Annotated in this window: 54 protein-coding genes and 1 tRNA gene; 27 read left to right on the top strand and 28 right to left on the bottom strand. The window is 68.7% G+C overall.

Annotated features, from left to right (window positions below):
• The first annotated feature begins 64 nt into the window (after nucleotides 1-64).
• Both QCD70_RS16930 and QCD70_RS16925 read left to right on the top strand, forming a co-directional pair.
• Complete coding sequence (locus tag QCD70_RS16930) at nucleotides 65-922, top strand: universal stress protein (protein ID WP_301218465.1); 858 nt, start codon at nucleotides 65-67, stop codon at nucleotides 920-922.
• Between the two features lie 27 nt (nucleotides 923-949).
• Complete coding sequence (locus QCD70_RS16925; RefSeq protein WP_301218463.1) at nucleotides 950-2,548, top strand: APC family permease; 1,599 nt, start codon at nucleotides 950-952, stop codon at nucleotides 2,546-2,548.
• Here QCD70_RS16925 and QCD70_RS16920 read toward each other — a convergent pair whose 3' ends face one another.
• Both QCD70_RS16920 and QCD70_RS16915 read right to left on the bottom strand, forming a co-directional pair.
• Complete coding sequence (locus tag QCD70_RS16920) at nucleotides 2,549-4,021, bottom strand: GntR family transcriptional regulator (protein ID WP_301218461.1); 1,473 nt, start codon at nucleotides 4,019-4,021, stop codon at nucleotides 2,549-2,551.
• A 106-nt stretch (nucleotides 4,022-4,127) separates the two neighbouring features.
• A complete protein-coding gene (locus QCD70_RS16915) occupies nucleotides 4,128-5,264 on the bottom strand; it encodes a class I SAM-dependent methyltransferase (protein ID WP_301218459.1) in 1,137 nt (378 codons plus the stop codon).
• Between the two features lie 76 nt (nucleotides 5,265-5,340).
• Here QCD70_RS16915 and QCD70_RS16910 point away from each other — a divergent pair, with 76 nt between their 5' ends.
• Together QCD70_RS16910 and QCD70_RS16905 are read left to right on the top strand one after the other, a co-directional pair.
• Nucleotides 5,341-6,174: a class I SAM-dependent methyltransferase gene (locus tag QCD70_RS16910; RefSeq protein ID WP_301218457.1), complete on the top strand. Its 834-nt coding sequence runs from the start codon at nucleotides 5,341-5,343 to the stop codon at nucleotides 6,172-6,174.
• 126 nt (nucleotides 6,175-6,300) lie between these two features.
• Nucleotides 6,301-7,647, top strand: coding sequence for a glycosyltransferase family 87 protein (locus QCD70_RS16905; protein ID WP_301218455.1), 1,347 nt, complete (start codon nucleotides 6,301-6,303; stop codon nucleotides 7,645-7,647).
• Nucleotides 7,648-7,662: 15 nt separating this feature from the next.
• On the opposite strand, the gene QCD70_RS16900 is transcribed toward QCD70_RS16905, so the two are convergent.
• Entirely contained in the window at nucleotides 7,663-8,124 is a 462-nt protein-coding gene (locus tag QCD70_RS16900) for a GNAT family N-acetyltransferase (protein WP_301218453.1), read from the bottom strand.
• Nucleotides 8,125-8,150: 26 nt separating this feature from the next.
• Here QCD70_RS16900 and glpX point away from each other — a divergent pair, with 26 nt between their 5' ends.
• Nucleotides 8,151-9,029 carry a class II fructose-bisphosphatase gene (gene glpX / locus QCD70_RS16895; RefSeq protein WP_301218451.1) on the top strand — a complete coding sequence of 293 codons (879 nt, stop codon included), beginning with the start codon at nucleotides 8,151-8,153 and terminating at the stop codon, nucleotides 9,027-9,029.
• A 70-nt stretch (nucleotides 9,030-9,099) separates the two neighbouring features.
• On the opposite strand, the gene QCD70_RS16890 is transcribed toward glpX, so the two are convergent.
• The 5 genes from QCD70_RS16890 to QCD70_RS16870 form a co-directional block, all read right to left on the bottom strand.
• On the bottom strand, nucleotides 9,100-9,510 hold the full coding sequence (locus tag QCD70_RS16890; protein WP_055926585.1) for a heat shock protein transcriptional repressor HspR: 411 nt from the start codon (nucleotides 9,508-9,510) through the stop codon (nucleotides 9,100-9,102).
• A gap of 49 nt (nucleotides 9,511-9,559) precedes the next feature.
• Nucleotides 9,560-10,546: a DnaJ C-terminal domain-containing protein gene (locus QCD70_RS16885; protein ID WP_301218447.1), complete on the bottom strand. Its 987-nt coding sequence runs from the start codon at nucleotides 10,544-10,546 to the stop codon at nucleotides 9,560-9,562.
• A gap of 90 nt (nucleotides 10,547-10,636) precedes the next feature.
• Nucleotides 10,637-11,287: a nucleotide exchange factor GrpE gene (locus tag QCD70_RS16880; RefSeq protein ID WP_301218445.1), complete on the bottom strand. Its 651-nt coding sequence runs from the start codon at nucleotides 11,285-11,287 to the stop codon at nucleotides 10,637-10,639.
• Between the two features lie 2 nt (nucleotides 11,288-11,289).
• On the bottom strand, nucleotides 11,290-13,161 hold the full coding sequence (gene dnaK, locus QCD70_RS16875; protein ID WP_301218443.1) for a molecular chaperone DnaK: 1,872 nt from the start codon (nucleotides 13,159-13,161) through the stop codon (nucleotides 11,290-11,292).
• A 181-nt stretch (nucleotides 13,162-13,342) separates the two neighbouring features.
• Nucleotides 13,343-14,554 (bottom strand): hypothetical protein, encoded by a 1,212-nt coding sequence (locus tag QCD70_RS16870; RefSeq protein ID WP_301218441.1) that lies wholly within the window; start codon nucleotides 14,552-14,554, stop codon nucleotides 13,343-13,345.
• A 102-nt stretch (nucleotides 14,555-14,656) separates the two neighbouring features.
• Here QCD70_RS16870 and QCD70_RS16865 point away from each other — a divergent pair, with 102 nt between their 5' ends.
• Nucleotides 14,657-16,102, top strand: a complete 1,446-nt coding sequence (locus tag QCD70_RS16865; protein WP_301218439.1) for an MFS transporter — start codon at nucleotides 14,657-14,659, stop codon at nucleotides 16,100-16,102.
• 277 nt (nucleotides 16,103-16,379) lie between these two features.
• Nucleotides 16,380-17,348 (top strand): hypothetical protein, encoded by a 969-nt coding sequence (locus QCD70_RS16860; RefSeq protein WP_301218437.1) that lies wholly within the window; start codon nucleotides 16,380-16,382, stop codon nucleotides 17,346-17,348.
• A gap of 9 nt (nucleotides 17,349-17,357) precedes the next feature.
• Here QCD70_RS16860 and QCD70_RS16855 read toward each other — a convergent pair whose 3' ends face one another.
• The 6 genes from QCD70_RS16855 to QCD70_RS16830 are packed head-to-tail and all read right to left on the bottom strand — an operon-like array spanning nucleotide 17,358 to nucleotide 22,662.
• Nucleotides 17,358-18,218: a prenyltransferase gene (locus QCD70_RS16855; RefSeq protein ID WP_301218435.1), complete on the bottom strand. Its 861-nt coding sequence runs from the start codon at nucleotides 18,216-18,218 to the stop codon at nucleotides 17,358-17,360.
• Nucleotides 18,215-18,529, bottom strand: coding sequence for a lycopene cyclase domain-containing protein (locus tag QCD70_RS16850; protein WP_301218433.1), 315 nt, complete (start codon nucleotides 18,527-18,529; stop codon nucleotides 18,215-18,217). Before QCD70_RS16850 ends, QCD70_RS16855 begins: the two co-directional genes overlap by 4 nt.
• A complete protein-coding gene (locus QCD70_RS16845; protein WP_301218431.1) occupies nucleotides 18,526-18,888 on the bottom strand; it encodes a lycopene cyclase domain-containing protein in 363 nt (120 codons plus the stop codon). Before QCD70_RS16845 ends, QCD70_RS16850 begins: the two co-directional genes overlap by 4 nt.
• A complete protein-coding gene (gene crtI, locus QCD70_RS16840; protein WP_301218429.1) occupies nucleotides 18,888-20,723 on the bottom strand; it encodes a phytoene desaturase family protein in 1,836 nt (611 codons plus the stop codon). Before crtI ends, QCD70_RS16845 begins: the two co-directional genes overlap by 1 nt.
• On the bottom strand, nucleotides 20,720-21,595 hold the full coding sequence (locus tag QCD70_RS16835; protein WP_301218427.1) for a phytoene/squalene synthase family protein: 876 nt from the start codon (nucleotides 21,593-21,595) through the stop codon (nucleotides 20,720-20,722). The genes crtI and QCD70_RS16835 overlap by 4 nt, the downstream gene beginning before the upstream one ends.
• Nucleotides 21,592-22,662 carry a polyprenyl synthetase family protein gene (locus QCD70_RS16830; protein ID WP_301218425.1) on the bottom strand — a complete coding sequence of 357 codons (1,071 nt, stop codon included), beginning with the start codon at nucleotides 22,660-22,662 and terminating at the stop codon, nucleotides 21,592-21,594. The genes QCD70_RS16835 and QCD70_RS16830 overlap by 4 nt, the downstream gene beginning before the upstream one ends.
• Nucleotides 22,663-22,801: 139 nt before the next feature.
• Between QCD70_RS16830 and idi the strand changes: the two genes are divergently transcribed.
• A complete protein-coding gene (idi, locus tag QCD70_RS16825; protein WP_301218423.1) occupies nucleotides 22,802-23,338 on the top strand; it encodes an isopentenyl-diphosphate Delta-isomerase in 537 nt (178 codons plus the stop codon).
• Here idi and QCD70_RS16820 read toward each other — a convergent pair.
• On the bottom strand, nucleotides 23,310-23,795 hold the full coding sequence (locus tag QCD70_RS16820; protein WP_301218421.1) for a winged helix-turn-helix transcriptional regulator: 486 nt from the start codon (nucleotides 23,793-23,795) through the stop codon (nucleotides 23,310-23,312). The two genes, idi and QCD70_RS16820, sit on opposite strands and share 29 nt — an antisense overlap.
• Before the next feature lie 82 nt (nucleotides 23,796-23,877).
• Here QCD70_RS16820 and QCD70_RS16815 point away from each other — a divergent pair, with 82 nt between their 5' ends.
• From QCD70_RS16815 to mnhG, 7 genes are all read left to right on the top strand, one after another.
• Nucleotides 23,878-24,594, top strand: coding sequence for an SDR family oxidoreductase (locus QCD70_RS16815; RefSeq protein ID WP_301218419.1), 717 nt, complete (start codon nucleotides 23,878-23,880; stop codon nucleotides 24,592-24,594).
• 143 nt (nucleotides 24,595-24,737) lie between these two features.
• Complete coding sequence (locus tag QCD70_RS16810; RefSeq protein WP_301218417.1) at nucleotides 24,738-27,845, top strand: Na+/H+ antiporter subunit A; 3,108 nt, start codon at nucleotides 24,738-24,740, stop codon at nucleotides 27,843-27,845.
• On the top strand, nucleotides 27,842-28,291 hold the full coding sequence (locus QCD70_RS16805) for a Na(+)/H(+) antiporter subunit C (protein WP_367316741.1): 450 nt from the start codon (nucleotides 27,842-27,844) through the stop codon (nucleotides 28,289-28,291). The genes QCD70_RS16810 and QCD70_RS16805 overlap by 4 nt, the downstream gene beginning before the upstream one ends.
• Before the next feature lie 8 nt (nucleotides 28,292-28,299).
• Entirely contained in the window at nucleotides 28,300-29,865 is a 1,566-nt protein-coding gene (locus QCD70_RS16800; protein WP_301218528.1) for a Na+/H+ antiporter subunit D, read from the top strand.
• Nucleotides 29,862-30,512: a Na+/H+ antiporter subunit E gene (locus tag QCD70_RS16795; RefSeq protein ID WP_301218415.1), complete on the top strand. Its 651-nt coding sequence runs from the start codon at nucleotides 29,862-29,864 to the stop codon at nucleotides 30,510-30,512. The genes QCD70_RS16800 and QCD70_RS16795 overlap by 4 nt, the downstream gene beginning before the upstream one ends.
• Nucleotides 30,509-30,844, top strand: coding sequence for a monovalent cation/H+ antiporter complex subunit F (locus QCD70_RS16790; RefSeq protein ID WP_301218413.1), 336 nt, complete (start codon nucleotides 30,509-30,511; stop codon nucleotides 30,842-30,844). Before QCD70_RS16795 ends, QCD70_RS16790 begins: the two co-directional genes overlap by 4 nt.
• Nucleotides 30,841-31,227: a monovalent cation/H(+) antiporter subunit G gene (mnhG, locus tag QCD70_RS16785; RefSeq protein WP_301218411.1), complete on the top strand. Its 387-nt coding sequence runs from the start codon at nucleotides 30,841-30,843 to the stop codon at nucleotides 31,225-31,227. The genes QCD70_RS16790 and mnhG overlap by 4 nt, the downstream gene beginning before the upstream one ends.
• 103 nt (nucleotides 31,228-31,330) lie before the next feature.
• Here the strand turns inward: mnhG and dcd are convergent, their stop codons facing one another.
• On the bottom strand, nucleotides 31,331-31,918 hold the full coding sequence (gene dcd, locus QCD70_RS16780; RefSeq protein WP_055928005.1) for a dCTP deaminase: 588 nt from the start codon (nucleotides 31,916-31,918) through the stop codon (nucleotides 31,331-31,333).
• Between the two features lie 81 nt (nucleotides 31,919-31,999).
• Here dcd and QCD70_RS16775 point away from each other — a divergent pair, with 81 nt between their 5' ends.
• Together QCD70_RS16775 and QCD70_RS16770 are read left to right on the top strand one after the other, a co-directional pair.
• Nucleotides 32,000-33,358, top strand: a complete 1,359-nt coding sequence (locus QCD70_RS16775; RefSeq protein ID WP_301218408.1) for an RDD family protein — start codon at nucleotides 32,000-32,002, stop codon at nucleotides 33,356-33,358.
• Nucleotides 33,359-33,423: 65 nt separating this feature from the next.
• Nucleotides 33,424-33,494, top strand: a tRNA-Gly gene (locus QCD70_RS16770).
• Nucleotides 33,495-33,655: 161 nt separating this feature from the next.
• Here the strand turns inward: QCD70_RS16770 and QCD70_RS16765 are convergent.
• Nucleotides 33,656-33,973: a GlsB/YeaQ/YmgE family stress response membrane protein gene (locus QCD70_RS16765; RefSeq protein ID WP_441004954.1), complete on the bottom strand. Its 318-nt coding sequence runs from the start codon at nucleotides 33,971-33,973 to the stop codon at nucleotides 33,656-33,658.
• A gap of 89 nt (nucleotides 33,974-34,062) precedes the next feature.
• Here QCD70_RS16765 and QCD70_RS16760 point away from each other — a divergent pair, with 89 nt between their 5' ends.
• Entirely contained in the window at nucleotides 34,063-34,731 is a 669-nt protein-coding gene (locus QCD70_RS16760) for a response regulator transcription factor (protein WP_055926546.1), read from the top strand.
• 66 nt (nucleotides 34,732-34,797) lie between these two features.
• Here the strand turns inward: QCD70_RS16760 and budA are convergent, their stop codons facing one another.
• A complete protein-coding gene (budA, locus tag QCD70_RS16755) occupies nucleotides 34,798-35,574 on the bottom strand; it encodes an acetolactate decarboxylase (RefSeq protein WP_301218405.1) in 777 nt (258 codons plus the stop codon).
• On the opposite strand from budA, the gene QCD70_RS16750 reads away from it, so the two are divergent.
• Nucleotides 35,573-35,974 (top strand): PPOX class F420-dependent oxidoreductase, encoded by a 402-nt coding sequence (locus QCD70_RS16750; protein ID WP_301218403.1) that lies wholly within the window; start codon nucleotides 35,573-35,575, stop codon nucleotides 35,972-35,974. The genes budA and QCD70_RS16750 overlap by 2 nt on opposite strands.
• A gap of 4 nt (nucleotides 35,975-35,978) precedes the next feature.
• Here QCD70_RS16750 and QCD70_RS16745 read toward each other — a convergent pair whose 3' ends face one another.
• The 5 genes from QCD70_RS16745 to QCD70_RS16725 all read right to left on the bottom strand — a co-directional run bounded on the left by QCD70_RS16745 (nucleotide 35,979) and on the right by QCD70_RS16725 (nucleotide 42,714).
• Nucleotides 35,979-37,751 (bottom strand): glycoside hydrolase family 35 protein, encoded by a 1,773-nt coding sequence (locus QCD70_RS16745; RefSeq protein ID WP_301218401.1) that lies wholly within the window; start codon nucleotides 37,749-37,751, stop codon nucleotides 35,979-35,981.
• Complete coding sequence (arfA, locus tag QCD70_RS16740; RefSeq protein WP_301218399.1) at nucleotides 37,744-39,318, bottom strand: arabinosylfuranosidase ArfA; 1,575 nt, start codon at nucleotides 39,316-39,318, stop codon at nucleotides 37,744-37,746. Before arfA ends, QCD70_RS16745 begins: the two co-directional genes overlap by 8 nt.
• A 75-nt stretch (nucleotides 39,319-39,393) precedes the next feature.
• Nucleotides 39,394-40,746, bottom strand: coding sequence for an ABC transporter substrate-binding protein (locus tag QCD70_RS16735; RefSeq protein ID WP_301218397.1), 1,353 nt, complete (start codon nucleotides 40,744-40,746; stop codon nucleotides 39,394-39,396).
• A gap of 80 nt (nucleotides 40,747-40,826) precedes the next feature.
• A complete protein-coding gene (locus QCD70_RS16730; protein WP_235497193.1) occupies nucleotides 40,827-41,636 on the bottom strand; it encodes a carbohydrate ABC transporter permease in 810 nt (269 codons plus the stop codon).
• Nucleotides 41,637-41,778: 142 nt separating this feature from the next.
• A complete protein-coding gene (locus QCD70_RS16725; protein WP_301218395.1) occupies nucleotides 41,779-42,714 on the bottom strand; it encodes a carbohydrate ABC transporter permease in 936 nt (311 codons plus the stop codon).
• A gap of 223 nt (nucleotides 42,715-42,937) precedes the next feature.
• Here QCD70_RS16725 and QCD70_RS16720 point away from each other — a divergent pair, with 223 nt between their 5' ends.
• The gene (locus tag QCD70_RS16720) at nucleotides 42,938-43,927 is read left to right on the top strand and encodes a LacI family DNA-binding transcriptional regulator (protein WP_301218522.1); all 990 of its coding nucleotides are present in this window, start codon (nucleotides 42,938-42,940) and stop codon (nucleotides 43,925-43,927) included.
• A gap of 21 nt (nucleotides 43,928-43,948) precedes the next feature.
• On the opposite strand, the gene QCD70_RS16715 is transcribed toward QCD70_RS16720, so the two are convergent.
• Both QCD70_RS16715 and QCD70_RS16710 read right to left on the bottom strand, forming a co-directional pair.
• Entirely contained in the window at nucleotides 43,949-44,122 is a 174-nt protein-coding gene (locus QCD70_RS16715) for a hypothetical protein (protein ID WP_301218393.1), read from the bottom strand.
• 100 nt (nucleotides 44,123-44,222) lie between these two features.
• Complete coding sequence (locus tag QCD70_RS16710; protein WP_301218391.1) at nucleotides 44,223-44,555, bottom strand: DUF7882 family protein; 333 nt, start codon at nucleotides 44,553-44,555, stop codon at nucleotides 44,223-44,225.
• A 181-nt stretch (nucleotides 44,556-44,736) separates the two neighbouring features.
• On the opposite strand from QCD70_RS16710, the gene QCD70_RS16705 reads away from it, so the two are divergent.
• The 4 genes from QCD70_RS16705 to QCD70_RS16690 all read left to right on the top strand — a co-directional run bounded on the left by QCD70_RS16705 (nucleotide 44,737) and on the right by QCD70_RS16690 (nucleotide 48,188).
• Entirely contained in the window at nucleotides 44,737-45,003 is a 267-nt protein-coding gene (locus QCD70_RS16705; RefSeq protein ID WP_055926529.1) for a hypothetical protein, read from the top strand.
• A gap of 94 nt (nucleotides 45,004-45,097) precedes the next feature.
• Entirely contained in the window at nucleotides 45,098-45,586 is a 489-nt protein-coding gene (locus tag QCD70_RS16700; RefSeq protein WP_301218387.1) for a hypothetical protein, read from the top strand.
• Nucleotides 45,587-45,620: 34 nt separating this feature from the next.
• Entirely contained in the window at nucleotides 45,621-47,099 is a 1,479-nt protein-coding gene (locus QCD70_RS16695; RefSeq protein ID WP_301218385.1) for an SPFH domain-containing protein, read from the top strand.
• Nucleotides 47,100-47,231: 132 nt separating this feature from the next.
• Nucleotides 47,232-48,188 (top strand): DMT family transporter, encoded by a 957-nt coding sequence (locus QCD70_RS16690; RefSeq protein ID WP_301218383.1) that lies wholly within the window; start codon nucleotides 47,232-47,234, stop codon nucleotides 48,186-48,188.
• A gap of 9 nt (nucleotides 48,189-48,197) precedes the next feature.
• Here QCD70_RS16690 and QCD70_RS16685 read toward each other — a convergent pair whose 3' ends face one another.
• A complete protein-coding gene (locus QCD70_RS16685; RefSeq protein ID WP_301218381.1) occupies nucleotides 48,198-49,445 on the bottom strand; it encodes an MFS transporter in 1,248 nt (415 codons plus the stop codon).
• Nucleotides 49,446-49,585: 140 nt separating this feature from the next.
• On the opposite strand from QCD70_RS16685, the gene QCD70_RS16680 reads away from it, so the two are divergent.
• Together QCD70_RS16680 and QCD70_RS16675 are read left to right on the top strand one after the other, a co-directional pair.
• On the top strand, nucleotides 49,586-50,269 hold the full coding sequence (locus QCD70_RS16680; RefSeq protein WP_301218380.1) for a GntR family transcriptional regulator: 684 nt from the start codon (nucleotides 49,586-49,588) through the stop codon (nucleotides 50,267-50,269).
• Nucleotides 50,270-50,363: 94 nt separating this feature from the next.
• Nucleotides 50,364-50,966: a hypothetical protein gene (locus QCD70_RS16675; RefSeq protein ID WP_301218378.1), complete on the top strand. Its 603-nt coding sequence runs from the start codon at nucleotides 50,364-50,366 to the stop codon at nucleotides 50,964-50,966.
• A gap of 4 nt (nucleotides 50,967-50,970) precedes the next feature.
• Here the strand turns inward: QCD70_RS16675 and QCD70_RS16670 are convergent, their stop codons facing one another.
• A complete protein-coding gene (locus QCD70_RS16670) occupies nucleotides 50,971-51,663 on the bottom strand; it encodes a response regulator (RefSeq protein ID WP_301218376.1) in 693 nt (230 codons plus the stop codon).
• Between the two features lie 13 nt (nucleotides 51,664-51,676).
• Nucleotides 51,677-53,308: a sensor histidine kinase gene (locus QCD70_RS16665; RefSeq protein ID WP_301218374.1), complete on the bottom strand. Its 1,632-nt coding sequence runs from the start codon at nucleotides 53,306-53,308 to the stop codon at nucleotides 51,677-51,679.
• A gap of 190 nt (nucleotides 53,309-53,498) precedes the next feature.
• Here QCD70_RS16665 and QCD70_RS16660 point away from each other — a divergent pair, with 190 nt between their 5' ends.
• Nucleotides 53,499-54,926, top strand: a complete 1,428-nt coding sequence (locus tag QCD70_RS16660; RefSeq protein WP_301218372.1) for a cation:dicarboxylate symporter family transporter — start codon at nucleotides 53,499-53,501, stop codon at nucleotides 54,924-54,926.
• Nucleotides 54,927-55,116 lie beyond the last annotated feature (190 nt).

Below are 55,116 nucleotides of genomic sequence, written 5' to 3'. Positions count from 1 at the left end.
AGCGTGTCGAAGGGGAGAGATTCCCTTCGACAAGCTCAGGGAACGAAAAGGAAGGAGCACCGAAGTGACCCGCACAGCGAACTACGTCGTGGCATACGAGGCCACCGAGCGAGGCCGCGAGGCCGTCGAGCTCGGCATCGCGCTCGCGCGGCTCACGGAGGCCGAGCTGCGCATCTGCCTCGTGCTGCCGCAGAGCACGGCGGTACCCGCGAAGGTGCCGGCATCGGCGGCCGACTACGAGGGCATCATAGCCCAGCAGGCGCAGTTGTGGCTGGATGAGGCCATCCAGAATGTGCCCGCCGACGTGACGGCCACCATCCACGTGCTGTGGGCCGAGTCGACGTCGGAGGGCCTGATCGAGGCAGCCGAGGCGTTCGACTCCGACCGCATCGTCGTCGGCGCCGCCCGAACGGGAATCCTCAAGCGCTTCTCGATCGGCAGCGTCGCGAACGCCCTGCTGCACGCCTCGCCCGTTCCGGTGGCGCTCGCACCCCGGGGCTACCGAGCACCGGAGCGCATCAGCCGCATCACCTGCGCCATCGGCACCCGTCCGGGCTGGGAGGCCCTGCTCGACTCGATGGTGGCGATCTCCGAGGGCCTCGACGTGGAGCTGCGCTTCGTGACCCTGGTCGAGGTCGGAGCGGGAGACTCCCGCCCGATCTCGAGCGACGAGCACCTGCTGACCGTGCTCGACTACTTCTCCGAGCGGGAGAGGACGGAGGGCATTCTGTCTACCGAGGTCGCCGAGGGCCCGAGCGTCGAGGCCGCGGTCGAGGCGCTCGGATGGCGAGACGACGAGATCGCCTTCGTCGGATCGTCGAGGCTCGCCTCGCCCAGTCGCATCTTCCTCGGCGCCACCGCGAACCGCATGCTGCACTCCCTTCCCGTTCCCCTCATCGTCGTTCCCAACGACGCCGACTAGCGCCTCCTCACCAGAAGGATCGACACCATGGCACGCAAGAACACAGCCCCTTCGACAGGCTCGGGGAACGGGAGTGGGACAGGCTCAGGGAACCCGGGCGACGCGGGAGTCGACTTCATCGACGCGGCGGATGCGAAGACCGGCCTGTCGTCGAAGGGCCTCTCGGCGGGCTCGATCGGCCTGCTCGGAGCCACCGTCATCGGCATCTCCTGCATCGCGCCCGCGTACACGCTCACGGCGTCGCTCGGCCCCACGGCCGCCGCGGTGGGAACGCAGATGCCCGGCATCTTCCTCGTGGGCTTCCTGCCCATGCTGCTCGTGGCCCTCGGCTACCGCGAGCTGAACAACGCCATGCCCGACAGCGGCACGTCGTTCACCTGGGCCACCCGCGCATTCGGGCCCTGGCTCGGCTGGCTGGGGGGATGGGGTCTGATCGTCGCCACGGTGGTGGTGCTCTCGAATCTCGCCGGGGTCGCGGTCGACTTCCTGTATCTGGCGATCGCTCAGATCACCCAGAACCCCGACATCGCCGATCTGGCGGGCAACATCCCCATCAACATCCTCACCTGTCTGGTCTTCATGGTGGGCGCCTGTTACGTGTCGTACCGGGGCATGGAGACGACGAAGTCCCTGCAGTACTGGCTCGTGGGATTCCAGCTCGTGGTGCTCGTCTGGTTCGCCATCGCCGCCATCGTGCACTTCGCCGACGGCTCGGCCTTCGACGCCACGCCCTTCAGCCTCGACTGGTTCAACCCGTTCGGCGTTCCCTCGTTCTCGGCCTTCGCCGCGGGCGTCTCGCTCTCGATCTTCATCTTCTGGGGCTGGGACGTGACCCTCACGATGAACGAGGAGACCAAGAACCCGAAGACCACGCCCGGGCGGGCCGCCACCCTGACCGTGGCGATCATCTTCGTGCTCTACATCCTCGTCGCCGTCGCGTCGCTGATGTTCTCGGGCATCGGAACGGGCGAGCTCGGACTCGGCAACGAGGACATCTCGGGCAACGTCTTCGCGGCGCTGGCCGGCCCGATCATGGGACCCTTCGCCATCCTGCTGTCTCTGGCCGTGCTCTCGAGCTCGGCCGCGTCGCTGCAGTCGACCTTCGTGGGCCCGGCGCGAACGATGCTCGCCATGGGCCACTACCAGGCGTTCCCCAAGCGCTTCGCGTCGATCAGCCCGCGCTTCAAGTCGCCGGGCTTCGCCACGATCATCGCCGGCGTCGTGGCATGGGGCTTCTACGCGGTGATGCGGGTGCTGTCGAACGACGTGCTCACCGACACGATCCTCACCCTCGGCATGATGATCTGCTTCTACTACGGGGTCACCGCGCTGGCCTGCGTCTGGTACTTCCGCAAAGAGGCCTTCTCGAGCGCGCGGTCGTTCTTCTTCAAGTTCCTCGCCCCGCTCGTCGGCGGCATCATCCTCGCGGTCATCTTCGTGACCACCCTCATCGACTCGATGAACCCCGACTACGGCAGCGGATCGAACATCGGCGGCCTCGGACTCGTCTTCATCCTGGGCGCGTTCCTGCTGCTCGCGGGCGTCGTGCTCATGTTCGTGATGCGCGCGGTGAACCCCGCGTTCTTCACCGGACAGACCCTGAAGCGCGGAACCTCGACCGACTGATCAGTGCCGCACGAGTGCGAGGGGCAGCGTTCCGCAGGCGACGCGCTCCCCGCCGTCGGCAAGCAACGTGCCCGCCGCGATCGTCGGGTCGGTCGACAGCACGACCCTCGATGCCGCGTTCACCAGCGTGACGCGCTCGCCGAGCCGGGCGAATGCCGGCAGGAACCGGGCCTCGAGGGCCGACACCGTCACATCCACCCCCGCGACGCCGGGCTGCGCGCCCGACGCGTCGAGCACGGGCATCGTGAGGGTCAGGATGAACTCGTCGGTGCAGAGGTAGTCGACGTAGGGGCCGGTCACGTGGCTCGCCTCGCCCGACGCCACACCGCGCCACCACTCGAGCCGGGTGTAGTCACGGAAGAACTCGGACTCCGGGTCTTCGACCACGGCCAGCTGGCGGGGCGGGAGCCGCTGCACGAGCGGGTCTCCCGCCTGGCGCACCCACCAGGCGAGGTGCCAGGCCGCGTCGTCGACGAACCCCGGCGTCGCGACGAAGCCTGCCCCGATCACGAGCTGGGCGCCGGCGCTCAGCTCGGCCTCCGCGAGGGCGCGCACGCTGTCGTCGAGGGCGGCCCGGGTGATCGGATGCGCGAGGCCCGCCAGGGTGGTCGCGAACGCGTCGCGGGCCCGGCCGAGCGCCTCGAAGACGGTGTCGAGCGTGTCGACGACGAGGGATGCGCAGTCGTCGAGCGTGAGGATCGCGCGAGGGGCGGCATCGGTGGATACCGCGTGCGCGTGCGCGTCGGAGATGGAGATCGCGCCGGCGGCCAGTGCCGAGAGCTGCTCGTCGACGATCGCCCGCGCCCGAGCGCCATCACGCCGGGCGAGCGCGTCGACCAGCGCGAGCTGCGCGTCGCGAACCGTGTCGCGCAGGGCCTGCTCGCGTATGCCGAACCACAGGAGAGGACCGAACTCGGCCTGCAGACGCAGCTCCTCGGCCACGAGCCGGGGCGACTGGGCGGCCGCTGCGACCTCGACGCGGAAGAGGGCCTCGCCCCGACGGGCGGACACCTCGTCGCCGAAGTCGATCGACTCGGTGATGGAGCGCAGGCTGGCGAGGTCCGAGCTCGTGGCACGGGTGGCCGCCGTGGCCGCGACGGAGCCGCTGATCGCACCGAGCTGCAGGGCGAGGTCGTGCAGCTGAGCCCTCGAGAAGCGCGAGAGGCGGGCCGCGAGGAGCTCGCGCTGACCCTCCGCGCTCGAGGTGATGAAACTGCCGCCGTCCCGTCCGCGGGTCGTGCGCACGAGCCCCTGGCCGCGCAGCGCATCGAGGGCCTCGCGCACGGTCGACACGGCCACGCCGAACTGCCGCGCCAGCTCCGTCTCCCGGGGCAGACGCTCGCCGTGCCCGACGAGACCGAGCACGATGGCCTCGCGCATCCGCTGCTCGACCTGCTCGCTGCGGCCGGGGCCGGCGAGCGGCGCGAACACGGCCGAGCGGGCCTCTGCGGTGAGGCCGAGCGAACGCGACATCTGGCCTCCCGGAGCTGGATTCGACGCTATCACCCGGTGGTCTCGACGCGCTCGTTCCTCGCTACTCGACCGGCGCAAGGTTCCCTGAGCCTTGCCTGCGGGCGGGTCAGCGCCTCGTGCTGCGCGTCACCGTGAACTTCGCGTTCTGCCCGACCACGTCGGTCGGTCCCACGATCTTGCGCAGGGTCGCTGCGTGCGAGAGCGAGCTGTTGAACACGGTCCAGAGCTCGCCGCCCGACTCCAGCACACGCGCCGCGTCGCGGAACAGCCCGAGGGCGGCGTCCGCATGCACGGCCGCGCCCACGTGGAACGGCGGGTTGCACAGGATCAGCCCGGCCGACGCATCCGGCTGCGAGCGCAGCGCGTCGTCGCGAACGACCTCGACTCGGTCCTCGAGACCATTGAGCCGCATCGTCTCGCGCGCGGATGCGATGGCCGACGACGATTGGTCGCTCGCGATCACGCGTGCCTCGGGCCGGGCCCGGGCGATCTCGGCGGCGAGAACGCCGGTGCCGCATCCGAGATCGATGGCCGCATCGGGGTGCGCCGCCATCTGCGGAATGAACGACAGCAGAAAGCGGGTGCCGATGTCGAGCTTCGTGCCCGCGAAGGCGGTGCCCTGGGCGGCGACCCAGAGCTGGATATCGTCGTGGAACTCGGTGCGCATCGCGGCGGCGTCGGAGTCGGACTGGGCGTCGGCCCGCGGCGCGGAGGCCACGAGCACGCGCGACTTCTGCCGCGCCAGGCTCACGCGCAGCTCGGAGAAGTGCGCGGTGAGCACGTCGTTCATGCTCGTCGAGAGGTGCTTGATGCGTCCGCCCGCGAACACCACGACCGACGGATGCGCGTGGCGGGCGATGAGCGCGGCCGCCTGCTCGAGCGCGGCGAGTGTACGCGGCAGCTGCATGAGCACCACGGTCGCCCCCTCGACGAGCGAGGCCTCGAACGGCATCGACTCGTACGAGTCGGCGAGCCCTGTGCGGTCGGCATTGCGGGCCAGGGCCCGCTCGCCCGTCAGGGCGTCCTGCTGAACCCGGATGCGCGTGGCCCCGTGCAGCCCGGCCGCGCCGAGCGTCAGCGCCCCGTAGCGATCGCCCAGCACGGCGACCTCCCCGGGAGCGGCCGCGGCCAGCGCATCCGCCGCCTCATCGAGGATCAGCCTGTCGCTGGCATCGACCGCGAACAGATTGGGGGCCTCGACGTCGGGAAAGCGGCGGAGGTCGTCGAACGAGAAATCGGGCATCCCCCCATCCTGACAGGGATGCGCCCCGACTGATATTCTGGCGGGCTGCCCGGAGGGCGGCAGGAAGAGGCCGACGATGACCGACTATCTGAACGCGAACCGCGACAACTGGAACGACAGGGCGTCCGCGCACGCCACCCGCACCGGAGTGGGCTACCAGGTTCAGCGGTACATCGACGATCGGAAGCTCATCTCCGACGTCGTGAGGTTCGACCTCGACCGACTCGGGCCCGTCGAGGGGCTGCGCACCGTGCACCTGCAGTGCCACATCGGCACCGACACGCTCTCGCTCGCCCGCCTCGGCGCCCGTGTCACGGGGCTCGACTTCTCGCCCGTCGCGCTCGACGAGGCACGCCGGCTCGTGGCCGAGACCGGCGACGACGTCGAGTTCGTCGAGGCGGATGTCTTCTCGGCGCTGTCGGTACTCGAACCGCAGAGCTTCGACCTCGTCTACACGGGGATCGGCGCTCTGTGCTGGCTGCCCAGTGTGGAGCGCTGGGCGGCGGTCGTCGCGGGCCTGCTGAAACCGGGCGGCCGACTCTTCATCCGCGAGGGCCACCCCATCCTGTGGACCATGGACGAGCGCCTCACAGACGACCTGCACCTGCGCTTCCCCTACTTCGAGCAGAAGGATCCACTCGAGTGGAACGACGATGCCAGCTATGTCGAGACCGACCAGCCCATCACCGCGACCACGACCTACGAGTGGAACCACGGCGTCGGCGAGATCGTCACCGCCCTCCTCGACGCCGGGCTCAGGCTCACGATGCTCGTCGAACACGACAGCGTGCCGTGGCGAGCGTTGCCGGGCCAGATGCTGCTGCGTCCGAACGGCGAGTTCGCCCTCGATGCCCTCGCGGGCGTGGCGCCGCTCAGCTACACGATCCAGGCGGTCAGACCGACAGCGTGAGTCGTGAATCACGTCGTGCGCCTCACACGACATCCGGCGGGATTCCGGTGTCCGCGAATCGACGGTCAGGTAACGGCAAGGTGAATCCCTGCTCGCTCGCAGGCATTCGACACTACGGTCGCAAGAGTGGCGACAACCGATACAGCGATCCAAGGCCTGGCACCGCAGGGCATCTACGACCGATTCATCCGACCCGCACTGCCAGAACCTGAGGTCTTCGAGAAGCCGCGCAACCTGCTCTGGGGCTTCGTCGGAATCCATGTCGTCTACCTGCTCGGCCTGCTGCCCAACATCGTCGCCGGAACCGTCGAGGGCGACCTGCCGCTGTACCGCCGCTGGGCCATCGCCGCCGAGAGCTTCGGTCAATGGCCGGGCATCCACTTCGAGTGGGTCTACCCGATCGGGGCGATCCTGCCGATCGCCATCTCGAACATCGCGGGCCCCCAGTTCTACCAGCTGCTCTGGTTCGTGCTCATCGCCTCGCTGAATGCGGCATCGATCCTGGTTCTCTCCAACCGCGGTCGCTCCCGCCGCGGAGTCCTGGCCTCGTGGTGGTGGCTCGGAATCCTCACACTCCTGAGCCCGGTGGCGCTGCTTCGTCTCGAGGGCATCACCGCTCCCCTGGTGATCATCGCCCTCGTTCTGATCGCGCGACGGCCGATCGTCGCATCCGTTCTTCTGGCCCTCGCCACCTGGATCAAGGTGTGGCCCGCCGCGATCTTCCTGGCCATCGTCGGTGCGTTCCCACGCCGCCGCATCGCGGTCGCGACCGGTGCCATGTTCTCGGTGGGGGTCGCCGCCATCGTGTGGGCCCTCGGCGGGCTGCACTACCTTCTCGGCTTCGCGCAGATGCAGACCTCGCGCGGCCTTCAGCTCGAGGCGCCCGTCACCACGCCGTGGCTCTGGCTCGCTATTCTCAACAGGCCGGGCAGCCACATCATCAACAACACCGAGATCGCCACCCGCGAGGTCGTCGGCCCCTACGACCACATCGCCGTCTCGCTGATGACACCGGTCATGGCCCTGGCCGTCGTCGGCGTGCTGGCGCTCGTGGTGTGGGCCAAGCACCGTGGTGCGCAGACCCAGAGGCTGCTGCTCGTCGCCTCACTCGCGCTCGCCACCACGGTGGTCGTGTTCAACAAGGTGGGCTCCCCCCAGTACATGCTCTGGCTGGCCCCGATCATCGCCGTGGGAATCACGCACGGATGGCGCGCCTGGAGAACACCCGCGCTGCTCATGGTGGCCATCTCGGTGCTCACCACGTTCGTGTTCCCTATCCTCTACATGCCGCTCATCGCGGGAGATCCCGGAGTGGCGCTGCTGCTCACGGCCCGGAACGTGCTGCTCGTGGTGCTGCTCGGCTGGGCCGTGCGCGAACTCGTGTCGCTCGGTGCACGCGCGGCCGGCGCGGAGCCCCGCTTCGAGCGACGGGCCCGCGAGCGCGAGCAGCGCCGGGCGGGCCTCGTCGCATAGACGGCGCCGGAGCGCCTAGATGCGGCGCTCGTAGCAGAGCGACTCTGCGGCTCCCGCGTAGGCGCCGAAGTTCGGAATGAGCGTGTACCCCTCGCGTTCGTAGAAGCGAACGGCGTCCGGCTGCGCCGTTCCCGTCTCGAGCCGCAGGGTGCTCCAGCCGCGGCTGCGAGCCCGCTCTTCGAGCGCGTGCAGCACCGCGACCGACACACCCGTGCCGCGCGCATCCGGAGTCACGAACATGCGCTTGATCTCGGCGCTGGCGTCGTCGAGCTGTCGCAGGCCGCCGCATCCCACGGGTCTTCCCGCGTCGTCGTAAGCGACGACGAAGACCGGCACATCGGATGCCGACGGCTTGGTTCCCGGCTCGGTGTCACCGCCGTAGCGCGCGTCGATCTCGACGCGCTGCGCGGCCCGCAACGCCTCGGAATCGGGGTGGTCGAATGCTGTGTCTCGGATCTCGATCGATGCAGTGCTCACGGGCGACAACGCTACCCTTTTCAGTCATGCCCCTCCCGACGCCGCCCCTCGCTCCGACCACGGTCGTGGGGGCCCACAACTATCCGGCCGATCTCGTGGCCGCCATCGTGCGCGCGACCGAGGCCGCGGCATCCGCGTGCCTGCCCCTCGTGGGGTCGGGCGACAAGAACGGCGCCGACGAGCTGGCCGTCGCGGCGATGCGGGATGCCCTGGGCCGGGCCCCGTTCGACGGCACGGTCGTGATCGGCGAGGGAGAGAAGGACGAGGCGCCGATGCTCGCGAACGGCGAGCGGCTGGGCACGGGCTCGGGGCCCGCGTGCGATGTCGCCGTCGACCCGCTCGACGGAACGCGACTCGCGGCGGAGAACCTTCCGGGGGCGGTGGCCGTGATCGCGCTCGCACCGCGCGGAAGCATGTTCGACCCGCGCGACGTGTTCTACATGCAGAAGCTCATCGCCGGGGCGGCGGGGGTCGGGGGGCTCGACGTGCTCGCGCCGCCCACGCAGAACGCGACGCGGCTCGCCGGCGCTCTCGGCAAGCCGATCGGCGAGCTCGTCGTCGGGGTTCTCGACAAGCCGCGGCACGCATCCCTCGTCGCCGAGCTGCGCGGGCTCGGCGTGCGCGTGCACCTGGTGGGTGAGGGCGACGTGTCGATCGCGATCGCGGCGGCCACGCCCGGCTCGGGCGTCGACGCCGTCATGGGAACGGGCGGCACTCCGGAGGGGATCATCGCGGCGTGCGCCGTGCGCTCGTTGGGCGGGTTCATGCAGGGGCGCATGGATCCGCGGTCGGAGTCGCAGCGGGCGGCCGCGATCGCGGCGGGCCACGACCTGAACCGGGTCTTCACCCTCGACGAGCTGGTCGCGAGCGACCGCGTTCTCTTCGTGTCGACGCCTGTCACCTGAACAGCAGGTACCCGCGCGGACAAGGGGTACCGACGCACCGGGCACTACTGACCGCAGGGGTACCCACTGGTCAGTCGGTGGGGCGCCAGATCACGACCTCGGTGCGGCGGGCCGTGCGCGTTCCATGCTTGAGCGACACCACGTCGCCCTGCACGTCAGCCGCGAAGACGCGGCGGTTCGGGCGGTTGAGCAGTTCGTCGGCGAGTGCGCTCTCGAGCTCGCGAACGCGGCCGGTGAGGGCGCTCACCTGATTCTCGAGGGTCAGGATGCGGGCGATGCCCTCGAGGCTCACGCCCTCCGCCGAGAGACGTGCGACCTCGCGCAGCTGCACCACGTTGCGCATCGAGTAACGACGCGACTTGCCCGCCGTGCGGGTGGGACTCACGAGCCCGATGCGGTCGTACTGGCGCAGGGTCTGCGGATGCATGCCGGCCAGTTCGGCGGCCATGGCGATCGCGAACATCGGTGAGTTCTCGTCCATGGCCTGCCTTTCTGTCTGGCTCGTGCGGAGTAATCAGGGTGCGGGAGGGCTACTCGTGCGCCTTGGAGAGCAGCTCGAGGCGCGGGTTCTCCTGCGGCTCGACCGCGTGGAACGCCTCGAGCGCCTCGCGGGCCTCGGGGCTGAGGTGCGCGGGAACCGCGACCTGCACCACGGCGAGCAGGTCGCCGGTGCCCTTCGACGTCTCGACGCCGCGGCCCTTGACCCGCAGCACGCGCCCAGAGGGTGTGCCGGGAGCGACCTTGAGCTTGACGGGATCGCCGCCGAGGGTCGGAACCTCGATCGTCGCTCCGAGCGTCGCCTCGACGAAGGTCACGGGAACGTTCACGCGCAGGTTCAACCCGTCGCGTTCGAATACGGGGTGTTTGCGCACGGTCACGGTCAAGACGATATCGCCTGGCTCGCCCCCATCGGGACTGGCCTCACCCTTGCCGCGCAATTTGATCTTCTGACCGTCGGAGACGCCGGCCGGAATCTTCACGGTGATCGGGCGACCGTCTGCGGTCTGCAGCTTGATCGTGTCGCCCTTGGTGGCCGTGAGGAAGTCGATGGTGGCGCGGGCCGTGACGTCGCGGCCACGAGTCGGTCCGCCGAACCCGCGGAAGCCTCCGGACGAGCCGCCGAAGAGGCCTCCCAGGAGGTCGTCGTACTGGCTGCCGGCACCGGGCTGGGTGTAGGTGTACTGCTGGCCTCCGCGGCCGCCCCCGCCGCCGCCGAACATGCCGCCGAAGACGTCTTCGAAGCCGCCGCCCTGCTGGCCGGGAGCCTGGAATCGGGCCCCTGAGCCCATGGCGCGGATCTGGTCGTACTCCTTGCGCTGTTCAGGGTCGGACAGCACCGAGTTGGCCTCGGAGATCTCTTTGAACTTGGCCTCGGCTTTGGGATCGCCGGGGTTGGAGTCGGGGTGGTACTGACGCGCGAGCTTGCGATACGTCTTCTTGAGCTCGGCCTCGGAGATGTCCTTCGAGACGCCAAGCACCTTGTAGAAGTCCTTGTCGAACCAATCCTGGCTGGCCATTTTTTCCTTGTTGATCAGTGGTGCCCCTCGACAGGCTCGGCGAACGGTTCGTTCCCCGAGCCTGTCAAAGGGGCTCTACCAGGTTGTGTCTTAAGCGCTGACCGGAGTCGAGACGACGACCTTGGCCGCACGCAGAAGCGTGGAGCCGAGGTAGTAGCCCGTCTCGACGACGTCGGCGACCGTCTCGACCTCGACATCGGCCGACGGCTGCTGGAAGATCGCCTCGTGCAGCTGCGGGTCGAATGCATCGCCCGCGGCTCCGAACGGCTTCAGTCCCAGACGCTCGGTGCCGCCGCGCAGCTTCTGCGCGATGGATGCGAACGGGCCGTCTCCGAGGTCGCCGTGCTTCTCAGCGCGGTCGAGATCGTCGAGCACCGGCAGCAGAACCTTCACGACCTCGCCGACGGTGCGCTCCCGCTCGACCTCGCGGTTCGCCTCGGTGCGCTTGCGGTAGTTCGCGTATTCCGCGGTGACGCGCTGCAGATCGGCGAGCCGTTCTGCGGCGAGCACCTCGTCTGAGGCAGTCGACGACGACGCACTGGAGGCGTCTTCGAGAAAGCTCAGGTCGGCGTCGCTCAGAGAGGTCTCGACATCGGGGCCTTCGGCCTCGATGAAGGTCGCGTCCTCGGTGGCACCATCGACGGGCTGGCCGGAGTCGCTCCCCGAGCCTGTCGAGGGGTCTGTCGCCGAAGCCGGTTCCTCCCCTTCGACAGGCTCAGGGAACGAGTTCTGGTCGGTCATGGTTACTTGTCCTTCGTGGGCTCGTCGTCTTCGACAACCTCGGCATCAACCACGTCTTCGTCAGACGCGGCGTCCTGAGGTGCGTCGGTCGGCGCATCGCCTTCGGCGGCTGCATCGGCCTGGCTCGAGGCGTAGATGGCCTCGCCCAGCTTGCCCTGGCTCTCGTTGAGCTTGTCGAACGCGACCTTCACGGCCTCGTCGTTGTCTTCTCCGGCGAGTGCCGTCTTCAGCTCGTCGACGTCGGCCTGGACCGAGGTCTTGACGTCTTCGGGCAGCTTGTCCTCGTTCTCCTTGATGAGCTTGTCGATCGAGTAGGCGAGCTGCTCGGCGTTGTTGCGCACCTCGGCGGCCTCACGACGCTTCTTGTCCTCAGCGGCGTGCTCCTCGCCCTCGCGCACCATGCGGGCGATGTCCTCCTTCGAGAGGCTCGATCCACCCGTGATGGTCATCGACTGCTCCTTGCCGGTGCCCTTGTCCTTCGCGGACACGTGCACGATGCCGTTGGCGTCGATGTCGAAGGTGACCTCGACCTGCGGGATGCCGCGCGGGGCCGGCGCGATGCCGGTCAGCTCGAACGTTCCGAGGTTCTTGTTGTCGCGGGTGAACTGGCGCTCGCCCTGGAAGACCTGGATCGCGACGGACGGCTGGTTGTCGTCTGCCGTGGTGAAGGTCTCGCTGCGCTTGGTCGGGATGGCCGTGTTGCGCTCGATGAGCGTGGTCATCATGCCGCCCTTGGTCTCGATGCCGAGGCTCAGGGGGGTGACGTCGATGAGCAGAACGTCTTTGCGCTCGCCCTTCAGCACACCGGCCTGCAGGGCGGCGCCGACGGCGACGACCTCATCGGGGTTGACGCCCTTGTTGGGCTCCTTGCCGCCCGTGAGCTTCTTGACGAGCTCGACGACGGCGGGCATGCGGGTCGATCCACCGACGAGCACCACGTGGGCGATGTCGTTGACCGAGACGCCGGCCTCGCGGATGACGTCTTCGAACGGCTTCTTGGTGCGGTCGAGGAGGTCGGAGGTGAGCTCTTCGAACTTGGCGCGGCTGAGCGTCTCGTCGAGGTTGGCGGGGCCGTTCTCGGTGAGCGACAGGTACGGCAGCTGGATGCTGGTCGAGGTCGACGACGAGAGTTCCTTCTTCGCCTGCTCCGCGGCCTCCTTGAGGCGCTGCTTGGCGATCTTGTCGCCGGAGACGTCGACGCCCGTGGCGTCCTTGAAGCGCTTGATCAGGTAGTCGACGACGCGCTGGTCCCAGTCGTCTCCACCGAGGCGGTTGTCACCGGAGGTGGAGCGCACCTGGATGGTCGAGAAGTCGTCGTCCTTTCCGACTTCGAGGAGCGACACGTCGAACGTTCCGCCACCGAGGTCGAAGACCAGGATGAGCTCGTCTTCCTTGCCCTTGTCGAGGCCGTAGGCGAGGGCGGCCGCGGTGGGCTCGTTGATGATGCGCAGAACGTTGAGGCCCGCGATCTCACCGGCCTCCTTGGTGGCCTGGCGCTCGGCGTCGTTGAAGTAGGCCGGAACCGTGATGACCGCGTCGGTGACGGTGTCGCCCAGGTAGGACTCGGCGTCGCGCTTGAGCTTGGCGAGGATTCGAGCCGACAGCTCCTGCGGGGTGTACGGCTTGCCGTCGATGTCGACGGTCCAGTTGGTGCCGATGTGACGCTTCACCGAGGAGATGGTGCGGTCGACGTTGGTGACGGCCTGGCGCTTGGCGGTCTCGCCGACGAGAACCTCTCCGTCTTTGGTGAATGCGACCACCGAAGGGGTCGTGCGGAAGCCTTCCGCATTGGCGATGACGGTGGGTTCTCCACCTTCGAGGACCGCGACCACCGAGTTGGTGGTACCGAGGTCGATTCCTACTGCACGAGCCATGTGAGTGATATCTCCTTGTTTTGCTGGCGGGACCGACGTTCTCACTTCAAGAATGTCTAAGTTCTCACAAGGGTTGAGCCTTGTTGACTCAAGCTTGCCAGCGAGCGAAATCCCTGTCAAGTCCTCACAGCTAAAGTTGAGCTAGCACGACTCAACTTTGAACGACGGCTCGCCGGTAGGGTCAGTCCCGGATGCGAGACGGGTGCGACAGCCTGGCATCTCGCGCCGCGAAGACGGCCCCGTCGACGACCCTCGACGGATGCGAGGGCAGTGCGATCACCTCGACCTCCGCATCGACGGAGGGGGTGATGAGGGTGCCGAGCACGCCGAGGTAGCCGTCGAGCACCACGACCTCGGCCCCGACCACCGCGACGGCGGCCTCGATCGCCTGCGACAACGCGGCCATGACGGCGGCCACAGCGCCCGCTGCGGCCTCGTCTCCTTCGGCCACGGCCGCCAGCAGCATCGACAGGGCCTCGCGGGGAGAACGGTCGACGAGTTGAGCGGCCTCCCGGACGGACCGCACACCCGCCGTCGTCAGCACTCCTGCCAGGGCGACCACGTCTCCGAGTCGCCGCGACGAGCCATCCTCGATGGTCACGGGTATCCGCGCGAAGTCCGACTCGCCGAGGCCGCCGGGGATCGCCGGCTCACCGGCGACGAGCACGCCGCCCGCCACTGTGCGCTCCCCGCCGAAGTACAGCATGGTGCGTTCTCCGATGCGCTCGCGCAATTCGCCGCGCACGAGCCCGAGGGCGGCCGCGGCGCTGTCGCTCACGACCTGCACCACGGCCCCTCCGCGGCCGCGCTCGGCCAGCTCGGCGCGCACTCCGCTCGCGAGATCGACGGCGGCCCACTCGAGGGCGTCGGATCGGACGACGACGTCGCCCCAGGGCGATACGCGACCCGCAACAGCGATGCTCACGGCCGTCAGGACTCGCGGGGGATCCACCGACTCGACGATCCAATCGATCGCCGACGCGAGCATCCGGATCGCCTGTGCGGGATCGCCGCCGCGCAGGTCGGCGCGATCGGCGTAGCTGCCGAGGTGATCGCCACGGACGGTGGCCGTCTTCGCCCGAACGCCATCGACATCCACCCGGAGCCCCGCGACGACCCAGCCGTCACCCGACAGCGACACGGCGTGCGTGGGACGTCCGAGACGTGACTGCGTGTCGGCGAGCCCCTCTGTCACGAGATCGAGAGCCTTCAGCTCGCCGATCATGCCCGTCAGCGTCGACAGGCCGAGCGTCGACGAGTCGGCGATCTGGGCCCTCGACGAGGGGCCGTGGTCTCGCAGGTGGCGCAGCACCAGGGCGAGATTGTGCTCCCGAAGATCTGCTGTGTCTCCTCCGCGCCCCCGCACGAAGAGGCCCCCCGGGTGCCGATTCATGCGTCTAACCCTAGCCCGGAAGATCACGGCGGCACTGGCGATTTCACCTCGTGTGCACGCGTTGTCCGCTGCCTCGTCTCGGCGCACGGCTACTGTGTGACCATGACCCAGAATTCCGGCGACGCAGCCGGCCCAGACGACGCCTCGACGCCGGCCGCGATGCCGCTTGTCGCCAACACCGGCGCCGCATTGGCCGTGGGGCTCGACCTGCAAGTGGAGCCCGTTCCGGCGAGGCAGGTTCGGTCGTGGGCGCTGTGGGACTGGGCAACCCAGCCCTTCAATTCGGTCATCCTCACCTTCATCTTCACGGCCCTCTACCTCACCACCGACGTCTTCCTGCCTGCCGACGTGGCCGCGCTGCCCAAGAATGATCCTGTGAAGGTCGCAGGCCTCGCCGAGCTGGCCAGCGGGTTCGGCTTCGCGATCTTCCTGGCCGGGCTGGTCATCCTGGTGCTCGCGCCGGTGCTCGGCCAGCGCGCCGACCGCACGGGCAGCCGCAAGGGCGGCCTGCTGGTCTACACGGTGCTGCTGGTGCTGTGCATGGGCGGCCTGTTCTTCGTGCAGGGGCAGCCGAGCTACTTCGTTCTCGGGGCGTCTCTCGTGGCGATCGGAAGCGTCTTCAGCGAGCTCGCCGGAGTGAACTACAACGCGATGCTCGTGCAGGTGTCGACGAAGAAGACGATCGGGCGGGTCAGCGGGCTGGGCTGGGGCCTCGGCTACATCGGCGGCATCGTCGCCCTCGTCGTCGTGGTCGTGGCCTACAGCGCCGACTGGTTCGGGCTGTCGCAGGAGAACGGTCTGCCGTTCCGTGTCGTCGCCGTCGGCTGTGCCGTCTGGACCGTGATCTTCGCCATTCCCATCTTCGTGTTCGTGCCGGAGCTTCCGCCGGCACCCTCGGTCGGCCCCAAGGTCGGGTTCTTCGCGAGCTACGCGGTTCTGGTGAAAGACATCGCGCGCCTCTACCGCGAGAGCCGGCACACGTTCTGGTTCCTCGTGGCCAGCGCCGTGTACCGCGACGGACTGGCGGGGGTGTTCGCGTTCGGGGCGATCATCGCCTCCGGCACCTTCGGATTCGAGTTCCTCGAGGTCGTCGCCTTCGGAATCGCCGCCAACCTCGTGGCCGGAGTGAGCACGATCATCTCCGGGCGCTTCGACGACCGCTTCGGGCCGCGCGCCGTCATCCTGTTCTCGCTCGTCGGCCTCGTCGTCGCCGGCACCGCCGTCTTCGCCCTGCACGACGCGGGCAAGGTCGTGTTCTGGATCGGCGGCCTCGCCCTCTGCCTCTTCGTCGGCCCCGCCCAGACGGCGTCGCGTTCGCTGCTGGCGCGGGTGTCGCCCGCGGGGCGCGAGGGCGAGATCTTCGGCCTCTACGCCACGACGGGTCGCGCGGCCAGCTTCATCTCCCCCGGCCTCTGGGCGCTGTTCATCGCCGTGGCGGGAGCGCAGTACTGGGGCATCCTCGGCATCGTGCTCGTGGTGGCGGTGGGCCTGGTGCTGATGCTGCTCGTGAAACTCCCCGACCTGCGCGCCGCCGCCGACGCGCCCTAGCCGCCCCGGGCATCCGCTGCCCCGCGCCCTGCGCCTTTGCCCCCGGTGCCCGTCGCCCGGCCGTTGAGATGTCGCAGATGGCTGCCTGATTCGCGAAGAACCCACCATCTGTGCCACATCAACCCCTCGCGGCCTCCGGATCTCCGGGTGAGGTGTCGCAGATGGTCGTCCGATCCGTCTAGAAGCCGCCATCTGTGACATCTCAGTCGGCAGGCGGCGGGTCTCGCCCTGTGGAGAATTGCCGACGCGGATCCACGGCCTCGGCGACACTGAGCGGATGCCGCATCCCTCCCCACTGCCCGAGGGCCTTCGCGGCGCATCCTTTTCGGTGCGCGCAGCCCGCGATCGCGGAGTGAGCCGCGGCCGGCTCCGCGCATCCGATCTGGCCGCCCCGTTCTACGGAACCCGTCTCGCCTCGACCGCGCCGACCCTGAGGCAGCGCTGCCTGGCCTGGCAGTCCGTCGCTCCACCCGAATCGTACATCAGCCACTCCACTGCCGCGCTCCTGTTCGGATGCCCCCTGCCGCGGCGACTCGAGAGAGCCGCCGACATCCACGTGACGGCCATGCGCCCACTCCGGCCGCCCCGAGCACGCGGGGTCACCGGCCACTCGACGGCACCGCGCCCGACCCTGTGGCTCGATTCCCGCGGGCTCCGGATGTCCACCGCCGAGCAGACCTGGCTCGACCTCGCGACCCAGCTCGACCTCCTCGAACTCGTGGCGGCGGGAGACTACCTGCTGCGCGGATTCCGCGAGGCCGACGGCACGCGCCGCCCGTTCACCACACCGCAGCGGCTGCGCACGGCGGCATCCATGCACCCCGGCCGACGCCACCGAAGCCTCATCGCCGAGGCGCTCGATGCGGTCCGGGAACGCGTGGACTCCCCGAAGGAGACGGAACTCCGGCTTCTGCTGCAGAGGGCCGGCTTCCCCGAACTCATCGTCAACGAACCGGTGCGCGACGAGAACGGCCGCATTCTGGCGACACCCGACCTGCGCGTGCGCGGCTTCACCCTCGGCATCGAGTACAAGGGATTCGTGCACGCCACGAGCCACGACGCCTGGGAGAACGACATCCGACGTCAGCGCAAGCTCGACGCGATCGACTGGAAGACCGTCGATGTCATGCGATCAGACCTGCGGCAGCCGCACCACATCCTGCTGCTGATCGAGAGCGAGTTGCAGAAAAGAGGATGGACGGGCCGCTCGACGTGGCCGAACCTGCACTACGAGCCCGATGGCTGAGAGCTCGACTCAGGGAACCAGCACCCACAGCCAGATCAGCAGCATGGTCACCACGAATCCGCACACGAAGTTGAACAGCAGGAAGCGTCGCCACCCGTTGTTGGCCCGCTCGGCGTCGGCGTCGGCGATCGACCAGTACGGCAGCACGCTCAGCGCGTATGGCAGCACGAGCAGTCCTCCCAGCGGACCCGGCCACGTGGTGAAGAGCATCAGCACTCCGCCGAGCAGGTAGGCCACGAAGGCGAAGCGCACGGTGGCGGCGCCCCCGATGACGGTGGCGATCGACGCGATGCCGCCCTCCCTGTCGGCCACGATGTCCTGCACCGCACCGAACGCGTGGCTGGCGACGCCCCAGAGGAAGAACGCGGCCAGCACGGCCCAGAGCGCCGGCGTGAACGCCGCCCCGGCCAGCACCAGCCCGTAGACCGCCGGACTCACGAAGTGGGTGCTCGAGGTGAGCGAGTCGATGAACGGGCGCTCCTTGAACCGCAGCTTCGGCGCACTGTAGGCGAGCACGGCGAAGAGGCTCACGGCGAGCACGAGCCACGACAGGGGCGATCCGACCAGCACCAGGTACACGATGAACGGCACATTCGTGATGACCACCGCCCAGAGGGTCGGCCGATGCAGAGACTTGTCGAGCACGGCACCCTCGACCCCGCCCTTGCGCGGATTGCGCATGTCGGACTCGTAGTCGAAGACGTCGTTGATCCCGTACATCGCGAGGTTGTAGGGGATCAGGAAGTACAGGGTGCCCAGCACGAACACGAGGTCGACCTCGCGCGTGACCAGCAGGTATCCGGCGGCGAACGGAAACGCGGTGTTGACCCACGAGAGGGGCCGCGACGACAGCAGCAGCTGGCGGATCATGCGCGCTCCTCACGCTCTGTCGCGCCCAGCAGCATCCACAGCGACGGCAGCAGAACGGCGGCGGCGATCGCGTAGGCGAAGTCCTCGAGCGGTGCGATTCCGATGAAGGCCCCCGAGATGAGGGAGGGCTCGTATCCGACCAGCCCGATTCCGATCATCACGTTGTCGAAGACCGCGGTCATCACCAGCAGAACACCGAGGGCGATGGCGACCGCGACCCACGGCCGGGTGCTCCGGATGCGCACGGCCGCGACGATCGCGACCAGCGCGACGACCGCGAGGAAGATCGCGTTGAGCGTCCAGTAGGTCACGGGCGCACCTCGTCGCGACGGGCAGCGCCCGCGCGACCGCCGGCCGCGCGACCGGCGGATGCCCGCGTCAGGAACCCGAACAGGTTCATCGTCAGATAGCAGAGCAGGGTGAGGAAGAAGATCTCCTCGACCGGCAGCTCGGGCGCCAGCTGAAGACCGGTCATGAACGAGGTCTCTCCGCGGAAGAAGATGCCGAGCCCGATGCCGGCCAGATCCCAGCCGACGAAGAACACGAGCCCCGCGACGAGAACGATGGATGCCCGCCGCGCGTCGCGGAAGAAGAACAGCCCGAATCGACGGTCGAGCACCACCATGCCCGTGATCGAGACGAGGAGCGCGAGCAGGTACAGCAGACCCATCAGTCGCCGGGCTCCGCCACAACCGGCTCCGCCAGTGCTCCCGTGCTGGTGTCGCCGCGCAGCCGCTTGATCACGAGCTCCGCGCTGATCAGGCACATGGGCAGGCCGATACCGGGAATCGTGGATCCTCCGGCGTAGACGAGCCCGTCGACCTTCTTCGACACGTTGCCGGCTCGGAAGAACGCGCTCTGGCCCAGGGTGTGCGCCGGGCCGAGTGCGGTGCCCTTCCACGAGTTGAGGTCGTCGACGAAGTCGGCGGGCCCCACGGTGCGCCGCACCACGATGCGGTCGGCGAGGTCGGGGATGCCGGCCCACTCGGCCACCTGCGCGATCGCGGCGTCGGCGATCCTCTCGACCCGGGCATCCCCCTGGCCGTTCTCGCCGCCGTGGCCGATGCCGGGGTCGGCCGGAATCGGAACGAGGATGAAGATGTTCTCGTGGCCTTCGGGCGCGACCGTATCGTCGGTGGCGCTGGGCCGGCAGACGTAGATCGACGCGGGCTCGGGAACCGACGTGGCCCCCTTCGGCCCGAAGCGCCCGAAGCGGCTCGCTCCGAAGATCTTGCCGAAGTCGCCCTTCCAGTCCTTCGTGAAGAACAGCGAATGGTGCGCGAGCTCCGGCAGCTCGCCCGAGACGCCCAGGTACACCAGCACGGCGCTGGGCCCGGCGGTCTTCTTCTGCCAGTACGACTCGGGGTAGGTCTGCAGCTCGGGCAGCAGCATGGTGGTCTCGACGTGACGCAGGTCTGCCGTGGCGACGACCAGTTCCGCCTCCAGCTCGTGGGCGCGCCCCTCGTCGTCGACGTAGTGCACGCCGCCGACACGGCTGCGATCGGATGCCGGTGGCCCGGCCACGACGTCGGTCGCCACCGCGGGTGCCGGCGCCGTGGAGCCCTGCGCATCCGCCTCGCCCGCGAGCATGCGCCGCAGCTCGTCGCGGTCGATGACGTTCGTGTCGAACTCGGTGGTCTCGTAGTCGTAGACGCTCTTCTCGGGCTCGGGAGCCTTCAGCGTGGGGTCGAGTTCGAGCACGATGCGGGTCACGGTCGCGCCGGTGTGGATGTCGACGCCCGCGTCTCGAGCGATGTTCTCGATGCTGGCGATCACCTGGCCGAAGCCGCCCTGGGGGTAGAGCACGCCGTCGTTCATGTCGAGGTGGCTCATGAGGTGGTACATGCTCGGAGCGGCATACGGCGACGAACCCAGGAAGACGGCGGGATAGCCGAGGATCTGCTGCAGTCGCGGATCGCGCACGGTGCGACCGGCGAAGCTGGCCAGCGTCTCGGTGAGCAGGCGCACGAGGCGGGGTGTGCGCGTGACGACGGGCCCGACGGCGAGCGGTTTGAGGTCTTGGAACGTGGAGTAGAGGAAGTACTTCTTGGCGAGGTCGTAGGTCTCGGCGGCGGAGTCGAGGTAGCCGGCCATCTTCACCCCGGCGCCGGGCTCGATCGATTCGAACAGCTCGAGGTTCGACTCGAGGTCGCTGCGGATGTCGACCGTCGTCTCCTCCCCCTCGAAGAACACGCGGTAGCCCGGGTCGAGGCGGGTGAGGTCGAGCTGCTCTGCGGCCGAGGTGCCCATGAGCTTGTAGAAGTGGTCGAAGACCTCGGGCATCAGGTACCAGGAGGGGCCCGTGTCGAACGTGAAGCCGTCTTTCCTCCAGACGCCCGCGCGGCCTCCGACCGCACCCTGCTTCTCGAGCAGGGTCACCTCGTATCCCTCGCGGGCGAGCAGGGCGGCGCTGGCAAGCCCGCTGATTCCGGCTCCGATGACGATGGCCCGCCGGGCCTCTCCCTGCAAGTCGGTGCTGTCACCGGTGGGGATGCTGGCTGTCACTCGTGCTCCTTCGGTAGACGACCCGCGGCAGCGAGGGCCGCGATTCGCATCTTAACGGGGTTGGGCACACGGATGCGGGTGGTCACCAGCACGGAGGCCGGCGTTTCGCGCAGACGGCGGGTCAGCTCGGCGAAGAGCCCCTGCGCGAGCACCACGGCGCGCCGCGACGAGCTCGGCAGCAGCGTCAGGGTCGAGCAGGCGATGTCGAGGTCGTTCTGGATGTCGTCGATGATGACGGCCTTCTGCGCCTCGGTGAACGAGTCCACGTCGACCCCGGGAAAGTAGCTGCGGCCGAGGGCCGTGAAGTCGGCCGCGAGGTCGCGCAGGAAGTTGATCTTCTGAAAGGCCGCGCCGAGGTGCCGGGCGCCGTCGACGAGGCGCGCCTCGTCTTCGTCGGAATAGCGGTGGCCGACGAGGAATGCTTTGAGGCACATCAGACCGACGACCTCGGCGGATCCGTAGACGTAGAGGTCGAACGACTCGGGCGTGTGCTCGGTCTGGCTCAGGTCTGCGCGCATCGACGCGTAGAACGGGGCCGAGAGCTCTTCGCCGAATCCGGTCTCGCGGGCCGTGAGCGCGAACGCGTGCACCACCAGGTTGGTGCTGAAGCCGCAGCGCATCGCCTCGTTCGTCTCGCTCTCGAGCGCATCGAGCTGGGCTCGTATGGCGTCGGCGCCGAGGCGAGCCTCTGCGGCGACCCCGTCGACGACCTCGTCGGCGAGCCGCACGAGGGCGTAGATGTTCTCGACATGCTGCCGCACGTCGGGAGACAGCAGCTTCGACGCGAGACCGAACGAGGTCGAGTATCTCCGGATGACGACGGCCGATGCCTCCATGGCCACGCGGTCGTACAGCGATTCGGGCCGGATCATTTGACCCGTTCCAGGACCGTGGCCACGAAGCCGCGGAACTCCGTGCGCACGGCGTCGGGAAGCGCGCTCGAGGCGAGGTGCTCCCACGCCCTGTTGGCGAAGTCGCGGGCCAGGGCCTCCGCATAGCGGCGGGCGCCGCTGTCTTCGAGCAGGTCCCGGATGCGCCGGGCTCCGTCTTCGTCGAGATCGGGATCACCGAAAGACGGCTCGATCTCGGGCCACTGCGCGGTGGTCGCGGCGTAGGCGATGAGCACCGTGCGCTTGCCCTCGCGCAGGTCGCCGAGGGTGGACTTGCCGGTGTCTCCTTCGTCGCCGAAGACGCCGAGGAGGTCGTCGACGATCTGGTAGGCGATGCCGAGGTTGCGCCCGAACGAGCCCAGGGCCTCGACCGCCGCCTCGCCCGCACCCGCGAGCACTGCCCCTGCCTGGAGGGGGGTCTCGAACGAGTAGACGGCCGTCTTCAGACGCTCCATGTCGACGATGTCCTCGACCGAGGGCGGATCGGGGTGCAGCGAGAAGTCCACGTCGAGCAGCTCTCCGGCCGCCGAGGCGAACATGGCCTCGTCGAGGATCTCGTGGAGCCGCTCCCGCAGCTCTCCGCTCACACCGCTGCGGTCGAGCAGGCGGAAGGCATTGAAGAGGGCGAGGTCTCCCGCGATGACGGCGACCGAGAGGCCGCGGTGCTCTGCGGTGGGAATGGGGATGCCCGCGGTCTGGGCGAGGTCGCGGTAGCTGCCCGACACGTTGGGGCCGCCGCGACGGATGAAGTCCCGATCGATCACGTCGTCGTGCACGATCAGTGCGGTGTGCAGCAGCTCGAAGGCCGCGCCGACGTAGGCGGCCGTCTCGGAGTCGGTTCCCCCCAGAGCCTCGTAGGCGGCGAGAACCATGGCCGGACGGAAGCGCTTGCCGCCGGCGGAGTTCTTCTCGAGCGTCTCCCAGAGAGTCACGTATCGAGGGCCGATGCCCGACGCCCGCGCCTTCGCGAGCCCGAAGAAGCGGTCGAGAACCGCATCGACGTGCTGCTGCCGCCGGCGGGTCACCACCACGAGATCATGCGTATCCACGATTCGAGGCTAACTTACGAGACTGTCTAAGTACCGCGCCTCGTCGAGGGGATTGCACAATGGTGGGCTGCCTGCTCGAAGAATCCCGACCCCATCAGTCAGTCGGCTGACTATTCGCCCGTTCTGGCACAATAAGTGCATGTCCTCTCATGAACAGGTGGTTCTGCTTTCCGACGACGGACAGCCGATCGGAACGGCAGACAAGGCCACGGTTCACACCGCCGACACGGCCCTGCACCTCGCCTTCTCGTGCCACGTCTACGACTCGCAGGGCCGGATCCTGGTCACCCGCCGCTCGCTCGGCAAGGTCGCCTGGCCCGGGGTGTGGACGAACTCGTTCTGCGGCCACCCGGCGCCCGGAGAGGCGATGACCGACGCCGTGGCTCGCCGCGCGCAGCGTGAGCTGGGAATCACGCTCGACGAGGTGACCCTCGTTCTCCCCGACTTCCGCTACCGGGCGACCGACGCATCCGGAATCGTCGAATACGAGATCTGCCCGGTGTTCACGGCCACGACGACCGACGAGGTCGTCGGCAACCCCGACGAGGTCGCCGAGTGGAACTGGGTCGACCCCGGCGCCCTGCATTCGGCCGTCGACAGCACGCCGTGGGCGTTCAGCCCGTGGCTGACCCTGCAGCTGCCGCTGCTCAGCGAGGCGACCGCGTCGGCACGGTGACAGTAGCTCCTGGCCCACTGACGCTCTCGACGTCCTCGAGTGCGACCTCGCGCCCGCTCGACGTGACGAAGGCCACGCGGAGAGGCTCGGTCGTGCCGCGCTCGCGATGCTCGACGACGGGGCCGAATCCTGTCGGTCGATGCGTGTCACCCCATTGGGCCAGGCTCGCGAGCACGACGCCGAGGTCGCGACCCGCGGCGGTGAGCAGGTACTCCGAGCGCTCGCGCTCGCCTTCGGCGCGGTAGGAGCGTCGCTCGAGCACGTCGAATTCGACGAGCGTCGACAGGCGCGCCGCGAGCACGTCTTTCGCCACTCCGAGCCTCTGCTGAAAATCAGAGAATCTGGTGACGCCGGCCAGGGCCTCGCGCACGACGAGGATCGTCCACTTCTCTCCGAGCACCTCGAGGCTGCGCGCCACGGGGCACCGAGGGTCTCTTCCCAGAACAGATGTCGCCATTCCTCGACGATAGCACCTGAGTTTGATTCCGCAACCCAGGGTGCTAGGTTGTGAATCACAACCTAGAAGGAAGAAGATCACCATGCCATCAACCATCAGCGGCGCCGTCGTTCTCGTCACCGGAGCCAACGGAGGACTGGGACGCGAATTCGTGACCCAGGCGCTCGAGCGCGGAGCGGCGAAGGTCTACGCCACGGCCAGGACGCCGCGCGAATGGAACGACGCACGAGTGCAGACGATCGCGCTCGACGTGACGGACGAGTCCTCCGTCAAGCAAGCGGCTGCCATCGCGGCCGACACCACCATCGTGATCAACAACGCCGGCGTCGGCGGCGACGTTCCCATGCTCGGCGACTCCGGGGCGCTGCGCCGCATGTTCGAGACCAACTTCTTCGGAGCGGTCTCGGTCGCCCGGGAATTCGCCCCCGTACTCGCCCGCAACGGCGGCGGCGCACTCCTCGACGTGCACTCCGCGCTGAGCTGGCTCGGCGTCGCCGGCGGGTACAGCGCGACCAAGGCCGCCTTCTGGTCGGCGACGAACTCGCTTCGGCTCGAGCTCGCACCCCAGGGCACGCATGTGGTCGGCCTGCACCTCGGCTACGCGGACACTCCCATGACCGAGGGCGTCACCGAGTTCAAGAGCGACCCGGCCGACATCGTCGCCCGTGCCTACGACGGCCTCGAGGCGGGCGAGTTCGAGGTGCTCGCCGACGAGACGAGCGTCCAGGTGAAGGCGGGTCTCTCCGCGCCACTGGAGGCGCTGTATCCGCAGCTCGTCTCAGCGGTGCGCACGGCCTGATCGCACCGAGCGCTCCCGATGCCCCGGACGGACTTATGCCGTTCGGGGCATCCACCTGTCTCGTCCCGGTAGACTGGAGCTCCACACGGCCGCTTGCGACCGGGCGCGAACCGTTCCCCGGCTGACTATCTGAGGGAGCCGAAATGATCATCTCTCTCGTCGGCTTCGCCCTCGCCGGGCTCGTTCTTCCCTCGCTCACGGCCCGTTTCGGCCCCCGCATGTTCGTGTTCGCCGCGCTCGTTCCCGCCGCCGTGTTCGTCGGGCTGCTCGCCCAGATCCCCGCTGTGACTCGCGGCGAGACCCCCACAGAGGTCCACCCGTGGGTGCCGCAGCTCGACCTCGCCCTGGCATTCCGACTCGACGCCCTCTCGCTCACGATGGCGCTCATCGTCACGGGAGTCGGAACTCTCGTCGTGCTCTACTGCGCCCGTTACTTCCGCCGAGGCGAAGACGGACTGGGTCGCTTCAGCGGCGTGCTCCTCGCCTTCGCCGGAGCCATGTTCGGCCTCGTCGTCAGCGACGACATCTACGTGCTCTTCATGTTCTGGGAGGCGACCACCGTCTTCTCCTACCTGCTCATCGGCCAGTACACCGCGAAGCGCAAGAGCCGGGGCGCCGCGCTCCAGGCGCTGCTGGTGACCACGGCGGGCGGACTGGCCATGCTGGTGGGCGTCGTCATCCTGGCCGTCGAATCGGGCACCACGCGGGTGTCGCAGATCGTGGCCGACCCGCCGCAGGCATCCGGTCTCGTCACGGTCGCCGTGATCCTCGTCCTCGTCGGAGCCCTGTCGAAATCGGCCCAGGTTCCCCTGCACTTCTGGCTGCCCTCCGCCATGGCCGCACCGACCCCCGTGAGCGCCTACCTGCACGCGGCGGCGATGGTGAAGGCCGGCATCTTCCTGATCGCCCTGCTGGTTCCGGCGTTCGGCGACACCCCGGGATGGCGGCCTCTGCTCGTGGCCGTCGGCGTTCTGACCATGCTGGTGGGCGGATGGCGGGCCCTCCGCCAGCACGACCTCAAGCTGCTGCTCGCCTACGGAACCGTCAGCCAGCTCGGCTTCCTCACCGTGGTCGTGGGCTACGGCACGCGCAACGCCGCGCTCGCCGGCATCACGCTCATCACCGGCCACGCGCTCTTCAAGGCCACCCTGTTCCTGGTGGTCGGCATCATCGACAACCGCCTCGGCACCCGCGACCTGCGCAAGATCAGCGGCCTCGGGCGCCAGGCGCCCCTGCTGGCGATCGTCGCCACCCTCGCCGCGGCGTCGATGGCGGGCCTGCCTCCCCTGCTCGGCTTCGTGGCGAAGGAGGCCACGTTCACGGCCCTGCTCGAAGACGCCGAGCACGGGGCTCCGCTCGGCCTCGTCGCCCTCGTCGGCGTCTCCCTCGGCTCTGTTCTGACCGTGGCCTACACCGCGCGATTCCTCTGGGGAGCCTTCGCCTCGAAGCCGGGCGTCGAGCCCGCGGAGTTCGTGCACGAGCACGTCGACTTCCTCATCTCGCCCGCGATCCTCGCCATCACGAGCCTCGGCCTCGGCATCGCCTCCCCGCTGCTCGACCCCCTCTTCGGTCTCTACGCCGACACCGTGCCGCCGCTCAGCGGCGAGGCGTCGGCCGTCTCGGGCGCCAGCGCCGCAGGCGACCAGCTAACCCCTCCGGATGCGGCCCACCTCGCCCTGTGGCACGGTCTCGAGCCGGCCCTCGGCATCTCTGCGGTCACCCTCGTTCTCGGACTCGCACTCTTCGCCGCACGCACCCGGGTGTCCGCCATCCAGGGCCGTGTTCCGTCGCTGATCGACTCGGCCCGCGGATACAGCCGCATCGTGCACCTCGTCGACCGCGGCGCCGTGCGCCTCACCCGGGTGACCCAGACCGGATCGCTGCCGATCTACGTCGCGACCATCCTCGTGGTCCTCGTGGCGGCGGTCGGCACCGCACTCGTGCTCGTCGGCGAGCTGCCCGGCTCGTTCCGAATCTGGGATTCGCCGGCGCAGCTGCCCATCGCGATCGTCATGGGCGTCGCCACCATCGCCGCCGCCCGGGCACACAAGCGCTTCATGGCCGTGGTGCTCGTGGGCGTGACCGGCTACGGCATGGCCGCGCTCTTCGCCCTGCAGGGCGCCGCCGACCTCGCGCTCACCCAGGCACTCGTCGAGACCGTCACGCTCGTGACCTTCGTGCTCGTTCTGCGACGGCTGCCGTCGGCCATCGGGCAGGATCACGGCCGGCGCCACCGCGTCGTTCGGGCCGTCATCGGCGTGGGTGTCGGCATCCTGATGTCGGTCGTGGCCGTCGTCGCCCTCGGCTCCCGCATCGCCGAGCCCATTTCGCTGCAGTTCCCCCAGCTCGCCTACGAGGGCGGACACGGACGCAACGTGGTGAACGTGCTGCTCGTCGACATCCGCGGCTGGGACACCCTCGGCGAGATGAGCGTGCTCGTCGTCGCCGCCACCGGTGTCGCCAGCCTCGTGTTCCTCTCCCGACGCAGCGGAGACATGCCGAGGCTCGGCCCCGAGACCGAACGACCCCGCTGGTTCGCCCGCCGCACGCGTCTGGCCGAGGCCCCGATCGAGGCGACCGCGAGCGCCGGGGCCACCCCCGACGGCGCAGCGCCGTCGCAGGAGGACGCCACGCAGCGCACGCCCTGGCTGCTGGCCGGCAAGACTCTCGCTCCCGAGAACCGCTCGATCATCCTCGAGGTCGTCGTGCGGCTGCTGTTCCATTCGGCCATCGTCGTGTCGGTCTACCTGCTCTTCGCCGGTCACAACGTTCCCGGCGGAGGATTCGCCGGTGGGCTCGTGGCAGGGCTCGCCTTCGTCGCCCGCTATCTCGCTGCCGGGCGCTTCGAGCTCGGAGAGGCCGCGCCGATCGACGCCGGCAAGCTGCTCGGCTTCGGCGTGCTCTTCGCAGGCGGCACCGCCCTCGTGCCCATCTTCTTCGGAGTCGACGCGCTCACCTCCACGTGGTTCGAGGCCGAGATCCCCGTGATCGGCCACATCGAGTTCGTCACCTCGACGTTGTTCGACATCGGCGTCTACCTGGTCGTCGTCGGTCTCGCCCTCGACATCCTGCGCAGCCTCGGGGCCGAGATCGACCGGCAGCAGGAGGAGGACCACGACGACGAGAGCAATGGCGACGACGACCTTCCCGGCGCCCACGAGGTGAACTCGCTGAGCAGCGCACCCGAGGCTCCCTCCGCCGACGCTCCCGCCACCGACGAGCAGACATCTCCCGAGAGGAGCCCCCGATGAGCGCCTCCCTTGTTCTGATCCTGCTGATGGCCGTGCTGTATGCGGGCGGGGTCTACCTTCTGCTCGGACGCAGCATGACCCGCATGCTCCTGGGCTTCCTGCTCGTCGGCAATGCCACCAACCTGCTCATCCTGATCATCGCGGGGCCGGCCGGCCTCGCCCCGATCGTGGCCGACGGCGTCGAGCCGTCCGAGATGCACGACCCGCTGCCCGAGGCGCTCATCCTCACCGCCATCGTCATCACCTTCGGCGTCTCGGCGTTCCTGCTCGCCCTCATCTACCGCTCGTGGCGCATCGCCCGCGCCGACGTGGTGACGAGCGACGAGGCCGACGTGGCCGTGGGCGGCGCCGGCAGCTCCATCGACGACGAGGAGAGCACCGAGGCCGAGGACGGCTCGGGCGAAGACACCGAATTCGAAGGCCGGGCGGAGGCGAAGACATCGTGACCGCCCTGATGAACTCGCTCATCCCCCTCGTCGTGCTGCTGCCGCTCATCGGCGCTGCGGGCGCCCTCGTCGCGGGTCGCCGACCGAGGCTGCAGGTCACGTTCTCCATCACCGTGCTGTCTCTGGTCGTGCTCACAAGCGCGGCCCTCGTCTACCTCACCGACCAGACCGGCGGCCACGCCGTGACGGTAGGCGGATGGTCGGCGCCCTTCGGCATCGTGCTGGTCGTCGACAGGCTCTCGGCGCTGATGCTGCTGATCTCGTCGATCGTGCTGCTGTGCGTTCTCGTCTTCTCCGTCGGCCAGGGCATGGCCGACGGCGACCGCGAGACCCCCGTGTCGATCTACCACCCCAGCTACCTCATCCTGGCCGCCGGCGTCTTCAACGCCTTCATCGCGGGCGACCTCTTCAACCTCTACGTGAGCTTCGAGATCCTGCTCGTGGCGAGCTACGTGCTGCTCACCCTCGGCGGAACCCAGGCGCGCATCAAGGCCGGCATCACGTACATCATCGTGAGCCTCGTGTCGTCGATGCTCTTCCTGGCGTCGATCGCCATGATCTACGGCGCCACCGGAACCGTGAACATCGCCCAGCTGTCGGTGCGCCTCGGCGAGCTGCCCGCCGACATCCAGCTCGTGCTGCAGCTCATGCTGCTGGTGGCGTTCGGCATCAAGGCGGCCGTCTTCCCGCTCTCGTTCTGGCTGCCCGACTCCTATCCGACCGCGCCGGCGCCGGTCACCGCGGTGTTCGCCGGCCTGCTCACCAAGGTCGGCGTCTACGCGATCATCCGCACCGAGACCATCCTGTTCCCGGGCAACACCCTGCAGACGGTGCTGCTCGTCGTGGCGCTGCTCACCCTGGTGATCGGCATCCTGGGCGCCGTCGCGCAATCCGACATCAAGCGGATGCTGTCGTTCACGCTGGTCAGCCACATCGGTTACATGATCTTCGGCATCGCGATCGGAACGGTGGCGGGTCTCGGTGCAACGATCTACTACGTGATCCACCACATCACCGTGCAGACCACGCTGTTCCTCGCCACAGGACTCGTCGAGCGACAGGGCGGCACGACGGCGCTCAACCGACTCGGCGGCCTGCTCAAGGCCTCGCCCGTGATCGCAGTGCTGTTCTTCGTGCCCGCGCTCAACCTCGGCGGCATCCCGCCGTTCTCGGGCTTCATCGGCAAGCTGGGCCTGTTCGAGGCCGGAGCCGAGGCGCCGTCGCCGCTCATCTGGGTGCTCATCGGGGCGGGAGCGCTCACCTCGCTGCTCACCCTCTACGCGCTCATGCGCGCGTGGAGCCTCGCATTCTGGCGCCCCAAGCGCGAAGCGCACGAAGAGGAGTCGCCCGCGCTCGACCGCATCGAGGAGGCCCCGGAGGAGGCGTCCGACGTGCAAGAGACGAAGGCGTCGCCGCGCATCATGATCGGCGCCACCGTGGCGATGGTCACGGTGAGTCTGGCCCTCACAGTCTTCGCCGGGCCGCTCTACTCCATGGCCACCCGCGCGGCGCAGAACCTCGAGCAGCCCGCCGACTACATCTCGCTCGTCTTCCCCGACGGAGGCGTCTCGTGAGCGGCGTGAGAGGGTCGATCTGGCGCCAGGTGCCGCTTCTCGTCTGGCTCGTGGTGCTCTGGCTGTTCCTCTGGGACCAGGTCTCGGTGCTCAGCATCGTCACGGGACTGGTGCTCGCCCTACTCGTCACCCGGGTGTTCTACCTGCCGCCCGTCGAGCTGCCCGACAGGGTGAACCCGCTCGGCGTGCTGCTGTTCATCGTGAGGTTCATCGTCGATCTCGTGCGCGCGTCGTTCCAGGTCGCGTGGATGGCCATCGACCCGCGACGCGTGCCGACGAGTTCCATCATCGCCGTGCAGCTGTCGACGAAGTCCGATCTCAGCCTCACCCTCACGGCCCTGGCCGTGTCGCTGGTTCCCGGCTCGCTGATCGTCGAGGCAGACCGGCAGGACGACATCCTGTATCTGCACGCCCTGGGAACCGAGACCCCGGAGGACGTCGAGCAGGTCCGCGCGGGCGTGCTCGCGGTCGAGGAGCGCATCGTGCGGGCCATCGGCTCGCGCGACGACGTGCGCCGCGTCAACCTGTCGCGGGCCGAGCGGTCGCTTCCCCCGCTCATCACCGGGCGACGGCAGAGCGCCTGGGAGTCGAGGCATCCGATGGTTCCCGCCGAGCAGTACACGCCCGAAGGGGGATACCCGGAATGAACATCGTCGTCTACATCGCCGGGGCTCTCTTCGCCGTCGCCGCCCTGTTCGCCGTCGTGCGCATCTGGCGCGGACCCTCGATCCTCGACCGCATGGTCGCCGCAGACATGCTGCTCTCGACTCTCATCTGCGTTCTGGGGGCGGAGATGGTCTACAACCACCACACGCGCACCCTCCCCGTCGCCCTCGTTCTCGCCATGTTCGCCTTCGTCGGTTCGGTCAGCGTGGCCCGCTTCGCGACCAAGCAGAAAGACGCGGAGGCGAAGCACGCGGACGACGGAGCATCGCCCCTCGATCCCTCGCTCGACGAGCTGGCAGGGGGCGAGAAATGACCGCCGACATCTGGTTCGAGGTCGCCTCGTCGGTCTGCCTGCTCATCGGCGCGCTGCTGAGCCTCGCGGCCGGCATCGGGCTCCTGCGTTTTCCCGACGCCCTCTCACGCATGCACGCGGCCACCAAGCCGCAGATCGCGGGGCTGGCGTTCATCCTGCTCGCCGTCGCTCTCGAGCAGCGCAACTGGGCCACGGTCTCCACGCTGTTCCTGGTGATGCTGTTCCAGATGCTCACGGCCCCGGTCGCCGCGCACATGATCGGCCGTGCCGCCTACCGCACGCGCCACCTGCGCCGAGAGCTGCTGCTCACCGACGAGCTCGCCGATGTCGTCGACCGCGCCAGCCACGACCTGGCGACGGACCCGGCGACCCGCCCGAAGTAGCCGGCGCGGCGCCCGCGCGCATCCGGCCCGCCTGTTGCCGGTGGCGACGGATGTGCCCGGGCGACCGGCAACATCCGTCGCGCAGAGCAACACCCGCGGCCGATCAGTCGGCCTGGGAGACGTCTGTTCTGTGGAAGTTCAGGTGCGAGCGCGAGGCCGTCGGGCCGCGCTGGCCCTGGTAGCGGGAGCCGTACTCCGTTGAACCGTAGGGCTTCTCGGCCGGGCTCGACAGGCGGAAGAAGCAGAGCTGGCCGATCTTCATGCCGGGCCAGAGCTTGATCGGCAGGGTTGCCACGTTCGACAGCTCGAGGGTGACGTGGCCCGAGAAGCCGGGGTCGATGAAACCGGCCGTGGAGTGCGTGAGGAGGCCGAGGCGGCCGAGCGAGCTCTTGCCCTCGAGCCGCGCGGCGATGTCGTCGGGAAGGGTGACGAGCTCGAAGGTCGACCCGAGCACGAACTCCCCCGGGTGCAGGATGAACGGCTCGTCGGGCTTGGCCTCGATCAGCCTCGTGAGTTCGGGCTGGTCCTCGGCGGGGTCGATGAACGGGTACTTGTGGTTGTCGAACAGCCTGAAGAAGCGGTCGAGGCGCACGTCGATGCTCGAGGGCTGGATCAGCTCGGGCTGGTAGGGATCGAGGCCGATGCGGCCCTCGTCGAGTTCGGCTTTGATGTCACGATCGGATAGCAGCACGGCCATAGCCTAGCCAAGTGACGGGCCTGGCCACATGCGTAGCCCTGCAGGGCGGATCGGGCCTCGCACTAGGGTGGTCGGATGGACGCCTCAGACCCGTTCGCCCGGGCTCTCTCCGCCCCCTCGACTCTTCCCTCGGAGCTCGCCGGACTCGACGCCGACCCCCTCTGGGCGGCCCTGCTCACGAGCGTGCAGAACGTGGTGCTCGGCGAGATCCGCCGCGGCCGCCACCCCGAGCTCGCCGACGAGACGCGGCGCTCGGCGTGGCCGGCGCTCCTCGACCGGCTCGGGCACGATGCGCGCGTGCGCATCGGGCGCGAGATCGTCGACGAGCTCACGGTGGGCACGGTCGACGAACTCTGGGCGTCCGCCATGCGCGCGACGGGCCAGGGCGGCGCCGGCTCGCCGGGTGCCGGCGGCGCGGCCGGGGTCGATCCGGATGCGATGGGCCGGCAAGCCGTGACCAGCGCCGACCCCGGGGTGCAGGAGCGCATCGTCGACCTGCTCGAACTGCTCGGCGAGGTCGTCGACGCCCAGCTCTCCGATCGCTTCGGAGTACTCGCCGACGAGTCGCGAGCCGGCGCGGTCGAATTCTCGCTGTCGGATGCGGGGCCCGCGCCCGCTCCCGTTGCGCAGCCCGTCTCGAACCCGCCTGCGCCGCCCGAGCAGCCGCCGCAGGCATCGGGCTTCGTCACGCCAGTCCCCGTGGCTCCCGCCGATGCGGGGATCGTCGTGGCTCTGCCCCCGGCGCTGGCGCAGCCGCCCGCCCGACCGGCGACCCTGCCGGTGTTCGACTGGGAGCCCGACCCCGGGCATCCGGTCGCCGCGCGATCTGAAAACGCCGCAGCTGCGCAGCCCGCGGCCCCGCAGCCCGCCGCGCCTCAGACCCCTGCAGAGCACACCGTCGCGCGGCATCCCGAGACGCCGCCCGGCGCTCCGGGATGGCGGCCGCTCCCGACGACGCCTTCGACGCGCACTCCCGCATCGTTCGGAAAGCGTGCCGCTGCCCACCTGATCGATCGGGCGATCACGACCCTCATCGTGACCGCCGCGGCGCTGCTCTTCGTGTGGCCGGCGGGGGTCTACGCCTCCTCGACGCCTCGCCCCGAGGCGGGCACGCTCGTCGTGGCTCTGGCCCTCGTCGGCGTGGTCGCGGTGAGCCTCGGCTGGTTCCTCGTCGTCGCCTGGCTCGTCGGCGGGCGCGGCGCCTCACCCGGCAAGCGGATCATGCGCATCGAGGTGGTCGGGTTCTCGTCGCCCGGACCGATCGGCTTCGGGCGGGCGCTGCTGCGCGGGCTGATCGTCGCCGCATTCGCGATCGGCAGCCTGTTCACCGCCTGGCTGCCCTACGCATCCGTCTTCTGGGACTCATCGAAGCAGCTGCGCGGCTGGCACGACAAGGCCGTCGACGACATCGTGGTGGAGCTCGCGACCCTCTGACACGTCGCGACTCCGCGCCGATCGTCGGTTAGGCTATGGATGCCTGCGGCACGACTGCAGGCCACGCGGATGTAGTTCAATGGTAGAACTTCAGCTTCCCAAGCTGATAGCGCGGGTTCGATTCCCGTCATCCGCTCTCACAGACCGCCCTAACCACGTGGGCCGTCATCCTGAGCGACGCACAACGCTCCGCGTCGTGGGGTTCGATTCCCGTCATCCGCTCTCACACGCCTTCACAGAAAACGCCCGTCAGAACTGAGAGTTCCGACGGGCGTTTCGCGTTGCGCAAGAGACCGACTAGCGGCGGGCAGCGCTGCGGCCGCGCACCTGGATCCAGATGATGAGCACGATGATCGCGCCGATGATCGATCCGATGATGCCGGCAGGCTGGAAGAAGCCCTCCTGGGCGTCGGCGCCGAAGATCAGGAAGCCGAGGAATCCGCCGACGAAGGAGCCGACGACCCCCAGCACGATGGTCATGCCGATCGACAGGTTCTGCTTGCCGGGCACGACGAGGCGGGCGATGGCGCCGGCGATGATGCCGACGACGAGGATGCTGATGATGAGTCCGAGCATGATGATGACCTCTTCAGGTGAAGTGCGTTGTGAATGCACGGTTTCTCCGTCCGGGTGTCGAACGGTGTACCCAATCAATCACCTTCGCAGGCTGGGAAATACACCCCTAGGGGTGTAAGTTCTACCCCATGGCAGCCACGAGCACGCGACCCCTCACCGTCGCCCTCGTCGACGACTACGACGTGGTGCTTGTCGGCCTCGCCCACATGTTCGACTCCTACTCCGACCGGGTGGTCGTCGCCGAGATCGACGCCACGACAGAGCTCAGCGACACCGTCGACATCGTCATGTACGACTCGTTCGCCCAGCCCGAGTCCGACCACGACGAGATCAGCGCACTCGTCGCCAGCCCCCGGGCCGGCAAGGTCGTCATGTACACCTGGAACTTCCACCCCGACCTCGTCGAAGGTGCGCAGCAGCAGGGTGTGCACGGGTACCTGTCGAAGACGCTTCCCGCCCGCGAGCTGGTGGCGTCGCTCGAGCGCATCCACGCGGGCGAGATGGTCATCAGCGACCCTCCCCGTCGCGCGAGCCCGGCATCCGGCCTCGACTGGCCAGGGCGGAACGAGGGCATCACCGACCGCGAATCCGAGATCCTCGCGCTCATCACCCAGGGCAAGAGCAACGCCGAGGTCGCGCAGCTCACCTATCTCAGCCCCAACACGGTGAAGAGCTACATCCGCAGCATCTACCGCAAGATCGGGGCATCCAGCCGCACCCAGGCGGTGCTCTGGGGCGTCGACCACGGCTTCACCCCCGACAAGCACCGCATCGACCACTGGCGCGGCGGCCCCTGACGCCCAGTAGTGCCCCGTGCGGACTATAGGGACCGGCACACCGGTACCTGTCGTCCGCAGCGGGAACTACTGGCTGGGCGGCCTGCTGTTCTCCGCGTTGCGCACCTGGGTGTCCAGGTCCTCCGGATCGAGGTCCGCCTCTCCGAAGCTCTCGTCGAGCGGCAGGCGCAGCTGCAGGTCGGTGCCCTTGCAGATGTCGACCCGCCCGCGCTCGAGCACGAAGTCGAGCACGTGGCCACCCGCCGTGAACTCGTCGTCGATGAAGTGCACGTGCCCGCCGGGAACGCCGATGCCGCGTTCGTACAGGGGCGTGCGGAAGCCCGCCACCGTGCCGTCGACCGCCTCGAAGGTCACGATGGCCTCGTCCTTCACCGCCTCGCGCATCGGCGGATACGGCTTCTGCTGCTTTCTCACCGTGCGCGTCGTGACCGACTCGAAGCGCCCGCGCACCCGCACCGCGAACAGGTAGTTCTGCGAGTCCTCGCGCTCGATGATCTGCGCCACCACGTCGGCGCGCGACGTGCGCGTCGTCACGTCGAATCCGACGGTCGGCTCGAACGGCGTCACGACGGCGAACGGCGTGCGGTCGTCGAGGGATGCGCGCTCCGCCGTTCCGTCTGCACGCAGCCGGTGGCACACCCCGTCGAGCACGAGCATCTCGCCGTCGAGCGCGTTGAACGTTCCGAGTCCGAAGTCGCCGTGCTCGAGCAGCTCCCCCACGGTCAGATCCCCGTCGTACACGCCATCGAGGAGGGCACTCATGAGGCTGGTCTGAAAGACGGTTCGGCGTCGGCTGTCCACCCGTCCAGTATGCGCCAGCACCTGCCGTAGCCTGTCGAACATGAGCAATTCAGCCGCCCTGACCGACGAGGGCCAGCAGTTCGTGACGGACCGGCACCTCGCCATCCTGTCGACCATCTCGCCGAGCGGCCGCATCCACTCGGTGCCCGTGGGCTTCACGTTCGCCGACGGTGTGCTGCGCATCATCACGGGCGACGGCACGCAGAAGGTGCGCAACATCGAGCGCGCCGGGCACGCCACCGTCAGCCAGGTCGACGGAATCCGTTGGCTCACCCTGTCGGGCCCGGCCCGCATCGAGCGCGAACCCGATGCGGTTGCGGATGCCGTGGCCCGGTACGCGGTCAGGTACCGGCAGCCGCGGGTCAACCCCCAACGCGTCGTGATCAGGGTCGACGTCGACGACCTGCTCTCCTCGAGCGGCCTGCGGGCGACGTCGGACTGAGCCTCTAGAAGTCGGTGTGCCCCAGCGACGGGTTTGACACGAAGCGCACGACCGCCTTCTCCGCACCGTGCAGCTCGAACAGCACGAGCTCGTTGGCGCCGCCGACGAGAAGCGGGCCGGGCACGTACAGCGTGGTGGCCGGGCCGCGACTCCAGTACCGCCCGAGGTTGAACCCGTTGACCCAGGCCTGGCCCTTGCCCCAGCCTTCCGTGCTGAGGAACAGGTCACGGCCCGCCTCGGCCTCGAACCGCGCCCGCAGGAACGACGGACCGGCGACGGCCCGCTCGGCCGGCACTGCCGAGTAGACGCCGGATGCCCGCCCCGTGGTCACGCCGGTGAAGGCCAGCTCGGTGACGGACCAGGCGTCGTGTTCGACCCCGTCGAGGCGAAGGCCTCCGATCAGACCCTTGTGCTCGCCGATGCGCGGGCCGTAGTTCACGCGCCCCTGGTCTTCCACGAGGATCTCGAGCATCGCGCCGCCCTCTGCCACGGCAGGAAGGCCGAGGGCGGTGTCGTGGTGGTCGCGCTGCAGCACGCCCACGGCGGCGCCGCCGACGAAGACCTGCGCCCTGTCCCTCACCTCGTCGACCGTCAGCACGCGCGGGCCGCCCGCCTCGATCCGGCTGCGGTAGAACGCGAAGCCCCGGAACTGGCCCTGCTGGTCCATGGTCGGAAGACCGTCGACCGTCACGGCCTCGCCCAACGCGCCCAGGGCATCCGACAGCGCCACGCGCTCGCCGAATGCGACCTCGATCTCGGGCGCGGCGGCGGCCTCGGCCGGCGTCTCCTCCGGAACCGGCGCGTAGCGCGCGATGACGTCGCGGAACGCCCAGTACTTGGGCCCGGGGTCGCCCGACTCCGTGAGCGGAGCGTCGTAGTCGTACGACGTGACGGTCGGCTGGTAGACGCCCTTGTCGTTGGCGCCGTTCGTGAAGCCGAAGTTCGTCCCGCCGTGGAACATGTAGATGTTCACGGAGGCGCCGGCGGCCAGGAGCGCGTCGAGCTCGCGAGCCGACTCCGCCGCGTCGGTCACATGGTGGTGGGCGCCCCAGTGGTCGAACCAGCCGTCCCAGAACTCGGCGCACATGAGCGGCCCGGTCTTCTGGTGCGCGCGCAGGGTGGCGAGCCGTTCGGCGGCCCGCGATCCGAACGAGCCCGTCTTGTGCAGTTCGGGCAGGCTGCCGTCGTCGAGCATCTGGTCGGTGGGCTGGTCGATGGTGGTGAAGTCGACCGTGATGCCGCCCGCGCGGGTGAGCTCGATCAGAGCGCGCAGGTAGTCCTTGTCGGAGCCGTACGCCCCGTACTCGTTCTCGATCTGCATGAGGATCACAGGACCGCCCCTGTCGATCTGGCGCGAGGCCACGATCGGCAGCAGGGCCGCGAAGTAGTCCGCGACGGCGCGCATGTACACGGGCTCGTTGCGTCGCACCCCCACGGCCGGATCGCTGAACAGCCAGCCGGGGAACCCGCCGTTGTCCCACTCCGCGCAGATGAACGGCCCTGGTCGCACGATGGCGTACATGCCCTCGGCGGCCACCAGGTCGAGGAAGCGACCGAGATCGAGGCCGCCCTCGGTGTCGAAGCGGCCGGGCTCGGGCGAATGCTCGTTCCACGCCACGTAGGTCTCGATGGTGTTGAGCCCCATCAGCTTCGCCTTGTGGATGCGATCGGCCCAGTGATCGGGATGCACCCGGAAGTAGTGCAGGGCTCCCGACAGGATGCGGAAAGGCTGCCCGTCGAGCAGGAAGTCGGTGTCGCCGATGCGGAAGTCAGACATTGTCGGTCCCAGGAGTCGAGGAGGTCGTGATGGTCGAGGTGGTTCGGGGGGTCGCCAGGCGGACGATCGACCACGACAGGGCCGGCAGCACGACCCGCGCGGCGCCGTCGTCGACCGTGACGATGCCGAGGTCGCGCGGCAGCACGGCATCCGGCTCGCCCCGGCTGTTGCTCGTGTGCCGGCTGCCACCGTTGGGCACGCCGAGCGTGCGCTGGTGCAGAACGGATGCGACGGGTGCGCCGTCGACATCGACCGCGACCTCGAGGGGGTCGGTCGTCGAGCGGTTCACCAGCAGGAGCGTCGTCTCGTCGCCGTCGGCCAGGGCGACCGCGTCGAGCAGGGGCACGTCCCCGTAGTCGGCCGTGCGCTGCTCGTCGGCCTCGACCGTGGAGCGCACGACGGAGCCCCGGGCGAAGCGCGCCGTCAGGGCGAAGGGGTGGAATGTGGTCTGCCGCCACGCCGGGCCGTCGGGCTCGGAGCGGATCGGGGCGATGACGTTCACCAGCTGGGCGAGGTTGGCCATGCTCACCACGTCGGCGTTGCGGAGGAGCGACATCAGGAGTGATCCCACGACCACCGCGTCGGTCACGGTGTACTCGTCTTCGATGATGCGCGGGTGCTCGTTCCACTCGCCGGCGAAGAGCGGCGGCTTGTCGACGTCGTTGAAACGGGTCTGGTTCCAGACGTTCCACTCGTCGACGCTGATGCCGATCGTGCGATCGGAGCCGTGGGCGTCGAGGGTCTCGCGGATGATGTCGGCCACCCGGCGGATGTAGCGGTCGAGGCCGACGCCCGACGCGAGGAAGCTGTCGACGTCGCCGTTCGTCTCCTCGTAGTAGGCGTGCAGCGAGATGTGGTCGAACACGTCGATGCCGTGCTCGAGAACCGTCTTCTCCCACGTGCCGAAGGTGGGCATGTCGGCGTTGGAGCTTCCGGCGGCGACGAGCTCGATGCCGGGGTCGATCCATTTCATGACCCTGCCGGTCTCGGCGGCGAGCCGACCGTATTCATCCGCCGTCTTGTGGCCGATCTGCCACGGGCCGTCCATCTCGTTGCCGAGGCACCACAGGGTGATGCCGAAGGGCTCGTCGCGACCGTTGCCGCGGCGCTGCTCTGAGAGGGCGGTGTTCCTGGGGTGATTGCTGTATTCGAGTAGCGAGGCCGCCTCCTCGATGCCGCGCGTGCCCAGGTTGACCGCGTTCATGATCTCGACGCCGGCCGTCTCGGCCCAGTCGGCGAACTCGTGCAGGCCCACCTCGTTCGTCTCGATGCTGTGCCAGGCGACCTCGAGGCGGGTGGGGCGCTCGGCCACCGGCCCGACGCTGTCCTCCCAGCGGAAGCCCGACACGAAATTGCCGCCGGGGTACCGGATGACGCTCGCTCCGAGCTCCCTGACCAGCTCGAGCACGTCGCGACGGAATCCCCGCTCATCCGCCGTGGCGTGGCCCGGCTCGTAGATGCCGGTGTAGACGGCGCGGCCCATGTGCTCGACGAAGGAGCCGAACAGGCGCGGCGAGACCGGGGCGATGATGTCGGACGGGGTGACGGTGAGGCGGGCGTGGGCCACGGAAGCTTCTCTTTCAGGTGTGCGTGAAGACGGCCCCCGCCAGCAGGCTGACGGGGGCCGCGAGGGTGCAGGAGGCTAGCTGCCCGCCTTGACGGTGAAGCCCTGCTCGTTTCCGTAGTCGGCCGTGGCCTTCTGCCACGCCTCGAGTCCGGCGTTGAGGTCGGACTTGCTCGAGTACGCCTTGCCCACGGTGTCGTTGAAGATGCTGTTCGAGTACACCTGGAAGGGCAGGTACTGCCATCCCTTCACGACGTCCTTCGACGACTGCACGAGGACCTGGTTGATCTTCTGTCCACCGAAGTAGTCGCTCTCGTAGTTCAGGAACTCGTCGCTGTTGAGGTCGGCGACGGTCGACGGGAATCCGCCGGCGTCGATCGAGGTCTGGGTTCCTTCGCCCTCGTTCATGTACTGCAGGAATCCGGCCGCGGCCAGCTTGTTCTTGCTCTGCTTCATGATCGCGTCACCACCGCCGCCGTTCTCGGCGCTGGCGGCCACTCCGGGCTCCCACGTCGGCATGGGGGCGACGCGCCAGTCTCCGGCCGCGTCCGCGACTCCGGATTCCAGGTTGCCCGGCATCCAGGCACCGATGGTCAGCGTGGCGATGCTGCCGTCGGCGAGGCCCTTGTACCACTCGTCGCTCCACGACGAGATCGGCGAGACGAGGTCGCCCTCGACCAGCTGGTTCCAGGTGTCGGCGAACTTCTTCGAGCCCTCGTCCTGCAGGTCGATCGAGACATCGGTGGAGTTCTCGGTCTTGTAGGGCTGGCCGCCTGCCTGCCAGATCATGCTGGTCGTGAAGCCGGCGTCGCCCGTGTCGTTGGTGATGTACTTGGTCGGGTCTGCGGCGTGCAGCTGCTTCGCTGCGGCGACGTACTCGTCCCAGGTTGTGGGCACGGCGATGCCGTACTGGTCGAAGACCGCCTTGTTGTAGAACAGGGCCATGGGGCCGGAGTCCTGCGGAAGGGCGTAGACACCGCCGTCGAGGCTGACCGAGTTCCAGGTGCTGTCGGTGTACTCGTCGGCGAAGGAGTCGAAGCCGAAGTCCTTCAGGTCGACGAGCGAGTCGCTGAGCGCGAACTGCGGCAGCGCGTAGTACTCGATCTGGGCGACGTCGGGCGCGCCCGATCCGGCCTTGATCGCGTTCTGCAGCTTCACGTACTGGTCGTTGCCGGTACCGGCGTTCACGACGTTGACGGTGACCTTCGGGTGCTCCTTCTCGAAGTCCTTGGCGATCTGCTCGACGGCGGGAGCCCAGGCCCACACCGTGAGCGTGGTCTCGGTGTCGAGCGCCTTGGCGATGTCGTCTGCGTTGCCCGTCTCGGCGCCGCCGCCGGCGGAGGAGCAGGCTGAGAGGGCGAGGCCCAGGGCCAGAGCCCCGGTGAGCGCCGCCGCGCCTCTGCGGAGGCCCTTATTGCTGCGAATCTTCATGAGTGTGCCTTTCACTTCCTTGTGGTGTTGAACTGATGGTGCGATGGAGGATGGGTTCGAGGGGCGGGTGCGCCGGCCGGTCAGGCCTTGACGCTTCCGGCGGAGAGGCCGGACTGCCAGTACTTCTGCAGGAACAGGAACGCGACGATGATCGGGACGATCGTGAGCAGCGAACCGGTGACGACCAGGTTGTAGATCGCGTCGCCGCCCACGGTCTGGGACTGTGCGTTCCACTGGTTCAGGCCCACCGTGAGGGGATACCAGGTCGGCTCCGAGAGCATGATCAGGGGCAGGAAGTAGTTGTTCCACGTCGCGACCACGGTGAACAGCAGCACGGTGACGATGCCGGGCGTCAGCAGACGCAGCGAGATGGTGAAGAAGGTGCGCATCTCGCCGGCGCCGTCCATGCGCGCGGCCTCGAGCACCTCGGTCGGCACGGCGTCGAGGGCGTAGGTCCAGATCAGGTACAGGCCGAACGGGCTGATCAGCGACGGCAGGATGATCGACCACGGCGTGTTCGTCAGGCCCAGCTGGCTGAACATCAGGAAGGTCGGCACGGCGAGGGCCGTGCCCGGGATGGCGACCGCGCCGAGCACGACGGCGAAGACGCCCTTCTTTCCGGGGAAGTTGAACTTGGCCAGCCCGTAGCCGCCAAGGGCCGCCAGAAGCGTCGCACCGCCGGCGCCGACGACGACGTACAGCAGCGTGTTGCCGAACCAGCGAACGAATTCACCGTTTCCGTAGCTGAGCGTCTGGGCGATGTTGTCGAACAGCGAGAAGTCGCCGCTGAACCAGAGACCGAACGAGCTGAGCAGCTCGGACTGGGTCTTCGTGGAGCTGACGAACAGCCAGAACAGGGGGAAGAGGGCGTAGACGACCATCACGGACATGACGATCGTGAGCAGGATCGATCGGCGCTGGTGCACGCCTCGGCCCCCGAGGGAGCGGGTGTGCCTCGTCGCTCGCGACGTGGAACGCGTGCCGCGTGCCGAGGCCGCGGCGGAGGGGGCGGTAACAGTGGCCTGGGTCATCTCAGACCTCCTTTCGCGAGCCGCGGTTTTGCACGATGAGGGCGATCACCGCGGTGGCGACACCCATGACGATGGCGATCGTGGCCGCGTAGTTGTACTGCTGACCTGAGAACGACAGGTTGTAGGCGTACATATTCGGCGTGAACGACGTGACGATGGTGTTCTTCGCCAGGGGCTTCAGGATGTTCGGCTCGTTGAACAGCTGGAAGCTGCCGATGATCGAGAAGATGGTTCCGATCACGATGGCGGGGCGCAGAGCCGGGAGTTTGATGCTGCGGATGACGCGGAAGTGGTTGGCCCCGTCGAGCTCGGCCGCCTCGTAGAGGTCGGTGGGGATGACGCGGAGGGCCGCGTAGAAGAGCAGCATGTTGTAGCCGACGAACTCCCACGTGACGATGTTGCCGATCGAGGCCAGGACCCACGCGTTCGAGAGCGGGTCGGGCAGCGAGATGCCGAAGAAGTCGTTGATGTTGGCGACGAGGCCGAAGCGCACGCCGTACATGAACCCCCACATGAGCGTCGCGACCACCGCCGGCACGGCGTAGGGCAGGAAGATGCCGATGCGGAAGAACGCCGGGAAGTGCAGCCGGGCACTGTCGATCGCGAGTGCCGCGAACAGTGCGAGCAGCAGCATGATCGGCACCTGCACGACGAGGAAGATCGACACACGGCCGAGCGACTCCCAGAACTTCTGGTCTCCCAGCACCTGGATGTAGTTGGCGAGTCCGACGAAGGAGTTGCCGCCGACGAGCTGGTCTTTGAAGAAGCTCAGATAGATCGAGTAGACCACCGGGGCGATCAGCACGAAGGCGAAGATCAGCATGAACGGGCCGATGAACTTCCAGCCTGTCCAGTCCCGCTTCGCCTTGTGCGGCGCGGGACGCCTGCCCAGGCGTGGTGCGACCGCAGCGGTCGGATCCTGTGACACCGTCGTCATTTCACATTCTCATTCTTCTAAGAGAGAGTCTCTGCGTGAGAGACGCTGACATCCGTCGCGCGGATGTTTACGTAAACACGATGGGATGACGCTAGCATGTTTACGTAAACAAATGCCACGCGGATGTGTGATCCGGTCGCGTGCAGACAATCGGAGAACAGTGAGCGCTCGAGACGACGACGATGTCACCGAACAGCTTCCCCGCCCGCAACGGGGGCCCTCGATGGCCGACGTCGCAGCCGTGGCCGGCGTCTCGGCGCAGACGGTATCGAGAGTCGCGAACGGGCTGAACAACGTCGAGCCCTCGACGAAGGAGAGGGTCCTCGCGGCGATGAGCCAGATCGGCTATCGGCCGAACAGCGCCGCCCGCGCGCTTAAGACAGGTCGGTTCAATTCGATCGGCGTCATCATGTTCACGCTGTCGACGTTCGGCAACATGCGCACGCTCGACGCGATCGCGACCGCAGCGACGCAGGCCGGGTACTCCATCACGCTGATCCCGATCGCCCTGCCGACCCAGGGTCAGCTGCTGGGAGCATTCACCCGGCTGAGCGAACAGGCCGTCGACGGCGTGGTCGTCATCGTCGAATCGCACATCCTCGACCGCGCCGACATCTCACTGCCCACGGGCATGCCGGTCGTCATCGTGGACTCCGACGCCGACGACACGTATGCCGTCGTCGACACCGATCAGACGGCCGGCGCGCGCGACGCGACCCGACTGCTCCTCGACCTCGGCCATCGCACGGTCTGGCACGTGTCCGGACCCGAGGCGTCGTACTCCGCCGCGCGACGCAGGGATTCATGGCTGCGCACTCTCACCGAGGCCGGCGTCGAGGCACCGCCCGTTCTCGTCGGCGACTGGACGACCAACTCGGGCTACCAGCACGGCCTCGCCCTGGCCGAGAACCGAGACGTCACGGCCGTGTTCGCCGCGAACGACCAGATGGCGCTCGGACTCATGCGCGCGTTCCACGAGAACGATCTCGCCGTTCCCGAGCACATCAGCGTCGTGGGATTCGACGACATGGAGGAGTCGAGCTCGTTCTGGCCGCCGCTGACGACGGTGCATCAGGACTTCAGCGCCGTAGGGCGACTGTGCATCGAGCGGCTCCTCACCCAGATAGACGGGTCGCGGCCGTCCGGTGGAGCGACGATCGTTCCCACCGTGCTCATCGAACGGCAGAGCACGGCGCCTCCCCGTTCGATCTGACGCCGCTCGGGCCGACGCAGGTCAGAGAGGCGGGGTCACCGTGTGGTTGATCTCCCAGCCGGAGTCCCACTCCTCGTCCGAGAAGAACGTCCCCATCTCCTCGGTTCCGTAAGGAATGGCCTTCGAGTTGAGGGAGCGGCGAGGTCGCGCGGGCTGCGGCGGCGTTACGTCGTCGTCGTCGTTCGTGGCACCCATCCGGCTCACCTCCTGTCGCTCGTTCTCCGCGGATAGGTTACGTCGTCGATGCCGGGCGCAATAGGTCTAGGCAGCACGGGTCTCGTGAGAGAGAATGCGCTCACACGTGTCCGCGAGGGTTCCACGACGGCGGCGTGCCCGGCTCCTCGGTGTAGACGAGGCCCTGTCCACTGTTCGACGACGCCGCCAGCAGGTCGATCCACTCCCTGTTCACCGGGCCGAGCTTCGACTCGTGAAAGCGGAAGTAGAGGGGAAGGGCGGGCGTGAGCCAGATGCTGGAGCGCCCGCTTCCCACCGCGACGTCCTCTTTCCACGAGAAGAAGAAGCTCTCTCCCCGGCGGAGCTTCGCTCCGATGACGAGCTGCAGATGCAGGAGCGCCCGGTCGGCGATGTCGATCTCGAGTTCGGACCGTGCGTAGATCAGTTTTCCCATTGCTCTTCTCTTGGTGCGCGCGCCTCCATGAAGCGAGACCGGACAACTGTAGGGAAGATCGTGAATCGGCATTCTGGGACTTGACAAAGACGGCCTCGATTCGGATCGTTCGAATCTTTGGCGTGTCGCGGACGCACGCATATGCTCGTCACTATCGAACATATATTCGAACGATCGGAGCATGATGAGCATCTCGTACACGGCCGAAGCGGTCACCCTCTGGGTCGACGACGACGTGCCCTCCCGCATGGTGTGGAATGGGCGGCGCTGGCGTGTCAGCGACATGCCCACCCCCCTCGAAGACCTCGCGTGGTCACGCGTCACGCACCCTCCGATCGTTCGCGGCTGGCGATTCCAGGCCACCAACGAGCTCGGCGTGAGCTTCGTGTTCGACGTGGTCTGGTCGGTCTCCGATCGCGAGTGGTCGCTGGTGCGCGTCTACGACTGAGACGGTGGCGTCGGCTCGCTCGCAGCACGTGAGACCTGACAGGGCACCCCTCGTTAGGGCATGCTAGAAGAGCTTTCGACACGAAAGGTGCCGCATGCTCCCGTTTCTCATCGTCGGCGCTGTCGGCCTGCTTCTGCTGCTCTCGAGCATCATCGTCGGCGATCTGCTCGATCTCATCGGGGCGGGCGACGGCCTCGTCTCCGGCATCGCGATCGGCGCAGCACTGTCGATCTTCGGGGTCGCCGGCATCATCACCGTCTCGAACGACCTGCCCACCTGGCTCACGTACGTCATCGCCGTGGCGCTCGCTCTCGTCGCCCTCGTGGCCATCCAGCTGTTCGTCAGCCACATCGCCAAGCAGGAGAGCGGCGGTCACTACTCTCCCGTCGGCCTCGTCGGCGTCACCACCGTGACCACCGGCCCCGCCGGCGGAGAGGTGAACCTCGACGACGTGCGCGAGCTCGAACGGCGACCCGCCGTCAGCGACGCGACCCTCGCGGCGCAGACGCGCATCCGGGTCGTCGAAGAAGACGGCTACCGCGTCAGGGTCGTGGCCGTCGTCGAAGACGGCGCCGCCCCCTAGAGCCACAGTCCCCTACAGAGAGGAAGCCCAGTACATGGACTTCATCAGCAGCAACACGTCCATCGTCTCGGTGGTCGTCGTCATCGTCATCATCGTGGCGTTGCTCGGCTTCATCGCCAGCCGCATCCGCCGCGTTCCGCCGAACCAGGCGCTCATCGTGGTCGGCCGCGGCGCCGCCAAGGGTGCCGCAGAAGGCATCACGTCGCCGCAGAAGGTCATCATCGGCGGCCGCACGTTCATCTGGCCCATCTTCCAGGAGGGCTTCAAGCTCTCGCTCGAGCAGTACCAGACCTCGGTCGATGTCACAGCGATCGACAGCAACTTCATCCGCACCTCGGTGAAGGCCACGGTCAACTTCAAGGTCACCGGCAGCGAGGACGGCGTTCGTCGCGCCGCCCAGCGCTACCTGCTGCAGCAGGCGAAGCTTCCCGAGATCGTGCAGCAGTCGCTCGAAGGTTCGTTGCGTGGCCTCATCGGCGGCCGGGCCGTCGACGAGCTCGTCAAGAGCTTCGCTCAGCTGGCGCAGGACGCGGTCACCGAGACCAAGGGCGAGCTCGCCGAGCTGGGCCTGCAGATCGAGACCCTGAACATCCGCGAGATCGAGACGCCCGGCTCGACCTACCTCGCCGACCGTGGTCGCGCCGAGGCCGCCCAGGCCCGTCAGATCGCCGAGGTGCGCGAGGCCGAGACCGTGCGAGCCGCGGCCCTCTCCCGCATCGAGAACGAGCAGCTCACGGCCGAGCGCCAGCGCGAGCTCGACCTGCGCGTCGCCGCCATCAAGGCCGACACCGAGCGCGCCAACGCCGAGGCCGACGCCGCGGGTGAGCTGGCCCGCGCCGAGCAGGCCACCTTCGTCGCCGGCAAGGAGCGCGAGGCCGTGGCCGAGCAGGCCAAGGTCGCCGAGCAGCGACTCAACATCGAGGTCCGCCAGCCCGCCGAGGCCGCGGCCTACGCCGCGGTGCAGAAGGCCCAGGCCGATCGCGATACCGAGAAGGCATCCGTCGACGTCGAGGTCTACCGTCGTCAGCAGACGGCAGAAGCGGCCCGCACGGCCGCCGTCAACGAGGCGGAGTCGATCACCGCCCTCGGTACCGCCAACGCCGCCGCCACGCGGGCCAAGGGTGAGGCCGAGGCCGCCGCGGTCAAGGCTCTCGCCGAGGCGCAGAACCTGCTCAGCCGCGAGGCCCTCGCATCGCGCGCCATCGATGCCCTTCCTGAGGTCGCCCGCCGCATGGCCGAGCCGCTGTCGAACGTCGACAACATCTCGATCATCTCGACCGACGGCGCGAGCGCGCTCACGAAGTCCGTCGCGCAGAACATGACCGAGCTGCCCGAGGTCATCAAGCAGGCCACGGGCCTCGACCTCAGCGCACTGCTCGCGGGGCTCGGCGGCGGCATGGTCGCCCGCTCGACCCAGGGCACGGGCACCCAGGGCGCTGGCACCCAGGGCGCTGGTGCGCGCACCACGGCGGCGCCCGCCGCCGCGGCCGACACCGAGTCGCCCGTCATCTAGCACCTCCTTCGAGCGCGGGTGTTCGCGTCGAACGCGGTGGTTCAGCCACCGCGCACGGTGCGGACACCCGCGCTCGACCCATGCCGCCCCGGGTGGCATGGCAGTGTCCGCCGCTACCGATACCGTGAACACATGAGCACCACGCACCGCACCGCCGAGGGCACCACGAACGTCTCGGCGGCCATCCAGTTCGCCTCGATGGGAATCGTGTGGGGTGCCAGCTTCCTCTTCATGAAGGTGGCCCTCGAGGGCACCTCGTTCGGCCAGGTCGCCTGGAGCCGCCTGGTGCTCGGCGGTCTCGCCCTCGGCGTGGTGATGCTCATCACCCGCAACTCGCTGCCCCGCTCGCCGAAGGTCTGGGCCCACTTCGTCGTCGTCGCCGTCTCCGGCTCGGTTCTGCCCTATCTGCTCTTCGCGTGGGCCGAGCAGTACGTCTCGAGCGGGCTCGCGAGCATCTACAACGCCGTCACCCCGATCACCACCGCCCTCATGGCCACGCTGGTGTTCCGCGTCGAGAAGCTGTCGCGCGCCCAGATCCTCGGTGTCGCCGTGGGAATCGTCGGAGTCGTCGTGATCATCGGCCCCTGGCGCTTCGTGCCCACGGCCGCCGCGGCAGGCTCGCCCGTGACCGAACTCGCGGGCCAGCTCGCCTGCCTCGGGTCGGCCGTCTGCTACGGGTTCACCTTCGGCTACCTGCGCCGCTTCATCACCGGCCGGGGCGTCAGTGGCGTCACCACGGCCTTTCTGCAGATCGGCCTCGGCGGCGCCATCATGCTGCTGCTCACCCCCGTCGTCGCGATCGGCGCCGTGCAGCTCACGCCCGCGATCGTCGCCAGCCTGCTCGTCCTCGGAATCGTGGGCACCGGCTTCGCCTACCTCTGGAACATCAACGTGCTCCTCACCTGGGGCCCGACCGTGACCTCCACCGTCACCTACCTGACGCCGATCGTGGGAGTCGCCCTGGGCATCCTGGTTCTCGGCGAGACCCTCTCGTGGAACGAGCCGCTGGGCGCGGTGCTCGTGTTCCTCGGCATCCTGCTGGCGCAGCGCAGACTCCGCTGGCCCCGTCGGTCACCCGTCGGCGCCTAGCCGCGGCACTCAGAGGCGGTCGCGCTCCTCGCGCATGCGCGGCACTAACGGGATCGCGGCCACGGGGAACAGGGCGACCACCACGAAGGCGAGCGGGTAGCCGACGAGCCCGATCAACGCTCCGACGGCGGGACCCACGATCGAGGCGGCCACGTACTGTCCCGTGTTCTGCACGCCGAGTGCTCGACCGCTCCAGGCCGGCCCCGCCGTCTCGGCCACCGAGGTGAAGGCGAGCCCGTTGTCGGCCACGACCACGACCGTGGCGACCACGAAGACGACGGCGGCGGCACCCCAGGTCGCGGCGTCCGACAGAGCGAGCAGCAGCATCACGGCGCCCGCCGACATCGCGACCCAGCGCAGCGGGCGCACGCGGCTGCCGAGCCTGTCGCTCCACACCCCCACGAGGATCCGCCCGATCGCGCCCACGAACTGCGCGGCGCCCACGAGCACACCGGCGGCGAGCGGGGCCCAGCCGAGCTCGGTGACCAGCCACACCAGTCCGAACGTCGACACGGTGAACTGCGGCACGACGAGCAGAATCGACACCGCGTGGATGCGCCACAGGAACCCACTGCCCCGGTAGGGGTTGGCGGGTCGCGCCGCAGAAACGGCGGGGACTGCGGGCGCCGCGGGCGCGTCCGCCGCTCGGGCGCCCGCGGGCGCATTTCGGATGCCGACCCCGCAGGCCACCGCGAACACGCCGGCGATCACGGCGGGAACGAGCAGGGCGAGCGGCACTCCCCCGGCCTCGGCGGCGACGGGCACCGACACCGCCGCGATCGTGACCCCGAGCGGCACGGCCATCTGCCGGATGCCCATGGCGAGTCCGCGACGCGAGCTCGGGAACCAGCGCACCACGAGCGAGCCGCTCGCCGAGTTCGTGCTGGCGGAGGCCATGCCCCCGAGCAGCAGGAAGGCTCCGATCGCGACGTATCCGTCGACGGTCATCGCCAGGAACGCGGCCGCCGAGGTGAGCGCGAGGCCGACGGCGATCACGCCGCGCTCCCCGATCCGGTCGACGAGCGCACCCCAGGCGAACAAGGTGAGCACCATTCCCACCGTGGGCGCCGCCGCGAGCAGCCCCGCCTCGGCCAACGTGAGTCCGCGCTGCGTGTGCAGCAGCAGGATGAGGAACGCGGGCGTGTTGATGAACACCGTCCCCGCGGACTGCGCCCCGAGCCCGAGACCCAGGTTGATCCAGGCGCGAGCGGGGATGCGCGCGGTCGCGCGGGCGGAGGCTGTCGCCGTGGAGGTCATGGGGCCGTTCCTTCGTTCACGGCACCCGAGGTGAGGCCGTATTGGTATACCATTACGGTATACCAATTGATGCACGACGCAACTGCACGACGCAACTGCACGACCTCACCACGCGACGCAACCGCACGAGAAGGACACCCGTGGCCGACGACGAACGCCCCACCCAGACGGCGCAGCTGTACGACAGGCTCCGGGCAGCGATACTCACGCTCGAGCTGCTCCCCGGCCAGAGCCTGTCTGAGCGCGGCCTCGAGTCGCGATTCCAGGCATCCAGAACCCCCGTGCGCGCCGCTCTCGTGCGCCTCGAAGACGAAGGGCTCGTGCGCCGCGACGGCCGCAGCTACGCGGTCGCACCCATCGACCTCGACGAGATCGAGCAGCTCGCCGAATACCGCGAGGCCATCGAGACCGCGGCGGCGCGACTGGCCGTGCAGAGGGCATCCGACGAGCAGCTCGATGCGCTGGCAGACGAGCTGAACGACGCCGCAGACGCGAACGCCGCGGGAGACAGCGTGCAGGCGGGCGGCGACTTCCACGCCCGCCTCGCAGAGCTCGCCGGCAATCCGTTCTTCGGCACGGCGGTCGCCACCTCGCTGCGCCGCCTCGAAAGAACCCGCTGGCTCGAGGCCCGCTCGCCCGAGGCCCGCAGCCACGCGCGCGACGAGCACCTGCGCATCCTGCAGGCCGTGCGCGGGCGCGACGCCGATGCCGCGGAGCAGCTGATCGCCGAGCACATCCGCGGAACTCACGAGCGCCTGCTCGAGGCCCTCGCCTCGAACGATTGGCGCCGGGCACAGCTGCTGCCGTCAACGGCTCATGCGTGACCAATTCAGGAGGAGCGCGTCGCCGACGCCACTATCCACACGGCTGAGCTCTCCTCCTGAATTGATCACAAGCCACGCCGCCTATGCTGGCCCGATGGTCACCGAACACCGCTTCACCGGTCGCATAGCCGGCTTCGGCACGGCCTCGGGCACACGGATCGTCGTGGGCATCTGGGCGGAGTCGCCGCTCGGCGCCTTCACCGACGTGATGCTCCAGGATGCGTCGGGCCACCGCACGCTGCTGGCCCCGAGCGACGAGATCGCCGAATTCGTGTCGTCGACGTACTCGTTCGACGAGGTGAGGGTGGTGCCGGTGACCACCCGGCGCGTCGACGGCGGCCTGGCCGTGACCGCCGGCGACCTGTCGGTGCGGATGCGCGTGGGCGGCCTCTCGACGCTCGGCCGGCTGCTGCGCGTGGTGCCGTCGCTGGTCGCGACGCATCCGGCGTGGCTCCGGGTCATCGATCCCGTCGCGAGCCGCCTCGTGGCGGGAGTGCACACGGCCGGCACGGCGGGCAACGGCAGGCAGGAGTTCTACGGGGTGACGCTCATCCGGGCTCTCGACGATGTCGTCGCGACCCGTTCGGGCGAGAGCCTCGGCGCGATGACTCCGCTCGATCCGCCGGTGACCTTCGGCTTCGGATCGGCCCCGCCCGCGCCCTCGATCGTCGACGTCGTGACGACCATCCGGGAGTAGCTGGTCACGCGCGCCAGCGATACTCCACCTCGGGGCGCCCCGGCGTTCCGTAGCGCGGCGCCCTGTCGGCACGACCCGAGTCGGCCAGGTACTCCAGGTAGCGCCGGGCCGTCACCCGCGACGCGCTGATCTCCTCGGCCAGCTCCCGCGCCGACACTCCCCCGCCCGATTCCAGCAGCAGGGCCGACACCGCGCTGAGCGTCTCCGGGCTCAGGCCCTTGCCGAGGCCGGGATCGTTCGACGTGCGCAGCGCCGCGAACGCGCCGTCGACATCCCGCTGGCTCGCCACGGTCGGCGACTGCGCGAACAGGCTGCGGAAGTCGCGGTAGCTCGTGAGCTTGTCGGTGAACACCCCGAAGGTGAACGGCTTGATGAGGTACTGCACGATGCCCGCCGCGATCGATGCCCGCACCACCTCGGCGCTGCGCACCGCCGTGATCGCGATCACATCGACGTCGACACCGCCCGCGCGGATGCGCCGGCACAGCTCGAGTCCGTCGATGTCGGGCAGGTTCATGTCGAGCAGGATCAGGTCGATGCGCTCGGCCGCCTCGCCCAGCGACGCCTTGAGCAGCCGAACCGCCTCGGCACCGGTGTGCGCGATCCCGCCGACCTCGAAGCCGTCGAGCCTGCCCACGTAGAGGGCGTGCGCCTCGGCCGTCAGCACTTCGTCCTCGACGATCAGCACCCTGATCACGACGCCCCGCCCATCACGACTCGACCCGCGCGGGCATCGGCAGAGTCACGGTGAACACGGCGCCCACGTGCTCGCTCAGCTCGATGACGCCGCCGAGTCGGGCGACCGTCTGCCGAACGAGGGCCAGCCCGAGGCCCCGGCCGAAGGCATCCGACTCTTTCGTCGAGAACCCGCGCCCGAACACCCGCTCGCGCGCCTCGTAATCGATGCCCGGGCCCGAGTCCGACACCTGCACGACGAGGTCGTCCTCGCCGTCGCCCAGCCCGAGGTAGACCTCGACCCACGGCTCGGTGCCCGGGGCGGTTCCGGATGCGGCCGCGTCGAGCGCGTTGTCGACGAGATTGCCGAGGATCGTCACGACGTCGGCCGGCTCGAAGCCCTGCGTTCCCGGCTCGAGGTGGGTCTCGAGGTTGAGCGCCACCCCGCGCTCGCGCGCCTGCGCCGCCTTGCCGAGCATCAGGGCGGCGATCACGGGCTCGTCGATCGAGACCAGCACGCGGTCGGCGAGCCGCTGGCTGAGGTTGAGCTCGTCGGCGGCGAAGCGCAGCGCCTCGTCGGAGCGGCCCAGCTCGAGCAGCGACGCGATGGTGTGCAGGCGATTGGCGAACTCGTGGGTCTGCGAGCGCAGCGCGTCACTCATGGTGCGCATCGACTCGAGTTCGCCGGTGACCCTCAGCAGTTCGGTTCGGTCGCGCAGGGTGGTGACGGTTCCAAGAGACCGGATGCGGCCCGAGCCGCCCTGGGCATCGGGTGGCAGGGCCGGCTGATGGTTCACGACGAGCACGTGGTCGCGGGTCACGAAGACCTCGTCGCGCGCCTCGCCCTCGCTCAGCAGCAGGGACTTGAGAGACCCCGGGATGTCGAGCTCGTCGACCGGCCGCTCGGGGCCGCCCGGGGTGAGGCCGAGCAGGTCGGCCGCGTGGTCGTTGTAGAGCACGAGCACGCCCCGGGCGTCGACGAGCACCAGGCCCTCGCGCACGGAGTGCAGCACCGACTCGTAGTAGGCGAACACCTGGCCGAGCTCCTCGGCACCGCGGCCCGCCGTGACCCGGCGAAGGTAGCGGCTGAACAGCCACGACACGAGCGCGCCCACCGCGATCATCGCGGCGCCGGCTCCGAGCAGCAGGTGCACCCGCGGCCAGAACTCCTCGTCGACCTGGCTCAGGGTGATGCCGGCCGAGACGAGCGCCACGACGCTGCCGTCGGATGCGAGGATGGGCGCGACCGCGCGCACCGACGGCCCCAGCGTGCCGGTGTACGTCTCGGTGAAGCTCTCACCCGCGAGCGCGGGGGCGATCGTGCCGAGGAACTTCTTGCCGATCTGCTCGGGGTCGCGGTGCGTGTAGCGCGTACGATCCGGCGCCATCACGGTGATGAAGTCGACGTCGGTGTCGTCCATCAGGGTCACGGCATAGGGCTGCAGCACGGCGGAGGGATCCGGCTGCTGCACGGCGTCGATCACGAACGGGTTGTGGGCGACGGCCTGGGCGGTGACCATGCTGCGCGCCGACGCGTCGTCGGTGGCCCGGCCACGGGCATCCAGAGCCAGCAGCGCGACGGCGAGGCCGACGGCCACGATCACGAACACGGCCTGCACGGCGAACAGACGGGCGGCGATGCTGACCCGTCGTCGTCGACCGTTCATCTGCAGCTCCTTCGCGCTCCGTCGCGCCTCTGCCGCCCTACGCTACGCGTCGCGGGCCCCTGCGTCGACCGATTCGCGAACAGTATGAACACAACAGCTCTCTGTGTGGTCGCCGCGCACAGGATGACCTCAGTAGTTCAGGCAGAGTCGCCACGGTGTTGTGGCGGCCCCTCACGAAGGCAGGCATTCCATGAGCACCACATCGGCATCGGGCCGTGAGACCCGCAAGAAGCTCGACAAGAACCACTATCTCTACATCGCGGTGATCGTCGCCGTGGTGGCCGGCGTCATCGTCGGGCTCGTCGTTCCAGAGTTCGCCAAGACGCTGGCCCCGATCGGCACCGCGTTCGTCGGACTGATCAAGATGATGATCGCCCCGATCATCTTCTGCACGATCGTGATCGGCGTCGGCTCCATCGCGAAGGCGGCGACCGTCGGCAAGGTCGGCGGCCTGGCGCTGGGCTACTTCATCGTCATGTCGACCTTCGCCCTGGCGATCGGCCTCGTGGTGGGCAACCTGCTGCATCCGGGAGAGGGCCTCGACATCTCGGCGGCCAGCTACGACACGAGCAACATCGTCGCCGAGTCGACGGAGGACTTCTTCCTCGGCATCATCCCCGTGTCGCTGTTCTCGTCGCTCGTCGACGGCAGCATCCTGCAGACCCTGTTCGTGGCGCTGCTCGTGGGCTTCGCCCTGCAGAAGATGGGCGACAAGGGCGCGCCCATCCTCGGTGCGATCAAGTCGCTGCAGGCGCTGGTCTTCCGCATCCTGTCGATGGTGCTGTGGGTCGCGCCGCTCGGCGCGTTCGGCGCCATCGCGGGTGTGGTCGGCTCCACCGGCTGGGGTGCCGTCGTCGCGCTGGCCACCCTGATGATCGGCTTCTACGTGACCTGCGCGATCTTCGTGATCGTCGTGCTCGGCACCCTGCTCAAGCTCGTCACGGGCGTGAACATCTTCTCGCTCATGAAGTACCTGGCCCGCGAGTACCTCCTCATCGTCGGAACCTCGTCGTCGGAGGCCGCGCTTCCCCGCCTCATCGCGAAGATGGAGCACCTCGGCGTCTCGAAGCCGGTCGTGGGCATCACCGTTCCCACCGGGTACTCGTTCAACCTCGACGGCACCGCCATCTACCTGACGATGGCGTCGCTGTTCATCGCCAGCGCCATGGGCACCCCGATGACGATCGGGGAGCAGATCGGCCTGCTGCTGTTCATGATGATCGCCTCGAAGGGGGCCGCCGGGGTCACCGGTGCCGGTCTCGCGACGCTCGCCGGCGGGCTGCAGTCGTTCCGCCCCGACCTGGTCGACGGCGTGGGCGTGATCGTGGGAATCGACCGCTTCATGTCGGAGGCCCGCGCCGTGACGAACTTCACCGGCAACGCGGTGGCGACGCTCCTGGTCGGAACGTGGACCGGCGAGGTAGACAAGGGCCAGGTGCGCAACGTTCTGGGCGGCAACGACCCGTTCCAGGAGTCGAGCATGAACCCGGATGCGCACGCGGCGGATGCGCCGATCGAGGCCACGACGGCGTCGAACGCCGACCCGGCGGTTCCGTCGACCGCCTCGCTGCACGCCCTCACCGGGGTCGAGCCCACGAAGGCGGCGCCGCGCCGCTGAGTCGGGTGCGCCCGACGCGGGTGTTCGCGCGCGGCGCGGTGGTTTCGCCACCGCGGTGGGGGGGGCCCCCCCCCCGCCCCCCCCCCCCCCCCCCCGCCGCGCTCCGCCCACCCCACCACACCCAACCAAAACTGACCGGCCGCCCGCCCCCCCCCCAACCGACCCCTGCTGGCGGCGGCCCCCCCGCGCG

It is taken from the genome of Agreia sp. PsM10 (assembly GCF_030433855.1).
GTDB lineage: Bacteria > Actinomycetota > Actinomycetes > Actinomycetales > Microbacteriaceae > Agreia.
This window is presented reverse-complemented; position numbering and strand designations above follow the sequence as displayed.

What these genes read in the sequence shown, in the direction of transcription:
- QCD70_RS16925 (WP_301218463.1), top strand. Translation starts at nt 950, where the DNA reads ATGGCACGCAAGAACACAGCCCCTTCGACAGGCTCGGGGAACGGGAGT.
- QCD70_RS16920 (WP_301218461.1), bottom strand. Translation starts at nt 4,021, where the DNA reads ATGTCGCGTTCGCTCGGCCTCACCGCAGAGGCCCGCTCGGCCGTGTTC.
- QCD70_RS16915 (WP_301218459.1), bottom strand. Translation starts at nt 5,264, where the DNA reads ATGCCCGATTTCTCGTTCGACGACCTCCGCCGCTTTCCCGACGTCGAG.
- QCD70_RS16910 (WP_301218457.1), top strand. Translation starts at nt 5,341, where the DNA reads ATGACCGACTATCTGAACGCGAACCGCGACAACTGGAACGACAGGGCG.
- glpX (WP_301218451.1), top strand. Translation starts at nt 8,151, where the DNA reads ATGCCCCTCCCGACGCCGCCCCTCGCTCCGACCACGGTCGTGGGGGCC.
- QCD70_RS16890 (WP_055926585.1), bottom strand. Translation starts at nt 9,510, where the DNA reads ATGGACGAGAACTCACCGATGTTCGCGATCGCCATGGCCGCCGAACTG.
- QCD70_RS16885 (WP_301218447.1), bottom strand. Translation starts at nt 10,546, where the DNA reads ATGGCCAGCCAGGATTGGTTCGACAAGGACTTCTACAAGGTGCTTGGC.
- QCD70_RS16880 (WP_301218445.1), bottom strand. Translation starts at nt 11,287, where the DNA reads ATGACCGACCAGAACTCGTTCCCTGAGCCTGTCGAAGGGGAGGAACCG.
- dnaK (WP_301218443.1), bottom strand. Translation starts at nt 13,161, where the DNA reads ATGGCTCGTGCAGTAGGAATCGACCTCGGTACCACCAACTCGGTGGTC.
- QCD70_RS16870 (WP_301218441.1), bottom strand. Translation starts at nt 14,554, where the DNA reads ATGAATCGGCACCCGGGGGGCCTCTTCGTGCGGGGGCGCGGAGGAGAC.
- QCD70_RS16865 (WP_301218439.1), top strand. Translation starts at nt 14,657, where the DNA reads ATGACCCAGAATTCCGGCGACGCAGCCGGCCCAGACGACGCCTCGACG.
- QCD70_RS16860 (WP_301218437.1), top strand. Translation starts at nt 16,380, where the DNA reads ATGCCGCATCCCTCCCCACTGCCCGAGGGCCTTCGCGGCGCATCCTTT.
- QCD70_RS16855 (WP_301218435.1), bottom strand. Translation starts at nt 18,218, where the DNA reads ATGATCCGCCAGCTGCTGCTGTCGTCGCGGCCCCTCTCGTGGGTCAAC.
- QCD70_RS16845 (WP_301218431.1), bottom strand. Translation starts at nt 18,888, where the DNA reads ATGGGTCTGCTGTACCTGCTCGCGCTCCTCGTCTCGATCACGGGCATG.
- QCD70_RS16835 (WP_301218427.1), bottom strand. Translation starts at nt 21,595, where the DNA reads ATGATCCGGCCCGAATCGCTGTACGACCGCGTGGCCATGGAGGCATCG.
- idi (WP_301218423.1), top strand. Translation starts at nt 22,802, where the DNA reads ATGTCCTCTCATGAACAGGTGGTTCTGCTTTCCGACGACGGACAGCCG.
- QCD70_RS16820 (WP_301218421.1), bottom strand. Translation starts at nt 23,795, where the DNA reads ATGGCGACATCTGTTCTGGGAAGAGACCCTCGGTGCCCCGTGGCGCGC.
- QCD70_RS16815 (WP_301218419.1), top strand. Translation starts at nt 23,878, where the DNA reads ATGCCATCAACCATCAGCGGCGCCGTCGTTCTCGTCACCGGAGCCAAC.
- QCD70_RS16810 (WP_301218417.1), top strand. Translation starts at nt 24,738, where the DNA reads ATGATCATCTCTCTCGTCGGCTTCGCCCTCGCCGGGCTCGTTCTTCCC.
- QCD70_RS16805 (WP_367316741.1), top strand. Translation starts at nt 27,842, where the DNA reads ATGAGCGCCTCCCTTGTTCTGATCCTGCTGATGGCCGTGCTGTATGCG.
- QCD70_RS16800 (WP_301218528.1), top strand. Translation starts at nt 28,300, where the DNA reads ATGAACTCGCTCATCCCCCTCGTCGTGCTGCTGCCGCTCATCGGCGCT.
- QCD70_RS16790 (WP_301218413.1), top strand. Translation starts at nt 30,509, where the DNA reads ATGAACATCGTCGTCTACATCGCCGGGGCTCTCTTCGCCGTCGCCGCC.
- mnhG (WP_301218411.1), top strand. Translation starts at nt 30,841, where the DNA reads ATGACCGCCGACATCTGGTTCGAGGTCGCCTCGTCGGTCTGCCTGCTC.
- QCD70_RS16775 (WP_301218408.1), top strand. Translation starts at nt 32,000, where the DNA reads ATGGACGCCTCAGACCCGTTCGCCCGGGCTCTCTCCGCCCCCTCGACT.
- QCD70_RS16760 (WP_055926546.1), top strand. Translation starts at nt 34,063, where the DNA reads ATGGCAGCCACGAGCACGCGACCCCTCACCGTCGCCCTCGTCGACGAC.
- QCD70_RS16750 (WP_301218403.1), top strand. Translation starts at nt 35,573, where the DNA reads ATGAGCAATTCAGCCGCCCTGACCGACGAGGGCCAGCAGTTCGTGACG.
- budA (WP_301218405.1), bottom strand. Translation starts at nt 35,574, where the DNA reads ATGTTCGACAGGCTACGGCAGGTGCTGGCGCATACTGGACGGGTGGAC.
- QCD70_RS16745 (WP_301218401.1), bottom strand. Translation starts at nt 37,751, where the DNA reads ATGTCTGACTTCCGCATCGGCGACACCGACTTCCTGCTCGACGGGCAG.
- QCD70_RS16735 (WP_301218397.1), bottom strand. Translation starts at nt 40,746, where the DNA reads ATGAAGATTCGCAGCAATAAGGGCCTCCGCAGAGGCGCGGCGGCGCTC.
- QCD70_RS16730 (WP_235497193.1), bottom strand. Translation starts at nt 41,636, where the DNA reads ATGTCCGTGATGGTCGTCTACGCCCTCTTCCCCCTGTTCTGGCTGTTC.
- QCD70_RS16725 (WP_301218395.1), bottom strand. Translation starts at nt 42,714, where the DNA reads ATGACGACGGTGTCACAGGATCCGACCGCTGCGGTCGCACCACGCCTG.
- QCD70_RS16720 (WP_301218522.1), top strand. Translation starts at nt 42,938, where the DNA reads ATGGCCGACGTCGCAGCCGTGGCCGGCGTCTCGGCGCAGACGGTATCG.
- QCD70_RS16715 (WP_301218393.1), bottom strand. Translation starts at nt 44,122, where the DNA reads ATGGGTGCCACGAACGACGACGACGACGTAACGCCGCCGCAGCCCGCG.
- QCD70_RS16710 (WP_301218391.1), bottom strand. Translation starts at nt 44,555, where the DNA reads ATGGGAAAACTGATCTACGCACGGTCCGAACTCGAGATCGACATCGCC.
- QCD70_RS16705 (WP_055926529.1), top strand. Translation starts at nt 44,737, where the DNA reads ATGATGAGCATCTCGTACACGGCCGAAGCGGTCACCCTCTGGGTCGAC.
- QCD70_RS16700 (WP_301218387.1), top strand. Translation starts at nt 45,098, where the DNA reads ATGCTCCCGTTTCTCATCGTCGGCGCTGTCGGCCTGCTTCTGCTGCTC.
- QCD70_RS16695 (WP_301218385.1), top strand. Translation starts at nt 45,621, where the DNA reads ATGGACTTCATCAGCAGCAACACGTCCATCGTCTCGGTGGTCGTCGTC.
- QCD70_RS16690 (WP_301218383.1), top strand. Translation starts at nt 47,232, where the DNA reads ATGAGCACCACGCACCGCACCGCCGAGGGCACCACGAACGTCTCGGCG.
- QCD70_RS16685 (WP_301218381.1), bottom strand. Translation starts at nt 49,445, where the DNA reads ATGACCTCCACGGCGACAGCCTCCGCCCGCGCGACCGCGCGCATCCCC.
- QCD70_RS16675 (WP_301218378.1), top strand. Translation starts at nt 50,364, where the DNA reads ATGGTCACCGAACACCGCTTCACCGGTCGCATAGCCGGCTTCGGCACG.
- QCD70_RS16665 (WP_301218374.1), bottom strand. Translation starts at nt 53,308, where the DNA reads ATGAACGGTCGACGACGACGGGTCAGCATCGCCGCCCGTCTGTTCGCC.
- QCD70_RS16660 (WP_301218372.1), top strand. Translation starts at nt 53,499, where the DNA reads ATGAGCACCACATCGGCATCGGGCCGTGAGACCCGCAAGAAGCTCGAC.